Source organism: Marinoscillum sp. HNIBRBA16962, from assembly GCF_057801515.1.
In genome coordinates this window covers 5501114-5558784 of the sequence record NZ_CM173603.1, presented here as the reverse complement: position 1 = coordinate 5558784, position 57671 = coordinate 5501114, and the positions used below count along the sequence as shown (strand labels likewise).

Below are 57671 nucleotides of genomic sequence, written 5' to 3'. Positions count from 1 at the left end.
AGGGATTTAAGTTTATCTCCTATGCTGTATGGTGGATTCGTCAGTCTATCATGCAGGCTTTGGCAGAGCAGTCAAGAATTGTACGTTTGCCGATGAACAAATCCGGCGCTATCAACCAGATCCGTAGAGCTTATGCAGAACTGGAGCAGCAGTTTGAACGCGAGCCGACTGAAGAAGAACTGGCCGATATTCTGGACATGAAGCCAAGTGAGGTACGGAATACACTGGGAGCAGAAGTGAAGCAGATGTCTATGGATGCTCCATTTGGTGAGGATGAGTCCGGATCATTGCTTGACGTACTCGAAAATGAAACTACAGGTCCTACTGATGGTGAGTTGGTATTCAATGATTCACTGAAAGTAGAGACGCTAAGAGCGCTTTCTACACTGACAGCACGCGAAAGAGAAGTGATCATGATGAGCTTCGGAATAGGCCACGATAACCCCTACACCCTTGAAGAGATTGGTGATGCTATGGGACTTACTCGTGAGCGTGTGCGTCAAATACGAGAAAAAGCACTACAGAAACTAAGAGAGCCTGGTAAAAACAGGCGATTGAAAGAGTTCGTTGCAAATTAGTCCGGATAAATAAAATTAAAACTGCGAAAGGCTGATCAATTTTGACCAGCCTTTTGTTTAGAAATTACTTACCAAGCAGAGCACCCATTCCAAAACTTACAGTGGACATGCTGATATCATAGTTTTCATTTCCGACTACTGAAGTGTCATATACATCAGAAATATTTTGAGCAAAGCTTCCGTAAAAGATCAACTGATCACCGGTCCATTCTACCTTGACAATCCAGCTTGTAAGAAATCGCTCTGCCCCGTCAAATTTCTCACTATCCCAGGACTGTTCCACTTCTGAACCATTATCCTCGTAGCTATTTTCCCTTGTTTTTGATGCAACATTTAGCATAGGGACTATTCCTGAAGACAATCTGAGCGTCTGATCATCACCTCCTATGTTCAAAATATTGAACAAGTCGATTTTGGCAGTTACAGGGAGCTCAAAATATCCCAATCGATACCTCAGGTAATTGTAGGCATCACTTTGACCGCTACCTGACGAACTCACAAAAGCATAATCTTCATTCTTGATGCGGAAAGCACCACCTTTTTCGGTGTAATTTAATCCGGATGAAAGAGCGAACGATTCTGAAAACCAATAGTCTACCGGAACATCAATTTCAAATGCAGGACGGACAGCTTTTTCGAAACCATCATACTGAGGATCCCCGGATGGTTCTTCATTTTTATCGAAAAAGGACAAAGCAAAACCAGCCTCTAGGCCATATTCAAATTTTTGAGCATGGGAAGAAATAAATAATAAGAGACTAAAAGCAATGAAAATAGTTCGTAAAATCATAGCAAAAATTTAGGTTCTGAAAATTTTAGATTGAGAAAAGGGCGTAAGTTAATTGAGGCAAAAAAAAGATACAATTGGCAAAGAATCTTTTAACGAGAACATACTCTCCTTTTTTGTGTGATTGAATTTTTCAATATGCAGTAGATTCTTCTAAAAAGACTGAATATCAGATTGCTTCCTCAAGTGGGTTTTGTTACCTTTGTGCGGCTTTTCAAAATGATATTAAAATTATGTCTCAGGAACCTATTACAAACACAGATCTAAGATCGCAACGAATCAAAAACATGGCAGAGTCTGCTACACTCGCAATGGCTGCAAAAGCGCGCGAGATGAAGCAAAAAGGTATTGATGTAATAGGTTTAAGTTTGGGAGAGCCAGACTTTAAGACTCCTAAGCACATTCAGGAGGGAGCTAAGGCGGCAATTGATGAAGGGAAATATTTTGCATATCCGCCCGTAAACGGATACCTGGACCTGAGGGAGGCAATTAGCGAGAAGTTTAAGCGTGATAATAATCTGAATTATTCACCAGATCAGATCGTAGTATCCAATGGAGCTAAACAATCGATCGCCAATACGTTTCTTGCATTGTTGGACCCGGGAGATGAAGTGATTGTCTTTTCTCCTTTTTGGGTGAGCTATAGTGCGCTGGTAGAGCTGGCGGAAGGAAAGTGCGTCTATGTAGATGGCACCATAGAGAATGACTTCAAGGTGTCAGCTGAGCAGCTCAAAGCGGCAATTACTCCAAAAACCAAAGCGCTCATCTTTTCTTCTCCCTGCAATCCGACCGGTTCGGTTTTTACACGGGAGGAGTTAGAATCTCTTGCAGATGTGCTGAGAGAGCATCCGGATATCATCGTGATATCAGATGAAATTTATGAGCTGATAAATTATGGAGGAAAACATGCGAGCTTCGGGGCGATTGACGGAATGCAGGACCGCACCGTGACTGTAAATGGTTTCGCCAAAGGTTTCGCAATGACCGGTTGGAGAGTAGGATATATTGGAGCACCTCTTTGGCTGGCTAAAGCTGCGAACAAAATTCAGGGACAGATCACATCGGCAAACTGTTCTATCGCTCAGCGTGCTGCCCTTACAGCATTGACCTCTCCTCTGGAGCCTTCTTATGAAATGGTTAAGGAGTATCAGCGAAGAAGGGATCTGGTCCATGGCTTACTGAGTGAAATCCCTGGTTTTGAGGTCAACATGCCTGGCGGAGCATTTTACTTCTTCCCAAATGTCAGCAGCTACTTTGGAAAGGCTGTGGATGGAAGGAAAATAGAAAATGCCACAGATCTTTGCATATTCTTGCTGGAAGATGCTAATGTTTCACTGGTGACCGGAGAGGCATTTGGCAACCCTAATTGTGTAAGGCTTTCTTATGCTGCATCAGAGGAACAATTGAAGACCGCAATAGCAAGGATCAAAGAGTCACTCAAAAAGTTGGCTTAATGGCTCTCAATTCCATTGATGGAATTTTTGAGGCAATCACCAAACTTAAAGTTTTAATTATTGGGGATGTGATGGTTGACGAGTACAGCTATGGTACTGTCAGCCGGACCTCACCAGAGGCACCTGTTCCTGTAGTTAATGTAAACAGCACTGAAAAGCGCCTTGGAGGCGCTGCTAACGTTGCTCTAAACATAAAGGCTATGGGAGCGGAAGCCATTTTATGCTCAGTGATCGGCGATGATCAGAGCGGAGAAGACTTTATATCCCTGCTGAAAGATCAGAAATTGCCTTCTGCAGGGGTCATAAAAAGCAGCGACAGACAAACCACCGTCAAACACCGTATACTTTCAGGCAGTCAGCATTTGCTGAGAATCGATACCGAGGAGGATAAGCCCTTAAACCCTCTAGATCATAAAGCTATGATCAATCATATTGAAAAGCTTATGGCTGATGTTGATTTGGTCATTTTTGAAGATTATGATAAAGGCCTGCTTGATCCTGAAATGATAAAGTTTACAGTGGGTAAAGCCACGGCACTTGATATCCCCACTGCAGTTGACCCAAAGTACCGCAACTTCTTTGCTTATGAAGGTGTAACTTTATTTAAACCAAACCTGAGAGAGATGTCTGCGGGTCTTGGTTTTCCTGTAGAGCCTGAGAAGGCTGATCTTCAGAAAGCGGTAGGTCAGCTGCTTGATAAAATGGCTGTTGATAATGTATTGATCACACTTTCCCGAAAAGGGGTTTACTATCATTCCGGTAGGCAATCAGCCCTTCTACCTGCTTATGATCGTTCGGTAGCTGACATCTCCGGTGCAGGGGATACTGTCATTAGTATTGCAGCCCTGGCACTTAGTCTCCATTTGCCGTCAGGGTTTATAGCGGAGTTCGCTAACTTAGGTGGAGGAATAGTTTGTGAGTATCAAGGTGTGGTGGCTATAGATGCCCAAAGACTCTTAGAAGAAGCCCGCAATAGTCGTATCTTACAAGAGTATCTCACTGTGTGATTTTCATTTTAGCCCATGGCTGGTTATAGGTTTTTGGTAGTTATAGTGGTCGTTTTGGGACTTTCAGTCACTTCTACAGCTCAAATAGCTGAGCGTGGAGTTCTGGATTTGCGAGAAATTGACCTGGAGCAGGAACAGGTGCTGCTGGATGGAGAATGGGAGTTTTACTGGAAACAGTTATTAAACCCTTCAGATGAATTTCCCTCCACCAGGGACTTTTATCCTTTTCCTGAGGTATGGAATGCAGGTGAAACCAGTCGGGAGGTCTCTTTGTCAAACTTTGGACATGGCACTTACAGACTCAGGGTCCTGCTACCGGAATCTTCACAGAACCTTGGTTTCTATATCAAGCATGTGTATTGCAGCTACAATCTTTTTGCAAATGGCAAGCTGATAGCAAAATCTGGTGAGGTGGGTCCGGATAAGAAAAGCTCCGGACCTAAGTGGGTTCCCATGGTTATTAACCTGCCAACTCAGCATACGGATACCCTTGACCTGGTCTTGCAAATATCCAACTACCGGCACAGAAAGGGAGGAGCAAGGGAGTCAATTGTTTTAAGCAATGTTGAGAACCTGAAGGTTGAAACAAATGCTTTACTGGCCTTTGATCTGTTGCTGGCAGGGACGCTGATCATGTCCGGTTTCTTTTTTTATGGTCTGTTCTTTTTTGGGCAAAAGGAAAAGGCGGCTATTTATTTTGCATTGTTTTGCCTGACATTTTCCTACAGGATCATCGGGGCAGATGACTATTCCCTACAGGTTCTTTATCCTGAGATGAACTGGTTATTTGCACTCAGGCTGGAATACCTCTCCTTGTTTGTGCCTCCGGTTTTCTTTGCCTTATATACCCATACCTTGTTTCCTTTTAAATACAGGGTGAATCCGTTTCGCATTCTTGTGGGTGTATCACTGATTTTTGCGGTTATCTCCATTTTCTTTCCATCTGCTGTTTTTACAGCTTTGGTGGAGCCCTACCTTGTGGTGCTTCTTCTGGGCATTTGTCTTGCAGCTTATGTGTATGTGCGTGCCTACCAGCTTAGACGAGATGGCGCACAGTATGCTTTGATAAGCTCTGCAGTTGTTTTAGTGACCTTCATATACAAGATATTTAACTACTTTGGCGCCTTGCAGGAGGTTGAGTTGGTCTCTTTTATTGGGTACTTCTCCTTCTTCTTTTTCCAGTCCCTCATCCTGTTTTTTATGTTTACAAATTCCTTAAAAAAAGCTAAAGAGGAGGCCGAGCATGCGTCTAAAGCTAAATCAGAATTTCTTTCGATGATGTCGCATGAGATTCGCACCCCTATGAATGCTGTCATAGGTTTAACTAATTATCTGCTGGATGACTCGCCAAAAAAAGCCCAGATTGAAACACTCAATACACTGAAGTTTTCCGCGCAAAACCTCCTGGTGATTATCAATGACATTCTTGATTTCAGTAAAATAGAAGCTGACAAGATGGAGTTTGACCCTGAGGAAGTAAAGGTCAAAGACCTGATGCGAAGCATTCATCAGGTTTTTAAGCCAATAGCTGAGAGTAAAAATCTGGATCTGATATTTGAAGAGGACCCACGTCTCCCTGCTTACATCATCTGTGATCAGACCCGAACCAGCCAGGTGCTTACTAACCTGATCAGTAATGCCATCAAATTCACTGGTGAAGGAGAAGTTAAAGTAACATTAAATCTTGTGGGAAGGGGGATTAATACGGTTACAATTCTATTTAAAGTTCAAGACACAGGGATCGGTATCCCAAAGGATAAGCAAGGGCACGTATTTGATAGCTTTATGCAGGCCAGTTCATCTACTGCCCGTCAGTTTGGAGGCACGGGTTTGGGCTTGTCTATTACCAATAAGCTATTAGAACTTCAGGGTTCGCAACTCCAGCTTGAAAGTGAAGAAGGAAAGGGCTCAACATTTTATTTTGAGCAGGAGTTTGAGGTTGGGGATGGCTCGCAGGTTCAGGCCATGATCATGCCGGAAAGCATCGAAAAAGCGCAGGTCAATCATGATATACTTTTGGTTGAAGACAATGAAATAAATACCATGGTAGCCACTAAATTTTTATTAAAATGGGGTGCTAAAGTAACCCTGGCGAAAAATGGGCAGGAAGCTTTGGATTTAGTCCAGAAGCAACCTTTTAAACTGATCCTTATGGATTTGCAGATGCCGGTAATGGATGGCTATGAGGCTGTCATGGAGATGAGAAAAAGAGGGATCACTACACCAGTAATAGCGCTCACAGCATCGGCCTTGCTGGAGCGTCAGAAAAAGATTTACGAAGCGGGAATGGACGACTATGTAGTCAAGCCGTTCGATCCTAAAGAGTTACTTAAGAAAATTTTACATTTTACTCATTAGAGTCAAGGAGTTATATTTATGCCATGCGCAAGTCGATTTTAGGACTTATTTTACTGATAATCGCTGGGCAAATCACCGCCAAAGATTACGTTAAGAAAGGGATCGCCGACCTATCCGGGAAAAAATTTGACACAAGTGTGCCGCTGGAAGGTGAATGGGAGTTCTACTGGAAGGAAGTTATCTACAGGGGAGGCTTTAAGAAGTATGAACCTGAGTATTTTCAATTTCCTGCATTGTGGAACGGTCAGAAAGTAGGTGGCCATGAGCTCTCTGCTAAGGGTTACGCTACTTACCGCCTTCAAATGATCCTGCCCGACAGTATGGAGTTCACCATGCATGTGGAGGATATGTATTCTTCCTTTTCTCTTTATCTGAATGGCAAACTAATTGCCAAAAATGGAGAAGTAGCTAATAATCGTTCATCGTATACGCCAGAGTGGCGTCCGCTTTTCGTACCCTTAAAAAATCTGCGTGATACCAATGAACTCATTCTTCAGGTAGCAAATTTTGATCATTCAAAAGGAGGGGCTAAAGAAGGCATCTGGATCGGCCGCCAGGATAAGATGGAAACCGAGGAGATCAATAGTATTGCTTATGATCTGCTCCTGACAGGCTGTTTGCTCATGGGTGGGTTGTTTTTTATTGGTCTGTATTTCTTTGGGCGTCATGATAAAGCCATTTTGTATTTTTCCCTTTTTTGTATTTCCTACAGCTATCGCATTATAGGGTTTGGGTTCTACGTGCTTCACTCCCTGATGGATATCTCGTGGTATATAGCTATCAGGCTGGAGTATATCACCCTTTTTCTATGTACATTCTTCTTTGCCAAATTTATACACCACCTGTATCCGGAGGAGATAAAGCCAGTCTTATGGGATATTATTAATGGAGTATGTCTTGTTTGTATTGCAATAACCATGCTTTTCCCGGCATCAGTTTTTACCTATCTGGTGGAGCCTTTTTTTATGGTTTTGCTGATCTATTTTTTAATTACTATTTGGGTGTATTTAATGGCCCATTTACACAGAAGGCCCGGAGCCACCTATGCCCTGGTGAGTACGGCGATTGTTTTCTCCGTTTTCTTTTATAACATCTTTGTCTATTTTGGGTTTGTGGAAGATTATCCGGCAGTTTCGTTCTGGGGATATATTCTTTTCTTCTTCTCTCAGTCATTGATACTGTCTTTTAGATTTGCTTACTCTCTCAAAAGAGCCAAAGAAGAAGCGGAGATTGCGTCTCAGGCCAAATCTGACTTCCTAAGTACCATTTCGCACGAAATCCGCACTCCCCTTAATGCGGTCGTAGGTATCTCACACTTTATGCTGCAGGAAAATCCAAGGAAGGACCAGGTAGAAAACCTGTCTTCTCTTAAATATTCTGCAGAGCACCTTACTACTTTGATCAATGATATTTTGGATTATAATAAGCTGGAGTCAGGTTCTGTGGAGTTTGAAGTGATGGATGTCAACCTGAAAGAAATGGCTGAAAGCATCCGAAAAGGGTACATAGCTAAAGCCAGAGAAAAGGGACTTGAGATCAAGCTGGATTTTGATGAACATATTGTAACCGGGGTAATGACCGACAGAACCCGGCTCACCCAGATACTGAACAACCTGATCGATAATGCCATCAAATTTACCCAGAAAGGTTCCGTTACTTTAAGAATAAAGTATGTCTCTTCCTCAGCTAAGACCATGACTGTGAGGTATGAGATAGAGGATACGGGTATCGGTATCCCTGAAGATAAGATTAACTCGGTATTTGAGCGGTTCACTCAGGCCAGTTCGTCCACTACCAGGGAATTTGGCGGTACGGGCCTGGGTCTTTCTATTATTAAAAGGTTGCTGGAGCTCCAGGGTGTTGAGATCAAAGTGAAAAGTGAATTAGGCAAGGGGTCTACGTTTTATTTTGAACAGCGCTATAAAAAGGGAGATGCACATTTTGTAAAACCCGTTTCCCTGGATGAGAAGGAACTGGAAAGGAAACTGGAAGGTAAAAAAGTGCTTCTCGTGGAGGATAACCCTATGAATGTGCTGGTTGCGGAGAAATTTCTGAGGCGCTGGAAGATGGATATTGATAATGCAGAGAATGGCCAGGTAGCTGTAGAAAAAACCGCCGAAAACTATTACGACATTATCTTAATGGACCTGCAAATGCCGGTAATGGATGGTTATAAAGCCACCTCTGAAATCAGGAAGTCAAAAAATCCGGTTCCCATCATTGCATTAACTGCTTCAGCATTACTCCGGGTACAGCAAAAAGTCATGGAAGTGGGAATGAATGATTACATCACCAAACCATTTGACCCGAAAGAGCTAATTAGAAAGCTGGCGAAAAATATCAGGCATTAATGCCAAATTCCTTTACCGCGTCAATAAAACATCTAACATGGTCAGGGTCAGTATCAGGATAAACGCCATGCCCCAGGTTTGCAATATGAGGGTGGCCCTGAAAAGCTTTCAGCATTTTGCGGGTTTCCTTTTTGATCTGATCAAAAGAGCCGTAAAGAGCGCAGGGGTCAAGGTTGCCTTGCAATGTTTTGTCAGGCAGAAGTTTTTTGGCCTCTGTAACGTCCATATTCCAGTCCAGCCCTACGGTTCGGCAAGCGACATTTTGCATATCAGCCAGGGCAAAAAATGCCCCTTTGGCAAAGACAGTTACCGGCACCTCAGGAATTGACGCGGCAATTTGCCGGATGTATTTCAGCGAAAACTCTCTATAATGCTCAGGAGGTAAAACTCCCGCCCAGGAGTCAAAGATCTGCACCATATCTGCTCCGGCAGCTATCTGACCTTTCAGGTAAGCTATTGTGCTTTGAGTTATATTTTCTAAGAGCCTTTCTGATAGCTCAGGCTCATTGTAGAGCATTTTACGGGCTTTTGAAAAGGTCTTACTGCCACCCCCCTCTACCATGTAGCTAAAGATGGTCCAGGGTGCACCCGCAAAACCAATTAACGGTACCCTTCCGTCCAGCTCTTTTTTGGTGATTTTTATAGCTTCGATCGTGTAGTGGAGGTCTTCAGCTGTAGCGATTTTAAGCTGATCAATATCGGACAGGGATTGAATGGTTTTGGGGAAGTGAGGGCCTTTTTTTTCAACCATTTCGTACGTGAGCCCCATGGCCTCCGGGATGACCAGGATATCTGAAAAAATTATCGCAGCATCTACCTGTAGCAGGTCCACCGGCTGTATGGTGACTTCAGCTGCAAGCTCCGGGGTCTCCACCAGCTCTTTAAACCCGCTTAGCCTGGCCCTCACAGCCCGGTATTCCGGGAGGATACGCCCGGCCTGTCGCATCAGCCATACGGGTGTACGTTCCGTTTTTTCCCCTCGGGCTGCCCTCAGTATCAGATCATTTCTCAACATGGGCGCAAAGATAAGCATCCAGGCTTATTAGTTTCAGTAGGAATTTAATACCTGATCAGCCGATGATCCAGTTGGAGTGGGTACGTAGTAACTTTCAGTTTTCCTACATCAGGAGCCAGGGGGTTGATTACGTAATTGATTGATGTTTTGTCTGCGCTCTCTTTTCGTTTGTATTTGTCAGACTTTTTCATCCATGGGTAATTTGTCTAAATTAGTTTATTCTATCCAACTTTTTAACTCAGGTTATCTTTATGTGATGAGTTCTTTTTGTAAAAGAAAGGTAGTGTGAAAATTTCCTTTTTTTAAGAGACTGACCAATCCTGTATCTTTACGATACCCAAAAACAACATTACCCATGAGTATTCTATTTGATAGTTTCGAAGAGTGGCGTACGTTTTGCAAAGAAGAAAATAAGCCGCTTTATGAGCCGGTTTTAAGGTACGAAAAAGAACAAAAAGGCAAGTCAGAAGAGGAGGTTTGGGATGGTCTTGGAAAAGCCTATCAGGTGATGAGGGATGCTGTGCAGACCGGACTTACGAAAGACATGAACTCGTATTCGGGGATGATCCGGGGAGGTGCTAAAAAGGTAGCTAATTTCCCCACAGCTGTAGTCTCTCCGGAGTTTCAGCGATTGATTTCCAGAGCGCTCGCTGCAAAGGAGGTGAACTCCTGCATGGGGCGCGTAGTTGCTGCTCCCACCGCAGGGGCTTCAGGTATTCTACCTGGCACTATGGTCACTTTACAGGAGATACATAAGCTCCCTGACCGCAAAATTCTGGAAGGGCTACTCATAGGTGCTGGTGTGGCCTTAATACTGGAAAAACGAGCCTCTATAGCTGGCGCTGTAGGTGGCTGTCAGGCAGAGACCGGATCCGCAGCAGCAATGGCTTCTGCGGCGATTGTCTATTGTCTTGGGGGTTCTGTGGATCAGGCGTTTAATGCAGTTGCTATTACCATTCAGTGCATGCTGGGTTTGGTATGTGATCCTGTTGCCGGTTTGGTGGAGATCCCTTGCGTAGTGCGTAATGCCAGCGCTGCAGCTATTGCCAACTCTTCCGCTCAGATTGCCCTGGCAGATGTCAGCCCCGTAATCCCTGTGGACGAATGCGTGGATGCAATGGGCGAGATTGGTCAAAGTATGGAGGCTAAATATAAAGAAACAGCCCTGGGCGGGCTGGCTGCTACTCCTACAGGACAGGCCATTTCCAAAAGGATCCTGATCCAGGATATTGAGATTTTGGAGGACGAAGATCACGAATAACACTAGACAACACCCAGATCCACTAACAACCATTTGGCATACCTCACCAACAGGGTGAGCACAAATGACCAGAAGGTCCCGAAAATCCACATCCATTTAAAAATTTCCGGTCTTTTACCACCAAACGCATTGACCAGAAACGCCCCGCCAATAGGAGATAGAAGTAGCGGGGTAAGAAAAGCAATTCCGGGAACGCCCCACTTGTTCCAGACCCGGACAAATCTCCTGCGTTTTGGTGTAAATACTTTTTGTGGCTTTCTGGGTCCGAAAACTTTTAGTGTGAAATTTCTGATTTCCGTCCCAAAGTAGCTCAGCAGGTATACAGTAGTCATCATCCCAAAGAGGGAGAGCAGGGAGGTCTCCAGGATGCCAAGTCCATAGGCGGCACCAAGGGTTGGACCAAAAATGATTTTAACCCCACTCAGGGAGTAAACAATGAGATACTTTAAAATTTCCGGCATTCTGAAAAACTGCTAACGGGCCGTGAATTTATACGAAAAACATGAGCCAGGGTGGTCATCTTAAAGTTATCTTTGCGATCCTTTTATGAAACTACTCGAACAGCTCATAGATATCCCCTCACCCTCAGGCAGGGAGTATGTAATGAAGGACTTCCTTCTTGATTATATCAGGAAGCATATGGCTGACTGGAAAGTTCAGCCAAAGATCGTAGAGGGGGATCGTCTGTTGGATAACCTCATCTTGATATTTGGAGAGCCGCGGACGGCCGTGTTTGCTCATATGGATACCATAGGCTTTACAGTGAGGTATCAAAATCAGCTGGTCCCGATCGGAGGTCCCGAAGTAAAAGACGGATGGAAAGTGGTAGGTAAGGACTCCAGGGGTCCGATCCTTTGCGGGATCAAAGTGGATGAGGAGCATCGGGTGTTTTATGACTTCCCCAGAGCAATTGATACCGGCACTACGCTTACCTGGCAACCAGACCTGAAAGTGGATGAGGAGTATATTCAGGGTCCCTATATGGATAATCGCCTGGGTATATATAATGCATTAAAGGTGGCTGAGGACCTGGAGCATGGAGCTATCGTTTTCAGCAGTTACGAGGAACACGGAGGGGGTTCGGTTCCACTTCTTGTGCATTATCTTGCAGAAAACTACCCCATACATCAGGCATTGATATCGGATATTACCTGGGTGACGGAGGGAGTGAGGCATGGGGAAGGAGTGGCCATTTCGTTGAGGGATCGAAACATTCCGAGAGCCAGATTTCTTGATAAGGTTTTGGCGCTTGCGGATGCTTCGGGCGTTCCTTACCAGCTTGAAGTAGAAGGTGGAGGATCCAGTGACGGACGTGAGGTTCATCATTCACCGTACCCGATCGACTGGTGTTTTATTGGCGCTCCGGAAGATAATGTTCATTCACCTGATGAAAAAGTTCATGTGCGGGACCTGGTAGCGATGACCTCCATGTATAAATACCTGATGAAACATTTATGAGCGACCTGCAAACAATCCAACTGGACGATAAAACCTTTGAACTTTTTCTGGAGAGCAAGGAAATCAAAGAAGCTGTAAAGAAAGTTGCCGGGCAGGTTAATGCTGATTATGATGGACGGGAAGTAGTAGTTCTGGGTGTATTAGATGGCGCTTTTATGGTGCTGTCAGATCTCCTGAAGCGATTAGAGCTGAATGTTTCCCTGGAGCTGGTAAAGCTAAAATCCTACGATGGAGAGCAGAGTACAGGAACCATTCATAAAATTATGGGGCTTACTACCAGTCTTGAAAACTGTGATGTGCTTATTGTTGAGGATATCATTGATACAGGGCTCACTTTGGGATATTTGTTGAAGCTCGTGAAGGATCAAAAACCCAAATCAGTAAAAATTGCTACTTTGTTGCTTAAAGAAGAGGTTTTTGGTGATCAGTTCCCTCTGGATTACGTGGGTTTGAGTATTCCCAACAAATTTGTAGTTGGGTATGGAATGGACTACAATGGGTTGGGCCGACAACTTAAGCACATATATGCCGCTAAAGAATAAATTCAGAATAGCTTAAATCACTATATTTATTTTTCAATCAATCAATCTGACATGCTAAACATCGTATTGTTCGGTCCTCCGGGGGCTGGTAAGGGAACGCAAAGCGAAAAAATAATAGCTAAATACAAGCTGGTCCATATTTCAACTGGCGATCTGTTCCGAAAGCATCTGGGTGAAGGAACAGAGCTGGGAAAACTAGCTCAAAAATATATGGATGAAGGTAATCTTGTGCCTGACGAAGTAGTGGTAGGGATGGTAGAAGATAAAATAAAGGAGGATCTGGATGCGCCAGGTTTTATTTTTGACGGATTCCCACGAACAATCAACCAGGCAACCGCCCTGGATAAAATGCTCCTTGGACATGATCTGAATATTTCAGGAATGATCGCTCTTGAGGTCCCTGAGGAGGAGCTTAGAGAGCGGATCAAAGGAAGAGCAAAAACCTCAGGCAGAGTGGATGATCAGGATGATGCAAAAATTACCCAGCGCATAAAAGTATACCAGGAAGAAACCTCTCCTGTTGCCGGTTACTATAAGCAGCAGGACAAGTTTAACAGCATCAATGGTGTAGGTTCGATAGACGAGATCTTTGATCAGATAACTTCAGTAATTGACGGCTTTTCCAGCTAATGGGCTCTAATTTCATTGATTATGTAAAGTTCTACGGCAGATCGGGAAATGGCGGGGCTGGGTCTGTTCACTTCCGGCGTGAAAAGTTTGTCCCAAAAGGCGGACCTGACGGAGGTGATGGTGGCCGGGGTGGACATATCATTTTGCGTGGGAATAAGCAGATGTGGACACTGATCCACTTAAAATACCGCAAACACATAAAAGCGGAACATGGAAAGCCGGGTGAAGGAGGAAACCGATCAGGGGTTACCGGTGAAGACATTTATTTAGAGGTACCCGTAGGCACGGTGGCCAAAGATTCCGAAACAGGTGAGGTTTTGCTGGAAATCCTGGAGGACGGAGAAGAAAAGATCCTCTTACCCGGAGGCATGGGAGGCCAGGGAAATTCCCATTACAAAAGCTCTACCAATCAGGCACCTCGCTATGCTCAGCCAGGTATTCCGGGAGTTGAAAAATGGATCATCCTGGAGCTGAAGGTTTTGGCTGATGTGGGCCTCGTTGGCTTCCCGAATGCAGGCAAATCCACACTGCTGTCGGCTGTTTCTGCTGCCAGGCCTGAAATCGCTGATTATGCTTTTACCACACTAGTACCAAATCTTGGTGTGGTTCCTTACAGGGATGACCGCTCTTTCGTAATGGCAGACATCCCGGGAATAATAGAAGGGGCGGCTGAAGGCAAAGGATTAGGGCTTCGTTTTCTCCGCCATATCGAACGAAACTCCATGCTTCTTTTTATGATTCCTACAGATAGTAAGGATATCAAAAAGGAGTATGAGATACTTCTCGGGGAATTAAAGAAGTACAATCCTGAGTTACTGGATAAGCAAAGGTTGCTGGCTATTACGAAAGCAGATATGCTGGATGAAGAGCTTATACAGGAAATGGAAGCGGAGGTGCCTGATTTACCACATTTGTTTATTTCCAGTGTTTCAGGCTATGGCATACAGCAGCTAAAAGACAAGATCTGGCAAATGTTGAATTGAGTTAAGTAATTCGGTTACTGGGTTACTGAGTTACTGGTTATTGGGTTAATGGTATGGACAGTTTTGAAGAATTGGAAACATGCAATAAAGTGCTCAACGGCTACATTGCTTACTTGAAGAGATGAGCTAAGAAGTAGATTAATAAGGTTAATAACCAATAACCTATTAGCTCAATAGCTATTAACCAATTAACTCTTCAAAACCAAAAACTGTCATCTTGTCAGCATTGGGTTTTTTGGCAAAGAAATTGTCAAAATCATTTCGACTTTAAAAGTGTATAACGGACATGCAGAAAGATAAAGTAGAAGAAAAAGAGCAAGAACAAGAAATAAAAGACACTAATCAGGAGTCTGCAGAAAAGACACAGGAAACACCAGAGCAGAGCGAAGCGGAAGCAACGAAAGATGAGACAAAGCAGGAGCAGGAGTCAGAGGAGAGTGAAGAGGATAAGCTAAAGGCTGAAGTCGCTGAGGCCAAAGAGAAGTATCTGCGCCTTTATTCTGAATTTGAAAATTTCAGAAGAAGGACAGCCAAAGAGCGAATAGAGTTAATTGGTTCTGCGACTAAGGAGTTGGTAGAAAATCTTATTCCCGTGCTGGATGATTTTGAGCGCGCATTAAAGTCTATGGAAGAGGATGAGAAAACCGCTCCGGCAAAAGAAGGTACAGAATTGATTTACAATAAATTTAAAAAGGCTCTGGAAGCAAAAGGCCTAAAAAAGATGGAAGTCAGTAAAGGCGATGACTTTAATGATGACTATCACGAAGCAATCACACAGATCCCCGCAGAAGAGGATCTAGCCGGAAAAATAGTGGACGTTGTGGAGAACGGTTATTTTTTGAATGACAAAGTGGTGCGATTTGCTAAAGTGGTAACAGGAGCAAAATCATAATATGGCTAAGCGAGACTATTACGAGGTACTAGGTGTAGATAAATCTGCGAGTAAAGACGAAATTAAAAAAGCGTATCGCAAGATTGCCATCAAATATCACCCGGATAAAAACCCGGATGACAAAGAGGCTGAGGAAAAATTTAAAGAAGCAGCTGAAGCCTACGAGGTGTTAAGTAATGACGAAAAACGTCAGCGCTACGATCGGTTTGGACATCAGGGAGTAGGCGGTGCCGGTGGCTTTGGTGGCCAGGGCGGTATGAACATGGAAGATATATTCTCCCAGTTTGGTGATATTTTCGGTGGAGGCGGTGGAAGTCCGTTTGATAGCTTCTTTGGAGGCGGCGGTGGCAGAGGCCGCAGAACCAAGAAAGGCACGAATCTTCGTATAAAACTCAAACTGACCCTTCAGGAAATAGCCAATGGAGTTGAGAAAAAAATAAAAGTAAATCGCCTGGTAGTAGATCCTCAGACCACCTTCAAAACGTGTTCTACCTGCCATGGTACAGGCCAGGTTCGCAAGGTGATGAACACTATGCTCGGCCAGATGATGTCTACATCTACCTGCCCTACTTGCGGAGGAGCAGGCCAAATGGTGGATAGCCGGGCACCTGGAACAGACAGCTCAGGTATGTCCCGTCAGGAAGAGGTTATTTCTATAAAAATTCCTGCAGGAGTATCCGAAGGAATGCAGCTGAGTATGGCAGGAAAAGGGAATGAAGTAGCCGGAGGTATCCCTGGTGACCTGCTGATCCTTGTGGAAGAGCATGAGGATGACACACTCAAGCGAGATGGTAGCAATGTGGTTTACGAACTCTATTTGAGCTTTATTGATGCGGCATTAGGTACACATGTGGAAGTGCCCACCATCAATGGAAAAGTTAAAATTAAGATTGATCCCGGTACGCAAAGTGGCAAGATCCTTCGCTTGAGAGGAAAGGGAATCAAGGATATAGATGGCTATAAAACAGGCGATCAGCTGATCCATGTAAATGTCTGGACTCCCAAAACATTGAGCAAGGATGAGAAAGATAAACTTGAATCCCTTAGGGGGTCGGAGAATTTCAAGCCAAATCCGACTAAAAACGAACGTAGCTTCTTTGAAAACATGAAGGAGTTCTTTGGAGCCTGATTTATGTGTTGTAACATCTTTTATAACATTCCGTATAGAGAGGTATGTTGCGGTTGGGAATGACAGCAGTTTTTGGGCTGCTTTTTTCGTTTAGTTACGGTCAGTTAAAGAAATTTTACTCACTAAGAGAAACTATCAGGTTTGATACGGTTCAATTTACCCTTGAAGCTACTGCAGGTAACTGTTTTGTAAAAGCGTCTGAAGTAGATGAAGGCCCACTGACTATCTACGGTAATCCTGATCTTGAAAAGATCAACCCTTCTTTTAAATCTCATGTCAGCAATGGTACCTGTATAGTCAGCCTGGACCTTCAGGAATACCGCTCCTCCAGCTTTAGCGACGGTATTTTCTTTGCCATGATGCGTTCCAGTGCAGATCAGAACAACTACTGGAAGGTACTGTTTAATCCAAATAAGATCTACCGGCTAAACCTTAGCTATGGCTTTGGAAATGCAGACGTAGACCTAAGTGGTACCTCCGTCCAAAACTTCAAAGTGAAGTCCGGTAGTGCTGATATAGTGGTAGACTATAACGACGGTCAGCCAAATAAGATCAAAATGGACACCTTCTATGTAAAAGTGGATATGGGCTCCATAATCGCAAAACACCTTGAATTGGCAAGGGCTAAATATATCAATGCAAATATCGGGTTTGGTAGAGCAATGCTGGACTTTAGTAAGCCTCCTTCCGAGCAATGTACTATTGATGCGTCCGTTGGAGCCGGTAATCTGGATATTTTTATACCCAGAGTGGGAGTTCCTATGATTGTCAGGGTAAAAGATAGTCCACTTTGCGGAACGCGACTGACAGAAGGGTTTGAAGAAGTAGAGAACAATGTCTACGTCAATATGGACTACAATGCCAATGCCGAGAACCTGATGACCTTCAATATTGATGTTGCTCTCGGAAATGTCGCTTTTCACTACGTAGATTAACCCTACTTTATCAAGTTATATTGAATGATCATAGTGGAGTATGGGTTTGACACCAATATTCCCCCTTTTTCTTGTAAAGGGGGCGATGGGGGTTATAGAAAAATTTATCAAACCCATACCTTATAATCGCAACTTGACAAAGTCGCTAAGTAGAATGGAATAAAACTCCTTTCACAAGTAAATACTGTGCGCTGATATAAGTTGCCATTACGGCAAAAGTGCTTAAGTCAAAAGTGAACCCAAACTTGTTCAGAGCAAGAATGCTGTCAGAAATTACAAATAGGGTGGCTCCTGTTGCTGCCCATTCATAACTTCTTTTGGTAGTTTTATTTTTTCTTATCAAAGCGGCACCCAACATACCAAGCAACACAAGTGCATAAATGATTACAGGCAGGATTAATTCTCCTGTTTGTGGTAAAATGAGCGAAAGAAATACAATACCGTAAGCAGGCAATGGCCATAGCGATATTAAAGAAACGGGCGGGCCATCATTGGCGGCCTTATTTAAAGCCACTATGTAAAAAATCTGAGCTATCAGGAAAGATCCTAACCCTATGAGGAAACTGGGTTGGTAGTCTTTGAAAAGTAGAGCTACATCTCCTCCCCATGAAAAAATCAGAGCACCTGCAAGAAGAAGCCTGGATAACGTAATGTACCCTTTAGCTTCTGCATATATATAATAAATGAGTATGGGCATCAGGAGAGGCTTTGTGTAAAGCTCCAGGGAATCTGACCCAATAAGGTGGCTGATCAAGTTCGCTATCCCAACGAAACTGTAGACCCAAATAATAACTTTACCTTTCATGCTTATTGAAAAATTGGAGGTAGAGGAAAGCTGCAAGCGAAAAGATCCCGGTTCCAAGAAAGATCCATGGGAATCGGTCCTCAAAACCCTGGTACAGAGATCCGGAGATCAGTGCACCCACTCCTATGCCGACTTCCAGGAAAATGAAAAGTGTAGCAACACCTCTTCCCCTGGTTGATTCGGGGCTAAGGTCGATGGTCCAGGCAAAAAGTGTGGGTGAATTAAGTCCATAGCCAATGCCAAATAGAAATGCCCCAATTAAGAAGGAAACGGGCGATTCGGAAAAGCCTGTGACTACCATGCTTAAAAAAAGCGTACTTGTGCTAAATTTCAGTACAACTTTTCGACCAAATCTGTCGGAAAGTCTACCACCAATAACCCGTACCAGTAGCGAAGAGCCTGTAAAGACCACATAAAATAATCCCCGGTTTCTGATTCCCAGGTAATCACTGAAGTCCGGAGAAAGGGTAACTACTGTTCCAAATGCCAGCGTAGTAAGGATCATAACAATAGACGGCATGATCACTGCAGGTTCAAAAATGTCTGATCGCTTTATTTTGAGAAGTCTGGGGTGAAATTTTTCAGCATTTTTGAGGGTCTCTTTCATTCCGATCAGGATAATCACAGATCCTATTGCAGTGATGGCACTCGTGTAAAAGAGAGCGTTGATCCCATAGTGTAAGGAGATCAAAGGACCGATGCCAAGGCCGGAGGTCATCCCTACGCTCCCGCAAAAACTGGAGATACCCAGTGCCTCTCCACGTTTATTGGCTGGAACAATATCGGCAATGTAAGCAGACGTTCCGGTAGGTTTAAATCCTGTGGAAAATCCATGGAATAAGCGGATCAGCAAGAATCCGGGCACTGATACCAAAACCGGATACATCAATGCAGCCACTCCGCTTACTATGGCTCCTACGACCATTACAGGTATTCTGCCCCATCGGTCTGTCAGCTTTCCGCTGAATGGACGTGATATGCCGGCTGTAAGTGTAAATAATGCAATGATCAGCCCAAGGTATTCTTCTCCGCCCATACTGCTGAGGTAAGACGGTAATTCCGGCATGATCATCGTAAATGAGGAGAAAAACAAAAAGGAACTTAAGGACAAAAGCCAAAAGTTCCTGGAGTATTGCTTCAGCATGTTTTAATTATTCGCTTTCCTGCTGGTGAAGCAGGCACGTTTTTATAAAATCATTGATATCACCATCCAGTACATTTTGAACGTCGGTTCGTTCATGTCCCGTTCTTGCGTCTTTTATCAGCTTATAGGGGTGAAGCACGTAGTTGCGTATCTGGGATCCAAAGTCGATCTTCATTTTGCCTGCTTCTACTTTGTCCCGCTCTTCATTTTGCTTCTCCAGCTCTATTTGGTAAAGCTGGGACTTAAGCATTTGCATTGCCCGCTCCCTGTTAGCCAGCTGAGATCGCTCTTCCTGGCAGACCACCACGATGCCTGATGGCTTATGCGTCAGTTGTACTTTGGTCTCTACTTTATTGACGTTTTGTCCGCCTGCACCTCCTGAACGCGACGTATGCATTTCTACATCATTTGGATTGATCTCGATCTCGATGGTATCATCAATGACCGGATATACGTAGACTGATGCAAAGGAAGTATGTCTCCTGCCACCACTATCGAATGGAGATATCCTGACCAGTCTGTGAACCCCGTTTTCAGACTTCAGAAAACCGTAAGCCAGAGGGCCTTCAAATTCCAGGGTTACTGATTTTACACCAGCCACATCACCCGCCTGGTAGTCAATTTCCTTGACCTTATAACCATTGGATTCGCCCCACATGATATACATCCTCATCAGGATGCTGGCCCAGTCATTGCTTTCCGTACCACCAGCTCCGGGAGTGATCTGAAGCATGGCTGAGAGCTGGTCCTCGTCACCGGAAAGCATCTTTTTAAATTCCAGTTCTTCTACCTCTTTCAGGGCTTTTTTATAAGCCGCATTTACTTCAACTTCACTTCCTTCTCCTTCTTCGAGGAATTCCTGCAGCGTTTCAGCTTCTTCAACTGCTGTTTCTACCTGTTCAAAATGATCCGTCCAGTTCTTTTTAGCCCGAATGGTTTTTAGTTTAACTTCTGCCTCTTTGGGGTCATTCCAGAAGTCAGGCTGAACGGTAACTAACTCTTCTTCTTCTATTTCTTTCTTTTTGGTATCATAGTCAAAGATACCTCCTTAAGGCCGAGACGCGTGCCTTCAAGTCTTTCAACTGATCTGTTGTCATAATTTTGTGTTGAAATTAGTTGATTTTGGAATGCGAATATAACGAGAAAAATTCGCTCGTAAACCTTATTCCATAAGGAGATCAGTTTGAAAGTAAACGAGATTGTAAAGGTCCGTTTGAAGTATCGCTTACCAGGTAGTGCTTTTCATTCCGTGTACAGCCCGCATCACATCCTTTTGTGAGATCTGACCTATTAGCTTGCCTAAACTTACCACGGGAAATCTCCTGATGCGCCTTTCCAGAAACATGTTCGCGGCATCAAAAATGTTGGTCTCAGGACCTATACTAATTACACTGGTAGACATGTGGTCCAATACTTTACCTGACAGGTTTGGCATATTGTTATATTTCCCTTTCACCACTTCCTTCATACAGTCACCCTCAGAAATAACCCCCACCAACTCCTCGAAATCATTGACCACAGGGCCACCAGATATCCTATGCTTTAACAGTGTCTCTATAACCTCATCCATCTGCTGGTCAGGGTGAAATGTGATGAGCTTTGTAGACATGTAATCAGCTACTGTAACCGGTGTAGCCTCCTTTTTGGGTTTTTCCTGTATTACTCCTCTATAACTTTTTACCATAGCATTTCTTGGGTTTTCAATGCTCAATAATATAATTAAAACTGTCCCCATTTCCTAATGGATTCATTAAAAATATGGAATATGTAATATCCAAATTTCGACTTTATCAATGAAAACGGAATATTATTCGGTTTTTTAAAGCCGTTTCAGGCGATTTAGGCAGGGTCGAAAAAAAGCAGCCTATCATTGACTGCTTTTAAGTTACATTGAACCTTGATGGTTAAAGCTTAAAGATCCAACCATGCGGGTCGGGCACTTCACCAAGCTTTATTTTTGTCAGTTCTTCCAGAAATCCGTTGGAAAATTTTCTGGTCTCTATTGGTGGAAGTTCGTAATCCACTCCATCATTGTGGATGAGCTTGATCTGGGCTATAGTGGCAGCCGTACCTGCCCCAAAAGCTTCCTGTAGCGATCCTTTTTCTATTGCTTCGATTACTTCTGTTACTTTTACAGGTCGTTCTTCTACTTTCATACCCTTATCCCTGGCAAGTTGCAGGATGCTATCCCTGGTAATGCCTTTGAGAATTGTATCTCCTGCCGGAGCTGTAACCAGCGTATCGTTGATGACAAACATGAGGTTCATTGTGCCGGATTCCTCTACGTATTCATGGGTCTTGGCATCTGTCCAGATAAGCTGATGAAATCCTTCTTTCTGTGCATCGACGGCTGGCTTTAATGCAGCAGCATAGTTGCCACCTGTTTTGGCAAAGCCAGTGCCGCCTGCAGCAGCACGTGTATAATGCTTTTCAATTTTCACCTTCACCGGCTCTGCATAATAGGCACCTACTGGCCCCGTGATGATGATAAATGTATAAGTGTCCGAAGGCCGGATTCCAATATACGGATCCATGGCCATTTGGAATGGCCGGATGTATAATGAAGTACCCGGCGCGGTAGGCACCCAGTCTCTGTCCAGTTTTAGTAACTCAGACAGCCCGTTCATAAAAAGCTCCTCCGGAACAGGAGGCATGCACATCCGCTCAGCGCTTACACGCATTCTTTTAGCATTTGCCTCAGGTCGAAATACCAACACGTCCCCATTGGCAGACCGATTGGCTTTAAGGCCTTCAAAAACGGTGGATGCATAATGCAAAGACGTATTGGCCGGGGATATATTCAGATCACCATAAGGGACAACTCTAAGGTCGGTCCATTCGCCATTTTTATAATCAGCAATAAACATATGATCAGAGTAGACCTTTCCGAATACTGGATTACTGAGGTCTGTGGTTTGCAGCTTTGATTTTGCTGTTTTGGTGATCTTGATTTCCATTGTTTCTGTCATAACCTATCCGTTTAAATACATTATGAATCGCTACCCGGATCCCAGGGCGTCTCAGGAGCATTGAGAAGCTGAGCCATTTTTCTGGCCATGACAAAAAAATAGTCTGAGAGGCGGTTGATGAATACGATAATCTTTTCATCTACCTTTTCCTCACTTGCCAGGGCAATGATGCTTCTTTCCGATCTGCGGCAGACCGTCCTGCAAACGTGACACAAAGATACAACCTCATGGCCACCTGGCAGAATAAAATTTTTTAATTCAGGCAATTCACCGCTTGCTTTATCGATCCACACCTCTAGTTGCTTGATCTCAATATCCGAAATTTTCGGCAGATCAAATCCCTTGAAGTTTTCTTCAGTCGCCAGGATAGATCCGATACTAAACAAGTGCTCCTGTATCCAGTAAAACTGGTTAGAGACTCTTGCATCAACTTCTCTGTGATCTTTTAGCAGACCAATAAATGAGTTCAATTCGTCCACATTGCCGTAAGCCTCGATTCTTAAGTGTGACTTGGGCACTTTTCGACCTCCTAAAAGTGAAGTCTGTCCTTTGTCTCCAGTCTTGGTGTAAATTTTGGTGCTCATGCTACCGGCTCAGTAGATCGTACATTTTTGTTGACTACATCGCTTTCTGTAAGGCCGTCCCTCAGACGAATGATACGGTGGGCATATTCGGCTATATCTTCTTCGTGAGTCACCATAATGATAGTATTGCCTTTTTGGTGGAGCTCAGCAAAGAGGTCCATAATGCTATATGATGTTTTTGAATCCAGGTTACCAGTAGGCTCATCAGCCAGGATGATACTGGGATCATTTACCAATGCTCTGGCAATAGCCACACGTTGACGCTGACCCCCTGAAAGCTCATTTGGCTTATGGTAGGCACGGTCAGCCAGGCCTACACCATCAAGAGCAGCCATTGCTTTTTCATCCCGATCATCTTTACCATATCCGGCATACACCAGTGGAAGGGATACATTTTCTAATGCTGATGCTCTTGGCAAAAGGTTAAAAGTCTGGAATACAAAGCCAATTTCCTTATTTCGTATTTCAGCAAGCTCGTTTTCAGTGAGGTCACTTACATCGTGATTGTTCAAGACGTAGCTGCCTTCTGTAGGTGTGTCCAGGCAACCAATGATGTTCATTAAAGTGGATTTTCCGGATCCCGAAGGCCCCATAAAAGCTACATACTCCCCTTTATCAATGTCTATGGAAATGGACTTTAATGCGTGAATGGTTTCGCTACCCATTATGTAGCGCTTCTTAATATCTGATGTGTGGATGATATTACTCATAATGACTTAAAACTAAGTAAAAGTTTATTAAATGATAAGCAGATAAGCCTCGTGTTATGTCCCAGGCTCAACTGATCTTTAGGCTTTTTGACTCTCAAATTGTCAGGCTGAAAATCATTGACAGCTAAACACCATATAACAAACGCGATAATGCATAGTTTTGGTTGGAAAAAAGAGCATAATTATGTTAAAGGCTCTAATAATTTTTACCTGGTTGTAATGAGGAAATTATTGTTGTGAGTCTGGGGGTACCATAATGTTTTTTTGATGTTGGTGGTTTTTTTATCTCTGCACAGAATCTAACATTCGCTATGCTGCAATATTTTGTGTTGATTTTTAGATAGTGATTCTGAATAGCTTTATCCAAGGATAATCATAATTTAACTTTATGATTGTGTTCATTTAAAGCTAGATTAGGCCAGCCAGGATGGCTATAAATATTTAATTTTTCATCGAAATATTTTGCAATATTTTTATTTTCAAAGCGCTATAGTCATTCATATTTAACTATTGCGATTGCAATCGATTTCAAATTTCACATCCATAAACTTGAAAATTGAAAATAATATTTGGATATTGGAAGTGAGATTAAGTATGAAGAAGTATGAAAATCCAGCCTGGCAGATTAGAAAGTTATGAACAATCCTCTGGTATTGGGCAAGAAAAATTGCCTGAGGATGACGAGACTATTTGGAGTGAATTCAAGAGTGGAAGCCAGTCGTGTCTCACATTTATTTATCGAAATAATGTTCATTCATTATTTAATTACGGATGTCAGTTTACCTCCAATAAGGAACTGGTCAAAGATTCCATTCATGATGTATTTAGTGAGATCATTCACAGTCGGGAGCGGCTGGGTAGTACTAACTCAGTAAGGTTTTATCTCCTAAAATCACTTAGAAACAAAATCATCAGGCACCTCAAGAAAAGGTCTAGGGAAATACCCGAAGGAAATATGCTGGTCCATTCCGCATTTGATATAGAGGCGTCGCATGAACTTACCTTAATTCACAAGCAACTTAACCTTGAGAAACAGCAGCTTATTCAGGAAAAGCTAAATGAATTACCGGTATTACAAAGAGAGGCCATTCTTTTGTACTTCTATGAAGGAATGAAGTATGCGCAAATCGCGGAAATTCTGGGAGTAAAAGTGAAGTCTGCACGAGCTCTTGTATATCGAGCTATAGAGTCATTAGGTCATCTGCTTAAACCAACTCCTGAAAAATAATCTCATAGAAATCCGGACAATTGTCTTAATACAAGAAGGTTATTAATCATTCAATATATAGAATGAAATATTGAAATTTTGATAATATTCAAAATAAAATTACGTATTGATTGCATTTATTTCAGGTTGCTATGGTCATTTGGCACTTTTTCATCTTATATAAGTGTACTATGGATTACAAAGATTTCAAGACAGAGCATTTTTTAAAGGACGAATTTTTCGTCGAGTGGGTTGTAAGGCCTAATAAGGAGTCCAACCATTTTTGGAACAATTGGCTTAACCAATATCCGGAAAAAAGAGAGGAAGTTGAGTTGTCCAGAGAGATTATCAAGAAGATTCATTATAAGGATCAGTTCGAACTGTCATCTGAAGAGTATTCTTTTATGATGGAAAGAATTCTCCGAATGGGCGAAATTTCTTCGGCTAACCATAGATCGCTAAATGATCAGAAAGGGTGGAATATAGTTTCTAAAGTGGCTGCTTCAGTTATTATTTTGATTGGCATAAGCTTGGTTCTTTATTTCAATCAGGTGAGTGTTGTATCAGCGAAAAAGGAAGATATTATAATTTCTTCTTCAACATCTTACGGACAGAAAAAAGTCATTAGCCTCCCTGATGGTACTAAGGTTACGTTGAACTCCGGAAGCCAGTTGTATTACCCCGAGCGGTTTATCGATGAAGAAAGAAGGGTTACTTTCAGTGGAGAAGCATTTTTTGAAGTAGCCCATAACCCGGAACAACCATTTTATATTGAGACTGATGGTTTGATCACAAAAGTTCTTGGTACTTCATTTAATATCAAAAGTTTCAAAGAAGAGGATGAGGTGAGTGTATCCGTAGTTACTGGCAAAGTAGCTGTGAATACAAACGGAGGTCAATTTGCTCTCTTGCACCCAAATGATATGGGTGTTTTTAATAGAGAAAGTAATGAGTTTGATAAAAGGACCTTTAATAAAGAAAAATTAATCGCCTGGACCAATGGCGTTCTGATTTTTGAAAATGAAGACCTCAAATCCATTTTCCATAAGCTTGAAAAGTGGTATGGAGTGAATTTCATGATTAGCGATGATGTCAGGCTGAAGGGAAAGTATAGTGGAGAGTATAAGAAGAAATCACTTGAACTGGTCCTGCAAGGGCTGAGTTTCACTTCGAATTTCAAGTATAAAATCGAAAATAAAACCATAACTATCTATGCAAAAAACTCCTGATATACGTGACCCCGTCAAACGAGGTTTGATGTGGTAAAAAGTAAGCCCCTGCAAACAGAAATTTGGGAGATGATTGTAAGCAAGGGCTGTTTTTAGCAGTTCAAAATAAGTCAAACTAAAAACATTCAAAAATATGAAAAACAATCTACTACAGGAAATAATAACAATGTCAAAACCTATATTTTATGTTATTTTCCTTCAAGTGATGTTTGCTTCCTTTTTGTTTGCTGAGGAATCAAGCGCACAAAAGAAAAGTCTTTATGATATAGAGATTTCAGTGAAGCAGAAAGAGGCTTCTGTGATTGAAATATTTGAAGAGATTGAGTCTAAGTCAGATTTCCTTTTTACTTATAATGATAATTTCATTGAAACGGATAAGATTTCTGTCAATAAGCGTAACAAAAGTATTGGACAAATTCTGGAATATTTGTCTGAGAAAACCAACCTTCAGTTCAAGCGGATAAATGATAATATCCATGTCAATCTAAAGGATGGGGATGATCCATCGGTTTATGAGGATTACGATGATGCAGAGATCACCGTTTCTGGTACTATTATAGATAGTGAGGGTGAAGTTTTGCCAGGCGTTACTGTCTTGGTGAAGGGGACTACCACGGGTACGGTATCGGGAGTGGATGGGTCTTACTCTATATCGGTGGATGAGGAAGGTACTCTTGTATTCTCATCTGTTGGTTTTATAAGCCAGGAGGTTTCTGTTAATGGTCGAGCAGTTATTGATGTTACTATGGAGTATGATGTTCAAGCATTATCAGAGGTAGTTGTAACGGGTTACACCAGTCAGAGAAAAGCTGATATTATTGGATCAGTTGCTGTGGTGGATACAGACGACCTCCTGACTAATCCTTCTCCTAACATAACCTCACAATTACAGGGAAGGGCCGCCGGAGTTGTAGTTAGTGGAGATGGTCAACCCGGTGGGGCTGCGAAAATTCGAATTAGAGGGTTTACTTCATTTGGACAGAGTGATCCATTATATGTTATAGATGGAGTTCAGACAAAGGACGCATCTAAAATCAACCCAATGGACATTGAATCCGTCCAGATTCTGAAAGATGCTGCATCAGCCTCAATTTATGGAGCTAGGGCAGCCCAGGGAGTTATTATTATAACCACAAAGGGGGGTCAGGTCGGGAGGCTCAGAGTTAGCTACAGTGGATACACCGGAGCTTCTTACATTCCAACGAACCTTATGCCGGAAATGCTCAATACTGAAGAATACCTCGAGTATTTAAGAAGAAACAATGGTGAGGACTATGTTCATCCTGTTTTTGGGCGTGTTGGGGACAATAATATTCCTGATTATATCGTGACCAGCAGTGACGTTAAGTCCGGATTCAATGCCGGTGCTCCGGAAGTTGACCCTGGCTTATATAGTCTTGAGGAGTATGGGGATGTTTATCAGATCATGGAAACTAGTGCTGGGACCAATTGGTTTGAAGAAGCTACACAGGCTGGTATATTACAAAATCATCAATTGACGGCAAGTGGTGGAAACGACCAAACAAGTTATTCGGTTAGCCTCAATTTGTTTGATCAGAAGGGAACCTTTAAATATACAGGGTATAAGAGGTATGCTGCGAGAGTCAATACGGCATTCACGCCAGAAAAATACCTTAAATTTGGTGAGAACCTTCAGTTTATTTACGAAAACAGACAGGGGAACAACCCGAATGCCCGGGGTGAAGGTGGTCCCTGGGCACAGGCTTACAGGATGGTTCCATATATACCAGTAAGAGATATTAATGGTGGATGGGGAGGAAATTCTGTTGGTGAATCCGGGAATGGAACGAATCCAGTGGCTTTGCTCAATAGGAACAAGGATAATGAGAATTACAATTACAAGATCTTTGGAAATATATTTGCTGAAGTCACGCCTTTAGAAGGATTGACACTTCGGTCTTCTTATGGTATAGATTATGGTAATTTTTACAATAAAAGTTTCACATATCAGACTTACGAGCGCTCTGAAAATGTGAGTATAACCAATCTTGGTAATTCGTATAATTATAACCTTACCTGGACCTGGACGAATACGGCCACATTTTCAAAAACATTCGGAAATCATCAGGTAAAATTACTGGGCGGAACTGAAGCCATTAAGTTTCATGGAGATGGTATTACAGTTTCTACCAATACCTTTGATTTTGAAGATCCTAACTTCATAAGTTTAAATACTGATTTATCTACCCCTACTGATGTAAGTGCAGTTGAGCCTACTCCATGGACTATATATTCATTGTTTGGTAGGTTGGAGTACATATTTCAAGATAAGTATTTGTTAAATGCTACCATCAGACGAGATGGAACTTCAAAAATCCATAAGGACTACAGATATGGTGTTTTCCCTGCTTTAAGTGTAGGCTGGAGGCTATCTGAAGAACCGTTTTTAAATACAATTGCTGCAATCGATGATTTAAAACTTCGATTTGGATGGGGGCAATCGGGGAATGTAGATGTTGTTAATTCTGCTAACCAATTTACATTTTATAGTAGTGGGGTAGGTTTTTCTAATTATGATATAGGCAGAACTCAAAATAACCTGGCCACAGGGTACACCCCATATCGGTCCGGAAGTATAACAACGCAATGGGAAGTTTCGGAAAGCACAAATTTTGGTATTGATGGTTCATTGTTTGATGGTCAAATTGAATTTGCAGCTAACTATTTTATTAATAATACCAATGATCTCTTGGTACCGAGGATTAAGAATGGGGTGGAACCACAGACATTGCAACCATCGATTAATCTTGGCAAGATGCAGAACAAGGGATTCGAACTGAATCTTACAAGCAGAAATCGAATTGGGGACCTGGAATATGATGCTACATTGACCTTCACCCATTATAAAAATGAAGTGGTTGATATTGATGGTAATCCTGAAAGTTTCTTTTCCAGAGGGACTACAAGGTTATCTGAAGTGACAAGAACAGAGCCGGGCAAGCCTATCTCCTATTTCTATGGATATGAAATTGATGGCTTTTTTGAAACTTCGGCGGATACAGCTGCAATTGAACAGGAAGGGGAAGTCATTGGAGCCTGGAGGTTTAAAGACCAGGATGGTGATGGAGATATAGATAGTGATGATCGGGTAATGATAGGTAGTCCTCATCCGGATTTTGTAGCCGGACTTAATGTTGATTTACGTTACAAAGGATTTGACTTCAATGTATTCTTTGTTTGGAATCAGGGCAATGAGCTTTTCAATTATACCAAGTACTTTACTGATATGCGAATATTCGTAGGCGGTGTTAGTAGAAGGGTATTGGAAAATGGGTGGACACCTGAAGATCCCTCTGGAGAGCTCCCATATTTAGCTCCTGGTGCAGAAAGTGGTTACACTTCCTTTATAAGGAGTGTACCTAGTTCATATTATATTGAAGATGGCTCCTATCTGAGAGCCAAGACTATACAAATAGGATATTCATTACCGAGAAATATCTTAAATACTATTGGTATGGAGAGTGCCAGAATCTATTTGCAGGGTCAAAATTTGTTCACTATTACAGGTTATTCAGGACCTGACCCTGATATCAACTTAATAGGTAGTCAGAATGATGACAGATTCATAGGTGTAGATAACAGTGGGTTCCCTAATCCACGACAAGTACTTGTCGGTCTAAACCTCTCTTTCTAAAACCTGCTAAATGAAAATTATTATGAAAAATAAAAATATAATAACGACAGTACTCACCTTCAGTTTAATGGTTTTGGGAGTATCGTGCAGTGAGTCCTTTCTTGAAGTGGATCCACCCGGGGCTTACTCAGAACCTTCCCTTCAAAATCTGGAAGGTGTAGAAGGTATGTTGATAGCTACATATTCAGCATTAGATGGCTCATGGTTTGAAAGCTGGGGCAATAACCATTTTAATCAAAATGGGGGAGCTTCCAATTGGATCTGGGGAAGTATGTTATCTGATGTTGCTTATAAAGGAACTGAGCCATCTGATGGTGTGGATCTTAATCCTTTGGAGCGATTTGAAGCCCTCCCCAATAACCCCTATCTAGCTAACAAGTGGAATGCATGTTATGATGGGATTGGAAAGGCCAATGCCGTTTTAAAGAACCTTGAGGTGATCAGAGATGAGATTGCAGAAGCTACAGCGGACAGGATTGAAGGAGAAGCCAGATTCCTTAGAGCTCACTTTCACTTTGAAGCTAGAAAGGTATTTGGTAATCCTGCCTGGGTAGATGAAACGGTAACAGAATATGCTCTGGTGAAAAATGACCAGGATATTTTTCCAATGATTGAGGCAGATTTTCAGTTTGCTTATGATAACCTTCCAGGCACCCAAACTGCATCAGGAAGAGCCAATAAGTATGCTGCAGGTGCTTATTTGGCTAAAGTTTATGTTTTCCAGGCTAAATGGAGCGATGCAAAACCTGTTCTGGATGATGTGATCAATAATGGGACCACAGCTGCCGGAAGTCCATATGCTTTAATGCCTCATTTCTATGATAACTTTGTGGCGGCAATGGAAGATGGTAGTACCGAATCCATTTTTGCTTATGAAGCTTCTTTTGGTGATGGTTCGATCAGCAATGGAAATTATGAGAATACATTGAATCAACCCCATGGAAGTAGTGCTCTTACAGGATGTTGCGGATTTTTCCAACCATCTCAAAATTTGGTCAATTCTTACAAAACAGACGCATTGGGATTGCCGTTACCGGATACTTACAATGATACGGATATCCCTGATGATGAAGAGTTAAACGATCCTGTAAACGACCCGTTTACCCCTTATGGAGGTAATCTTGATCCCAGACTTGACTGGACTGTCGGAAGAAGAGATATCCCATTCCTCGATTGGGGTATCAATCCTGGTTTAGGTGGTGGTAGCTGGGTAAGAGACGCAGATAACGGAGGACCCTATAATCCAATGAAAACAGTTCCTTTGGCAAGTGACTTTAATAATAATCTGGCTGGTGTGATCGATTGGGGATTTACCTCCACGGCTAAGAATGTGAATATTATTCGTTTTGCTGAAGTATTACTTTTGGCAGCTGAAGTTGAGGCAGAGCTTGGAAATCTCGGGCCTGCAACAACTTATGTGAATATGGTTCGCGAAAGAGCTTTTGATGATCCCGCAACAGACTTTGTGCAAAATGGTGGTACCGATGCGGCCAACTATGTAATGGATGTTTATCCTACGTTTGGTTCTCAAGGAGAAGCACTTGAAGCAATCCGGTTTGAGCGAAAGCTGGAATTGGCCATGGAGGGTCACAGGTACTTTGATTTGGTAAGGTGGCATAAAGCCACTCAGGCTGGAAGTACAGCGCTTGATTTTGATATGGTGGATTATATGAACAATGAATATCTCGCCGGAGAAGATGATCGTGAGCACTTAGATGGAGCGAAATTTGCAGCCAAGTACATGTACATGCCTATACCTGATCAGGTAATTATTCAAAGTACAGTAGGAGGAGAACGAAATATCGTTCAAAATGATGGATTTAATTAGAGAATCGTAAAATGTTGATTTTTCTTATAAAAGAGGCTGATTAAGTATCAGTCTCTTTTATTTTTATTAGAGACAAAATATTCAAATGGTCACACATCACAATTTTTAGCTTTATGGGTAGAGTAATTGGAATAGTATTCCTGTATTTTCTTTTGACTGCTTGTACGAAAGAGAAAGCGCTTTTTCAAATCGTTGATCCAGATGACTCAGGGGTTCATTTCAGTAATGATATAAAAGAAAACGAGGATTTTAATATCATCAATGTCTCCTATATATACAATGGAGGAGGTGTTGGTATAGGAGATTTTGATAATAACGGTTTAAGTGATCTTATCTTTACAGGCAATATGGTTGAAAATCGTCTTTATCTAAATAAAGGAAATTTTCAATTTGAAGATGTTACAGAAATTGCAGGTGTGGGAGCAGCAGGTAAATGGAAATCAGGGGTTTCCATAGTGGATATTAATAGTGATGGCCTACATGATATCTATGTTTGTGCCACTTTATCAGGAGATTCCTCAATGAGAGCCAACATGCTTTTTGTGAATCAGGGCTTAAATGAAAATGGAATTCCAGTTTTTAAAGATGAAGCAAGTAAGTATGGAATTGCCGATAAAAGTCATAGCACTATGGCCGTCTTTTTTGACTATGATAATGATTTGGACTTAGACTTGTTTATTTTGACGAACTCTAAACAAAGAGGAGTACCTATAACTTACCGTCCAAAAGTAAATGATGGTACTTCCACCAATACTGATAGGCTTTATCGAAATAATGGAAATGGAACCTATACCGATGTAACAGCTGAAGCTGGAATACGATCAGAAGGTTTTGGATTGGGTGCCGCAATCCTCGATGTTAATAAGGATGGATGGCTAGATATTTATGTGGGAAATGACTATATCACCAATGATCTTCTTTACCTAAATAATAAGGGTAAGTTTACCGAAGTAATAGATAAATCTATAAAACATCAGTCCAGGTTTTCAATGGGTAATGATGCTGCAGACATAAATAATGATGGACACAGCGATATCCTAACATTGGATATGCTGCCTGAAACAAACCTTAGAAAGAAAACTGTGGGCGGTGGATCCGGTTACATTACTTACATCAATGATGAGCGATTTGGTTACGCTCATCAATATGTCCGTAACATGTTGCAATTGAGTAATGGGGATATGACTTTTAGTGAAGTCGGACAGTTGGCTGGTGTTCACCAAACAGAATGGAGTTGGGCTCCGCTATTCGCAGATTTCGATAATGACGGTTATAAGGATCTAGCGGTGACAAATGGTTTTCCTAAAGACGTCACTGATCGTGATTTTATAAGTTTCAGGGAGAAATCAGGAGCCTATACTAGTATCGACTATTTACTTGATCAGATTCCCTCTGTTAAAATTCCTAATTACGTATTTAGAAATGATGGAAACCTCCTTTTTAACGATGTTTCTGAAAAATGGGGATTTGTTCAGCCCTCCTTTTCAAATGGAGCTGCATTTGCTGATCTGGATAATGACGGAGATCTGGATTTTGTGACTAATAATATAGGTGACAAAGCTTTTTTGTATGAAAACACCATAGATACCAAACGAAATTTTCTGAGAGTGAAGCTATCGGGTCCAGTAGGCAATTTTTCAGGAATTGGGACTAAAGTGACCATTTTTTACGATAATGGGAAAATGCAGTTTTCTGAGCACTATATCGGTAGAGGCTATCTCTCCTCTGTTGAGGATTATGTTCACTTTGGGTTAGGAGAGGTGAAAGTGGTGGATTCAATAGCTGTGGAATGGTCAGGTGGACGGATTGAAACAAGAACCAACATCGCAGCTAATGAGGTACTTACTTTCAATTATGATGATTCAAAATCTGGAATTGGAAAAAGCTATTCGGAATGGAATTCATCTCTGCTTGAAGAAGTTTCGGGTTCATTAAATATCCTGTATAAACATGACGAAATTGACTTTATAGACTTCAATATTCAGAGAACAATACCGCATAAATTTTCTCAATACGGACCGGGCATCGCTGTAGGCGACATTAATGGGGATGAACTGGAGGATTTTTTTCTTGGAGGATCTAAAAAATATCAGGGGACTTTTTACATACAGAAAGCCAACGGAATCTTTGAGAGGCGTGGTGGGGTGGCTGATGAAGGAAAGCAAGAGGAAGATGAGGGCGTCTTATTTTTTGATGCTGATAATGATGGTGATCAGGACTTGTATATTGTGAGTGGTAGCTACGAGCACGAGGCCAAGAGCATATATTATCAAGACAGACTGCTCTTTAATGATGGATCAGGTAATTTCAGATTGGATACAACCGCTCTTCCCCCAATGCGGTCAAGTGGATCTTGTGTCAGAGCGGCGGATTATGATCGCGATGGAGACTTGGATCTTTTTATCGGAGGAAGAGTAATTCCTGGAAGTTATCCAAAATCCCCTCAAAGCTATTTGCTGGAAAATGAAAACGGGAAATTTACAGATGTAACCCCCGAACCTTTAAAAACGGTTGGGATGGTTACGGATGCTTTGTGGAGCGATTTTGACAATGACGGACTTGCTGATCTGATTATCGTTGGAGAATTTATGCCTGTACAGATTTTTAAAAATACCGAGGGAAAACTAAATACATTTAATACAGGGTTAGAAGATTACTCAGGTTGGTGGAACAGTATTACTTCTGGGGATTTCGATAAAGATGGAGACGTAGATTATGTATTAGGTAATCTTGGTGAAAATAATCCATTCTGCGCTGATTCAGATCAGCCAATAGAAGTTATTGCTGATGATTTTGATGACAATGGGAGGATCGATGCGATTTTGTCCTGCTATGTTAAATCAGAAGATCACAGAATGAAACCATTTCCTGTTCATTATTGGAATGAACTGTATACTCAAAGCCCTAATTTTCGAAAGCAATTTGAAAGTTATGCACAGTATGCTTCCACCAGTACTTATGAGCTTTTGAAGCCGGAGGAAATAGAAAATGCAATTCATCTTTCAGCCAGATATGTTTCTACTAGCTACATGCAAAATAATGGGAATGGAAAGTTTGAAATCAGGAAATTGCCAATACAAGCTCAATTTGCTCCGGTAAATGGATTGGTTGCTGAAAATATTGATGCTGATGATCATCTTGATATTGTTATGGTAGGGAATGATTATGGTAATGAAACTAACGTGGGGCAATATGACGCGTTTTCAGGGTTGGTTCTTTTTGGAGACGGGACTGGGCATTTTGACGCAAAAAATACAAGTGTAGGATTCAACGTTCCGGGTGATGCTAAAGCTCTCAGTAAGGTGGTTATGAAAAATGGGAGGCGATTGCTAATTGCATCCCAAAATAAGGATAGTCTTAAGGTTTTTGTTGTAAAAGCTGACTCTAACACTTTTTTGGTGCCAGATGCGATGGATTTTTGGGCAGAAATCAACTATCATGATGGCCGATCCGAGAAAGTAGAGCTATATTATGGAAGTGGGTTCTTGTCTCAATCTACCAGAAGATTGAGTTTTAAGAAATCTCAGGTAGCAAGCGTCGATTTTTATAGTTATACGGGTGAAAAACGTCATGTACAGATTCATTGATTTATATCTATAAACGGTTGAGAGGAATTGGTTATTTCAGTATAATATTTTTATTAGGGAGTGTGTTGCTTTTGGGTTGTGGGCTTTCAGATTCGAATCAGGATCAGAAGAATTTGGAATCGAAAAGTGGGGAACAACTTGCACAGATATATTGCAGCAGTTGCCACCAGTTTCCTGAACCTACTCTCCTAACAAAAAAAATGTGGGGGAATGTCTTGCCAGCAATGGGAAGCCGTCTTGGACTTGCTACGCTTAAGGACCCTTATAAAGGTAAATCAATGATGGAGGTTTATAGATTGGAGTCGGCGGATCTTTTTCCTGCCAAGCCCATCATTTCCGATTCAGCGTGGAGGAAAATAGTAACTTATTTTGAAGAACATGCTCCGGATAGCATTGTCTTGCCTGAAACTATGCGGAGTCCCTCCAATTCCTTATTTCGGGCTTCTTTCCCGTTTGTTAATTTAGGTGGCTTCCCTATTATTACTCTGGTAAAGATAACTGAACAGGAAGGAAATGTTTATGTGGGTGATGGTAATGGGTACTTAATTAAGCTTAATAGCTCATTTGAGATATTAGAACATGAAAAGGTTCAGAGTCCTGTCGTACAACTTCAAACAGGGGTTGAAAACAATAGACTTTCCATTCTGTCAATTGGACAGCTATACCCCAATGATGAACAAACTGGAGCGTTTGTAACCCTGGATGCCAATAACTTGGCAGACCCTCAGGTTTTATTAACCAAACTTTCAAGACCGGTTTCATTTCTAGAAGAGGATTTTGATGGAGACCAGTTACAGGATTTGATTATTTGTGGGTTTGGAAATTACCTCGGAAAATTATCCTTATTCCGGAATACGGGCTCAGGGTATAAGGAAACCATTTTAAAAGGGATTCCCGGAGCTACAAAGGTTATATGCTATGATGTAGATAACGATCAGGACAAGGACCTCATCGTATTGTTTGCTCAGGGCGATGAAGGAATAAGTCTTTTTTTAAATGACCAGGGTGAATTTAAAGAGAAAAGAGTCTTACGGTTCAGTCCTGTGTTTGGAAGCAACAGTTTTCAGCTAGAAGACATGAATCAAGATGGTCATTTGGATATTATATTAACAAATGGTGATAATGGAGATTATACAAATACACTTAAACCATACCACGGCGTACGTATATTTATTAACTCGGGGGATTTCGAATTTGAAGAAGAATATTTTTTCCCGTTTTATGGAGCTTCCCAGGTAGAAGTGTTTGATTTTGATCTGGATGGAGACCGTGATATGATAGTAGCTTCATTTTTTCCGGATTTTTTAAATGGAGCATCCAGAAGTATTGTTTACATTGAAAATGAAGGAAATATGAATTTTGAGCCAAGTTATTTTGATGATTTTGCAGCAAAGGGACGTTGGATGGTCATGGATGCGGGAGATGTTGATGGAGATTCTGATGTGGACGTGGTTTTAGGTTCATTTGTTCTTACCTCTACTGGTGTTCCTTCAGATTTGCTGGAAGAGTGGAGAAGTAATAGTCGCCAGATCCTCTTTTTGGAAAACACTACAATTCATTAAGCTTCTTTTATCTTCTCTTAGTCCTGTTCATATTTGTATGTGATGAATAATATTTTTTTCATAATATTTATCATGTTTTTTCCAGACCTGGTTATTACTGATAACAATGACGGCTGGGAAACCCTGAGTAAGCTCAAACTGGATCAGCGGTATGATACTTCTCTGGGAGAAATGCTGGAAATACCCGTATTCTCTGATGAACTAAGAGCACTGGATGGTAAGCGAATTACCATAGAAGGTTACGTAATTCCCCTTCAACAATCCGGCGCTCAAGACTACTTTGTCCTCTCCAGGTTTCCCTATAATAACTGTTTTTTCTGTGGTAATGCCGGACCGGAAACAGTTGCTGAGGTGTATACCGAAGATGCTTTTCCTTTTAAGGACGCAAAGGTGCGGGTCATCGGCAAGTTGAAACTCAATGACGATGATCCGCTTCACTTGTTTTTTATTTTCACAGAAGCTGAGGTTACCGTTTTGGATTAAGCATTATTGTATAGTTTCAATACCGTATCTCTTAGGGCTTTTGACTTGTCACCAATCAGGAAAGCGATAGCTTCTGCTATTTCTTCCGGCTTCACCCAATCATTGAAGTTTGCATCCTTCATATGTTTTCTATTGGGAGGAGTATCAATGACGCTGGGAGCTATTACAGAGGCTCTGATGTTGTGATCAGCACCTGCCTCATCCAAGATTTCACCCAGTTTGATCACAGCACTTTTGGATATAGCGTAAGGCAGGATCGGGGCCGCTCCACCTTCCAGGGCAGGTTTGGCGCCTACGAAAACGATCCGGCCACCATGGCTCTGTTTCATCCACTTAAATGCATTTTGAGAGGCATGAAATGCCGTCATGTAATTGAGGTTAAACATTCCCATCATGTCTTTCCCTGATGTGTCCTCAATGCCACCCATGCCAAATCCGCCAACTAAGAGAACAGCTGCGTGAATGGTTTTATACTTGATCTTTATTGAGTTGAAGAAATCGGTAGTTTCCACCTCATCTGTTAGGTTACATTCGTAAAAATCCACCTGGCTGTCTGGCTGTGTTTCTCCTGGTGCCAGTGTTCCTATGACGGTATAACCATCAGCTAAAAGCTTTTCGCAAACCGCAGTTCCCAGATTACCTGCTGCGCCGGTTACTAATACATTATTTGGCATTCTTACTTACATTTAAGGGTTACTTTTTCAATATAACAGATATGAGCAGTGCTAAGTTATGGAAGATTCAAAATCTAACTTTTTTAAAGATGTACATGAAGTAGCAAAGTTGATCCCCAAAGGGAGGGTAACTTCTTACGGAGCTATCGCGGCATATCTTGGGCTCAAGCGAAGTGCCCGAATGGTGGGCTGGGCCATGAATCAGTCAGCAGGAGATCCGGAAGTGCCTGCTCACAGGGTGGTTAACCGGAATGGTCTCCTTACAGCTAAACATTTCTTCTCCGGAGGTCCGGATGCTATGCAGAAGCTTCTGGAGGCTGAGGGCGTTCGGGTAAAAGAAGATCAGATAGTAAATTTCAGGGAAGTGTTTTGGGATCCCGTGAAGGAACTGGGGATCACGTAACTTTCAATATCTTAAAATGTCATTAAGGCCTTTCTTTAATTGATCTAATTGAGAGCTGGTAATTCGACCAATTTTACGGACAAGTCGTTCTTTTGAAATAGATCGTATATGGAAAATCAGAATTTCTGAAGGCTCTGTGAGGTTATTAAATTTGTTTCATTATTTGAGCTGCTTCAAGTATTCGCCCATGCTCTCTTCAGCAATGTTCATTACCTCCTCATCCTGACCAGCTTCTTTGTAAGATTTGATGTATTCAGCTTTATTCAATTGGTCCAGGTAAATACGGAGAGCTCTCTCTATTAGCTTGTTTTTCGGGAGTGAAAGTCTTTTAGCACTTTTATTAAGCTCATCGAGCAGATCATTGGGCAAAGAACTAGTAAAAGTGGTCATCTTTCTAAATTATATTTATGTTTCATAAATATGCGATTTTACTTTTTAATGGTTATTAGTCCAATGAAAGTAAGAAACCCGTTCAAGATCAATATCTCAAAACCAAACCTATAACCGCCGAATAGCACCTCTGAATTTAGGTTAATGATATAGGAGATAATTGGTGAAAGGATACAAACTACAGGCACGAGATTGTCTTTTACTTTGATCCTGGTGAAAATTCCCAGTGCAAATAATCCCAGCAACGGTCCGTAAGTATATCCCGCAGCTATAAACACGGCGGTAATCACACTCTGGTCATTGATAGCGTGAAAGATGAGGATCACCATAAACAACACGATGGAAAAACCAAAGTGTACAGTTTTTCGCAGGGTTTTGCGCTGATGGTAGTTCTTTGGTGTGAACCCCAGAAAATCTACACAAAATGAAGTGGTTAACGCGGTTAGTGCCGAGTCTGCACTTGAGTAAGCTGCTGCGGTAATACCTAAAAGAAATACCACAGTTCCCAGCGTTGAGAATTCATGAATCGCCAGCTCCGGAAAAAGATAATCCGTTCTGGCAGGGATAGCTACGTTTGTAGCTTCGGCAAACTGGAAGAGCAGAAGACCCATGCTCAGGAACAGGAAGTTTACAATCACCAGGATAATGCAGAACCAAAACATGTTTTTCTGAGCGTCGCCTAAATTGCGGCAGGTAAGGTTTTTCTGCATCATGTCCTGGTCCAGGCCGGTCATCACGATGGCTATGAATGCTCCCGAGAAAAACTGTTTGTAAAAGTTGTTGCCACTTTTCCAGTCCCAGTTAAAAATGGCGCTTCTCCCATCATCGGAAATGCTGGAAACCAGCTGCCCCCAGCTCCAGTCCAGTTGATATTTGATGAAATAGATGCTGATGATCACCGCTGCGATCATAAAGGTGGTCTGAAGGGTATCGGTCCATACAATGGTTTTGATCCCGCCCTTGAATGTATAAAGCCAGATCAGAAGAATGGTAGCTGCTACAGAGACCCAAAAAGGCAGATCAAAAGCATCGAAAAAGGAGATTTGCAGGACCCCTGCTACCAGGAACAGTCGAAAAGATGAGCCGATGATCCTGCTGATCAAAAAGAAAAACGCCCCGGACTTGTAAGACCAGAAGCCAAAACGCTGCTCCAGGTAAGTGTAAATGGAGACCAGGTTGAGCCGGTAGTATAAGGGTAGCAGTACTGTGGCGATGACAAAATAACCCACCAGATAGCCTAAAACCACCTGAAAGTAATGGAAGTTACTGTTTCCCACTTCACCGGGCACAGAGATAAAGGTGACTCCAGAAAGCGAGGCCCCGATCATGCCAAAAGCTACCAGGTACCAGGGTGACTGCCGGTTTGCGTTGTAGAAATCAGCATCCGTACTGTTTTTGGAGGTAAAAAAGGCAAATCCGATAAGTACCAGGAAATAACCCAGGATAATGCTTCCAACAATAAGTGGATTCATCGATTATACGGTTGAGTTTGTCAAGAAAGTGCTCAAAATTGTGGCAATTTCCCGACATACACTAATTTTGCAGTATGATGGTAGAGATGGAGTACGCCCCCGAGACCGAAGAACTGGTAGATGTTGCCGAGGATATTGATCAGGATGGTGTAAAAGATCTCGTAGTTCATAACGACGATTACAACACCTTTGATCATGTCATCAACACCCTGATAAAGGTGTGCAGGCACGACCTGCATCAGGCAGAGCAGTGTACCTATATCATTCACTACAAGGGAAGATGTGCCGTAAAGAAAGGTACATTTAGAGAGCTGAAGCCAATGAAAGAAGGAGTGAACGATGCGGGTATCTCTGCTACTATAGAATAAAATGGAATATCCTTCGAAGTTGGTGGAGAAGGCGGTAGAAGAGATCGCCAGGTTGCCAGGTATTGGTCGGAAGACCGCCTTGCGTCTTGTCCTCCATTTATTAAAGCAACCAATTTCTGAAACACTCAACCTTTCTGAGGCTCTCAGGGATCTTCGGGAGCATGTCAAGTATTGTAAGACCTGTCATATTATTGCTGACACTGAGGAGTGTACTTGTATGACTATGTCCAGAGATACCAGTACTATCCTGGTAGTGGAGGATACACCGGATGTTTTGGCTATTCGAAATACCGGTCAGTATAATGGGTTGTTTCATGTGCTGGGTGGAAGAATATCTCCCATGGATGGAATAGGCCCGGAAAATATCAAGATCGATACGCTTCTGGGACGTGTAAAAAATCCTGAAGGTGAAGTGAAAGAGGTCATCCTGGCATTAAGTTCCACGATGGAAGGTGATACCACAGCTTTTTACATCACCAAAATGCTCAAAGAAACTGGCGTGAAGATCACTACTATCGCCCGCGGTATCCCGGTAGGTGGAGAGCTGGAGTATGCAGATGAGATAACCCTGGGGAGAAGTATTATGACCCGGACTCTTTTTTCGGCTGATTAAGTCCTGGTTAAATGCTTAAGACCTCTCTTACTATAGTTCTTTCAAACCATTCATGCAATTCTTCTTCTGAAATATCGCCCGCGGCCAAATTGGTAAAAACCATTACTACATCCACTTCGGCGGCATTGATATAATATCCGTTAAGCAATAGAAAGGTAACGGCTACCACGAACCCGGTACGCTTGTTCCCATCATTAAATGGGTGATTACGAACAATTCCATAGGCATAAGCTGCTGCACACCTGGCTAACGAAGCATTTTCATATTGAGATAAGTTGATGGGACGCGCAAGAGCAGATTCCAGCAAAGGTTCGTCTCTTACACCAGGTAAACCACCATGCTGAGCAAGTTGTTCATAATGGATAGCCTTGATTGCCTTTATGCTCACCCACCGGTAACTCATTCAGCCAGTTTTTTCAGGGCATTTCTGTAGTCGCCCATTACCTTACCTGCCTGCTGCATTTCTTCCTCAAAGTCCGTGTTATATGGTGTGATTTCAATTCCATTGGCCGTTTCAATAAAGGTTAGAGTGTCTCCTTTTTTGATGCGTAGCTTGTTCATGATTTCCTTTGGTATGATAATTCCAGCTGAAGATCCGACTGTAGTTACTTTAACTTTGATCATATCATTATAACAATTATTATAATGTAAAGTAACGCAAATTTTATATAATGAGTTCAGGGCTTTACTGGTCAAATCCCGTTTGGAGCATTTGTCTCGTGGAGAAAAACTACAAAAGTCTCTTTTAAGGCGTCTGAAAGACTTTTGAAGTTTATAAGCGGATTGACCTACTTCTTCCTGTTCTTCCCAATAATGTTATAAACCAGCAGCAAAGCTATCCCAAAAGCCATGACAAGAAAGTACCACCGTGGCTCACCTTTTTGCCAGGTTTTATAAAAGTAAGCGCCACTCAGGGCCATTACCACCGTTACACCCAGGTAGCTAAGGAATTTTAATGTCCGCGGATTCATAAGGCTAAAGTAGCAAAAAGCCCTAAAGGAACCAGCCTAATCTACTTTGGTATAGTCAAAGACATCTATGTGGGATTTTCCTTCCGGCAATCTGTGGCCGGTCAGGCAAAAAAGACCATTCAGGGAGCCAATTTTTCTAAAAATCCTACCATGTTTTCTTCATGCTCCAGGCTAAGCCGTTTTCTCAGACGATACCTTGCCGTTTCCACTCCTCGTAATGAAATGTTGAGGATAGGGGCTATCTCTTTATTAGTCAGGTTCATTTTGACCAGTGCGCAAAGCCGCAACTCTTTGGAAGTAAGGTCCGGGAAGTGGGTTTTTAGCTCCTGGAAAAACTCATGGTGCACACGCTCGAAATTTGCCTCAAAAACCTGAATGTGTTCTTCGTCGTTGAGGTGGATGCCGATTTTTCTGACCAGGTTTCTAAGCAGGTTCCTGGACTGATCGTTTCGGGTGCTTTCTTTCAGGTTTTTCAACTCCTCTCTGATATCTGTGAGTAGTTCTTGTTTTTTGACAAGCAGCATCGTGTAGTTAGCCAGCTCTTTGCTTTTAAAGACCACATCCTCTTCCAGTTGCTTTTTGTCACGCTCGATGCGTTCTTTCTCCCGCTCCAGCTGCATTTGCTGAATTTCCAGCTCCAGTACCTTCTGTTTTTTCTTTTCTTCTTTCCTTGTTTTATTTTTCTCTTCTTCTATTTTTCTTTTCACTATTTTTCTGGAAGCCATCCCGATAGTCAGGACCAAAAATCCATAAAACCCAAAAGCCCAGGAGGTTAGATACCACACCGGCAGTACTGTAAACTGGTAGGTGGCTTCCGGAGCTGCTTCACCAAGCATGTTTCGTGCTTTTGCTTTAAAAGTATAGTTCCCCGGCCTCAAATGGGTGAATTCTCTCGCCGGACTAGTGCTCCATGAGGACCAGTCAGTATCGACTCCTTGGAGCAAGTAACTATACTGGACCCGAGTTTGATCTTTTAGTTTTGGGGCAGAGTATTTAAATCTTATCTCCGTGATCCCGTAAGGCATTTCATGTCCGATATCTTTTCTGAGACTGCATTTTACTCGTTCGTCCTCTTTTTTATAGCTGACCTCAGTGATCATGGTTTCATACCGGCGAACGGTTGACTCAAAAGAAAGGTCATAGGCGTATAAACCAGTATTCGTGCCTACCAAAACGTTGTTTTCATTGACTGGTACAATACATTCCATGCCTCGATTAAATGTCCCTTTGAGCTCCAGAAAAAGGCCTTTTTCGGGTTTGGGATTTTCACCGTTTTGGAAAAAGCCCAGCTCATCATCCTCCACAAACCACGTCTTGTTTCCGTGTTCCAGTACTTTTCTGATGTTTTCTTCGGTACCAAGAAGAGCGTTTAGAAAAGTATGCGGTAGGAATTGGCTGGTTTCATTGTTGTAGGTAAAGATTCCTTTGTTTGTAGTAAAAATAATGTCCTCATCCCACCGGAATACATTGATGTTAAATGGAGATGGCAGCCCATTTTCACGGTAATGCTCTACGCTCAGTACTTTGTCATAGTTTTTCCCGATTTTCAATTTAAATACACCTTTATAGCCATGGCATACCCAAAAGACACCGTCTTCATCACCCTGAATAATATCCCTGCTGGATTCTGAGAAGCCCTCCAGCTGGTCATTGACCTCAAAGCCGGAGTTGGGATGGTACCGCAGTAAGTTGATGCCGTAGTAGGTACAGGCAAAATAGTAGTTGGGTTTTCCGCGGATGGGAATAACTTTCCAGACACCATTGATCCCGCTCAGCCTTTTCACCTGGTTGTCTGAAATGATAAAGATACCCCGGTCGTGGCTGCAGATTACTTTATCCTGGAAGTTTTGAAGGGTCCATACCTGCCCTTCCAGTCCGGGGATCTTCTGAAACTCCAGGCTCGAAAAGTTTGGGCTTTTAATGATGTGGTTGGAGACATAGACCCCCTGGTTAGTGGCGGCGTAGATCTTACCTCCATGAATAAGCACATCAAAAATGGAAGCTTCCTCAAACATGACCGATACAGGCGAGGAGATGTTGATACAATCAATCCCATTGTTGAGCAAGGCCCAGATATTTCCTTCCGTACTTTCGTAAAGATTTAAAACCGTATTATCCTGAAGGTTCTTAAAAGCATCGTCTACAGAGATGATTTCGCCGGAGTTATTCAGCACTATGATCTGGCTGCTCAGTGTTCCCAGGTAGTAGTTGCCCGCCGAGGATTTGATGGCGTCCAGGATCTGATTGATGGATGTTTCGTTAAAGTATGTCTTGAAAAACCGGGTCTGTTGTCGGCTGAGGTCATGAATAAAAGCAGTTCCCTGTTTGGTTAGAATGAGTATTTCACCCTCTCCGGGTCCCTGAAGAATGGATGAAACTGAGCCATTATTAAGTGCAGTACTATTAGCCAAAAGAGTGAATTCGAGACTTTCCATATCCAGAGCTTTTACACCCTCGCCATCTACAAGGTAAAGCCTGTTGTCAATAACATTGGAGTAATAAAAGCTGGTGGTAGGTATGGTGAGCGCTTTATTGTTGGCGATGGCTACAAGCTTGGTGAAGCTTCTGAAAACGATATAGCCCTGGACTTCATGAATAGACCATATATTTTCCAGGTTTAGCTCTTCAGGTCTGAGAAGGTTGGTTAGTGATTTATACTGAAAGTTCCCAAACTCGTCTCGTTCTACCGTACCAAACTCATTGAATCCGCCTGCATACACGTTCCCATCTTTGCTGTGATGGAGGCTCCTTACCGAACTGTTATTTGGCAGCGTTACGGTCTGCCACCTTGCACCATCAAAGACAAGTACTCCATCGTTATTCCCAAAATACATAATGCCCGCGTCATCCTGGCACATGGACCATATTTGCGGATCCCCCTGAAAATCATCTTTAGTGTAATGAACAATCCGGGGAGTTCCCTTTATTTCAGCTTTAGGAGTGATTTGAGAGATCTCAGATTGTGCTTTTGCCTGCCAAAACAGCACAAAAAGAAGCCCGGTCATCAGCCAATTGTATTTTATACGTAGATCTGTGATCATAAAATTCTAAAAAGATAAAAACATAAAGAATTGAAAGTCAAGTCAATAACTGCTATTGATGTAGTAAAGACGTAGTGATCTTATCCTTTGATGTAATTATAATGTACCGACTCTTTACCAGATCCTGTCAAGTAAAGATATTTTTGATTTGAGAATTTATCTTGAAATCGTTTGGATTTTGCGATTTCTATAATTGAAGATCAAAATTAGCGTTAAAAAAATTAATTTATCAAATGAGTCTAAAAGCTTACTCCCCTTTTTTTGCTGCCATGCTTTTACTGGTAATATTCCAGCAATCAAATGCCCAGTTCCTTAGAGCAGATGGAACCAGGATTATAGATGCCGATGGTAACGAAGTGCTGTGGAGGGGCATTGGTCTGGGTGGATGGATGCTCCAGGAAGGTTACATGTTACGCACGTCGGGTCCGCAACATGAAATCGAAGCTAAAGTTCTGGACCTGATAGGCGAAGATAAAAAGGAACAATTCTATGATGCCTGGCTGGCTAATCACATGCGGAAAATTGATGTAGACTCTATGGCCGCATGGGGATACAACTCCATACGGTTACCGATGCACTATAAGCTTTTTACGCCTCCTGTAGAAGAGGAGCCGGTACCCGGAGAAATCACCTGGCTGGATAAAGGTTTTGAAATGACAGACGAACTCCTTAGCTGGTGTGAGGCTAACAATATGTATTTGATACTGGACCTTCACGCAGCTCCTGGTGGACAGGGAGAAAATGCCGATATCAGTGACTATGACCCCACCAAACCTTCATTGTGGGAAAGTGAGGCAAATCAGGAGAAAACCATAGCGCTTTGGAGAAAGCTTGCAGAACGTTATGCAGATGAACCCATGATAGCTGCCTATGATATTATCAATGAGCCCAATTGGGGGTTTCAGGATCATGAAGCAGATCCAAATGGATGTGCAGAAACGGAAAATACCCTGCTATGGGAGTTGCAACGCGAAATCACGGAAGCAATCCGGGAAGTAGATCAAAATCACATTGTGGTGATCGAAGGGAATTGCTGGGGAAACAATTACAATGGTCTGCCGGAGCTCTGGGATGATAATCTGGTCGTTAGCTACCACAAATACTGGAATGGAAATGAGCAGAGCAACATTCGACACATGCTTGATATGCGCACTCAGCGTAATGTGCCGATATGGCTGGGGGAGACAGGTGAAAACTCCAATACCTGGTTTACTAATTGTATTGCATTGCTTGAAGAAAATAACATCGGCTGGTCCTGGTGGCCGCTGAAAAAGCTTGGATTAAATAATCCACTTCAAATTCAAATGGCTGATGGCTACCAGGACATACTTGACTACTGGAATGGAAACGGTGATAAACCTTCCGAAGAAGATGCATTTAATGCATTGATGGAATACACGGAAAACCTAAAGTTGGAAAATAACATTTACCATCCGGATGTAGTGGATGCGATGATCCGTCAGCCACATTCTGAGGAAGCGATTCCTTTTGCCAATCATAAAATTGGGGTTGAAGAAACTGTAGTATATGCTACTGATTATGACCTGGGGAGAAATGGTGTGGCTTATTATGATGCAGATGTTACGAATACCACGGGTAATGCCGGAGGGGCTCAATGGAACCTGGGGGGATCCTATAGGAATGATGGTGTGGATATAGAGCGAACCACTGATACGGACAGCCGATCCAATGGCTACAATGTGGGATGGACCGAGACAGGCGAGTGGCTTCAGTATACCATAGATGTGGATTCGAGTGCCGTTTATAGTCTCAGCATCCGGTATGCCAGCCAATATGGAGCAGCTGTTCGTATAGAGATGGATGGTAAAGATGTGACTGGCACAGTACAATTACCCACAACTACCAGCTATCAAAACTGGTCTGATTTTGAAATCCCTGAACTTGCCCTGTATGAGGGACAGCATCAACTCAGAATTTATATCGAAAAGGAAGGGGTAAATCTTGGATTTTACAGTTTTTTTTTGACCAAAAAGCTATCGGAAATTGACTTCAAAGTGATGTCTGCCGAGACCGATCCTCAAGGATCAATTGTTTATGTCAATTTAAATAAGAAATCTAATCCGGAGACCGTTTCGGGTGCTTCGGGTTTTTCACTAAGCGTGGAGGGTGAGACGCTAACCCCACAAGGCACTGGTCTTCAAGGTGGAGATGCGCAGCAGATCAGGCTCGAATTTGACGGAGGATTTCAGGACGGTGACGACCTTAAGCTAAGCTACACAGGGGTGAGCATTCTTTCTGAAGGTGGATCTGTATTAGAGAGCTTTTCTGAAATTCATGTCAGGAATAATCTGCCTCAGCATTTTGTAGTACCGGGAAAGCTGGAAGCCGAGGACTGCTTTGTCAATGAAGGACTGGTGGAGGAAAATACAACTGATACCGGAGGCGGCTTAAATCTGGGATATACAAATGCAGGAGACTACCTGGAATATCGGATCAACGTTGCCACTACCGGAAATTATAAACTTGAGGTCCGCATTGCCTGCGAAAGCAATGCCGGAGAGCTGCTTTTTCAGCAATTCGATTTTAATGGAACACTTTTGAATGAAGCCTCTCTGGAGGTGCCGGTGACTGGAGGGTGGCAGAGCTGGCAGACCGTGAGTACTACTATGGACCTGGATGAAGGAAGAACCATACTTCGTGTAAAAATCGTAGATCCCGAGTTCAATCTGAACTGGTACCGATTCATCGGAGGTGGGAACGTAACCGGGATAGATAACGGATTAGGGTTACTGGTGTCCCCCATTCCGGCCAGGGATTATCTGGCAATAAACCTGGAGCAGCAGTTTTTTGATCATAATAATGCACTAACAATAACTGACCTGAACGGGAGAGAGGTTTTCACTAAAAGCCGTCTGGAAAAGATGGATTTTGAGCGAATAGCATTACCAAATCTTGATATCCGTCTGGCAGATACCTACCTGATGGAAGCTGAAGCGATCGTCAGAGGAAGTGGGAATGCGGGTCGTGCTCAGGATCTACTGGATGCTGTAAGAGGTCGGGTAGGTCTGGGGTCAGTACCGGCAACGCTTGATAACATTAAAGCAGAACGAAGGCTGGAGCTGGCCGGTGAGGGTCACAGATGGTTTGACCTGGTTCGCTGGGGTGATGCTGCGGCTACACTTGCAGGACAGGGTTTTGAAGCAGGAAAACATGAGATACTGCCCATTCCTTTGCTAGAGTTGGAAAACACAAGTCTCCAGCAGAACCAGGAGTATGGGGGTACCCTTTAATCATTCATTTTCAGAGAATTAAAGAACGAATATCATGAACTATTTAAATCATATATCAAAGACAGGAACTACACTGGCCATACTTCTGGCTGGTGTGTTATCCGCCTGCCTTCCGGAATCAGAAGAGATGTCCTTAGAGCCGGCCCCAACGGCCGCATTTGAGATCACTCCTGTTTCAGGAGAGGTGAATACCTTTTTGCTCTCCAGTACTTCAGAGGGTGGCTTCATTTTTCAGTGGGATAAGGGAACAGGTCAATATCAGAATGGTCATCAAACGGATACCCTATACCTGCCATGGATAGGTGAGTATGAAATAAAACTTCGAGTAGCAAGCGCAGGAGGAGCTGATGAAGCTGCTCAGACAGTAACCATTGATGAAGCTGATCCTGATGCGTGTTCGGGACATTTGCCATTGCTTACCGGATGTGATTCCAGGACCTGGGTACTGATGCAGCCTGAAGGAGGTGCATTATTTGTAGGCCCTCCCGGCCTGGAAACAGCCTGGTGGTCTAATACCGCTGCAGATGTAAATGCCCCGGACCGGGTATGTCTGTTTGATAATACCTATACCTTCCACGCTCAGGGTGAGTTTGTATTTGATAATAATGGAACCATGCGCGTGGATGATGAAGGTGGAGCTCCCTGGCCAACGGATATCGGACTGGATATCGGATGCTATGACATGGAGCAGATCCCTGAGCAATACCAGGCCTGGGGATCCGGTAACCACCGATTTGCATTATCTGGTAATGAACTGACTGTTTCTGGTGAAGGGGCTCACTTAGGTTTGTATAAGGTGGGTCAGGAAGGCACTACCGCTGCTCCGGAGAACTCAATCACTTACGAGATAGTGTCCATTACGGAAGATGTTCTTGTAGTGAAAAAAGAGTACGGCTGGGGTGGATGGAAGTTCACTTTCAAAGCTGTAGAATAAATCAAATCAAACCAGAGCCGACATCCAGGTCGGCTCTGGTTTTCCACGTTTTTATGCAACCTGTCAAGTTCTAACTTCACTCCAAAGAGGTTTATAACCTTGAAGTAAAATGGCTACCAGTAAACAAAAAAGAATGAAACGAATTGTAACGATCAGCCTGATCGGTTTGGCCGCCGTGCTGGTGCTTTCCTTTTTCGCTATATCCGGATTTACTGAAGGAGATCAGATGAATCCGAAAGTAGAGGACCTCATTGAAAAAATGACCCTGGAGGAAAAGGTAGGGCAGATGGCTCAACTGACCCTGGATGTAATCACAGAGGGACCAGGTGTTTTTGCAAGTGATGAACCGCTTAAACTCGATATGGATTTGGTCCGAAATGCTATTGTTGATCACCATGTAGGCTCTATCTTAAATACCGCTAATAACAGGGCCAGGACTGTTGAAAAGTGGCATGAAATAATCAGCCAGATCCAAAATGTTGCCGTAAATGAAACACGACTGGGCATTCCGGTAATTTATGGGATTGATGCAATCCACGGGACTACGTATACAGCCGGAGCAACCATGTTTCCCCAGGAAATCGGGCAGGCTGCCACGTTCAATCGTGAGCTGGTCCGGAGAGGCGCTGAGATCACCGCTTATGAAACACGCGCATCGTCCATACCCTGGAATTTTTCTCCGGTTTTGGATATGGGACGTGACCCACGGTTTCCACGGATCTGGGAAGGTTTTGGTGAAGATGTGTACCTGACATCAGAACTGGGGAAACAAATGATCGATGGATATGAAGGTGTGGCCAATGATGTTTCAGACCCCACCAAAGTTGCGGCCTGTCTGAAGCATTTTCTGGGCTACTCGGTGCCCGTTTCCGGAAAGGACAGAACACCGGCATTTATTCCTGAGATAGAACTCAGAGAACGGCATTTACCTGCTTTCAAAGAAGCAATAGATGCGGGGGTACATTCTGTAATGATTAATTCGGGGTTGATCAATGGTACTCCGGTTCATGCTGATTACGGGATTCTCACTGAGCTGCTGAAAGAGGAGCTGGGTTTTAATGGAGTAGTAGTTACCGACTGGAAAGACATTGACAATCTGTACTCCCGGGACAAGGTTGCTACCACGCCTAAGGAAGCAGTGAAGCTGGCGATCAATGCCGGTATTGATATGGCCATGATCCCCTACGACCTGGATTTTTGTAAACATCTGACAGAACTTGTAAACGAAGGAGAGGTGTCCATGTCCAGAATTGATGATGCGGTCAGACGAATTCTCACCCTGAAGTATGAGCTGGGCCTGTTTGAAACTCCTGCAACAAGCTATAAGGATTATCCGAAATTTGGTAGTCTGGAATTTGAGGAAGCTGCATATCAGGCTGCTGCCGAGTCGATCACACTCCTTAAGAATGAGTCGGATATCCTTCCACTAAATAAGGGAGCCAAAATACTGGTTACGGGACCCAATGCACACAGTATGCGGAGCTTAAATGGCGGCTGGACCTACTCCTGGCAGGGGGAGAAAGTTGAAGACTTTGCAGCTGATTACAACACCATTTTTGAGGCCATTAAAGCCAAATCTGCAGATGCAACTTATGTTCCCGGAGTGAAATATGATGAGAAGGGTAAGTATTGGGAGGATAGGATTGTGAACATTGATGCAGTCAAAAAGGCAGCCTTAAAGTCTGATTATGTGATCCTTTGTCTGGGTGAAAACAGCTATACGGAAAAGCCCGGAGATCTCCATGACCTTGCCCTTTCAGCTAATCAAATCGCTCTGGCCAAAGCAGTGGCGCAGACAGGTAAACCTGTGATCCTTGTGCTGAATGAGGGACGCCCCCGATTGATCAAGGATATTGAACCTTTAGCAGATGGGATCTTACAAACCTATCTGCCCGGCAACTTTGGAGGCGATGCTTTAGCTGACATTCTCTTTGGTGAGGTAAACCCAAGCGGGAAACTACCTTACACCTATCCGATGTATGCTAATACGCTGGTGACCTATGACCACAAGCCGTCTGAAGAGCAGAATAAGATGGAGGGCATGTATGACTATGAGTCGGACTATGTCATTCAGTATCCATTTGGGTTTGGCCTGAGCTACACCACATTTGAATACTCCGGTCTCACTTTGAGCAAAACTTCGATTGGCGCCTCAGATAATTTGGAAATAGCTGTCCATGTCAAGAATACAGGTACCAGGGCGGGTAAAGAAACGGTGCAGTTGTTCACTTCGGATTTGTATGCTTCTGTCACACCGGATGTCAGGCGGTTGCGCGGTTTTGAAAAGATCTATCTGGAGCCAGGAGAGACTATGAGGGTAACGTTTACCCTTTCAGCACAAGATCTGGCATTTGTTACTTCTGACCTGAGCCGGACAGCAGAAGCCGGTGATTTTGAAGTGCAGATAGGGGATTTGGAAAAACGATTTAAACTCACCGAAACAAAGTCATTTAACCAGGTAAAACCTGTTTTGTAGCGTATTTCAAAAAATATCCGGGGCCACTCCTGTGGTATCCGGATATACAAATTTCTAAAAAAGGCAACTCAAAAAAATGGACTTCATCTAACCACTAAACTAAACACAAGGAATGAAGCATTCATTTTTACAAAAAATTGAAACGATCAGGATGGTAGTATGCCTGATGGCTTTTGGGGTTTTGGCCACTTTTGCACAAGCCCAGACAGTAACACAGTACATAACCACTGGTGATCAGTCAAAGCTTCTGGAAAAGCAGTCTGATACGCCTTTGTTTACCACAGGATCAAACAGTAACCCAACGGTAAGTTTAGATCCCGGTACCACCTATCAAAGCATTGACGGCTTTGGTTATACACTAACTCAGGGAAGCGCTTATGTGCTGATGACAGAAATTTCCTCATCACAGCGTACCGCTCTGCTCCAGGAGATGTTTGACCCGACAGCCGGCATAGCTACAGGAGTGGGCTCGTCCTTTTTAAGGATTGCGATCGGGGCGTCAGACATGAGTCAGTATCCTTACACCTATAATGATTTACCTGCAGGTCAGACGGACGAGGATCAGTCACAATTCAGCCTCCAGGGTCCTGATCTGGATTATGTGATCCCGGTACTTCAGGAAATAGTAGCCATCAACCCGGGCATAAAGATCAAAGCAGTGCCCTGGACAGCGCCTGCCTGGATGAAGACCAATGGCGCATTAAGTGGAGGTCACCTTAAGCCTGAATATTATGCCTCCTACGCTACTTATTTTGTGAAATACCTTCAGGCGATGCAGGCTCAGGGCATTTCCATTTATGCGGTGGCGCCACAGAACGAACCCGAGCACTGCTGTAATAATCCGGCGATGCTGATGACAGCCGCGGAGCAAATAGATTTTATTCTGGAATTGGGCCCGGCCATTCAAAATGCAGGGTTCTCTACAAAAATCCTTACCTGGGACCACAACTGTGATGTCCCAGAATATCCAATGGAAGTTTTGGGCAGTGCAGCAGGTCAGTATGTTGATGGGTCTGCGTGGCATCTTTATGCCGGAGATATCAGCGCACTGTCCACGGTACATGATGCTTTCCCATCTAAGAATATATACTTCACTGAGCAGTATACCGGTGCAGGTGGAAGCTTTCTCGGAGACCTGGCCTGGCACATGAAAAATGTAATGCTTGGCGCTACCAACAACTGGGCAAAGGCGGTTTTGGAATGGAACCTTGCAGCGGATGCCAATGAAGGGCCGCATACGGATGGAGGTTGTACCGATTGTCTTGGGGCATTCACGCTGGATGGTGGTAACGTCACAAGAAACGTTGCTTATTACAATGTGGCCCATATGTCCAAATTTGTACGACCTGAGGCTGTACGGGTAGCCACTACTTCGGCGAGCGGTCTCACTTGCGCTGGTTTTGTAAATAACAGCCTGCACGGAAACACCAGGGTACTTGTAGTGCACAATGACAACAATCAGCCCAACACTACATTCAACATTGAATATGCTGGCAGGATTGCCACGGTCACCCTTCCTAAAAAGTCTGTCGGCACTTATATCTGGAGTGATGAGGGAGGCTCCAATAATACACCTCCTACAGCGTCTTTCACCTATACCACCACGGGTCTGCTTGCAGATCTTGACGGTTCGGGCAGTTCCGACAGTGACGGTACCATCAGTAGTTGGGACTGGGATTTCGGTGATGGGAATGTGGGTAGCGGAGAGCTGGTCAGCCATACTTACAGTGCTTCGGGAGATTACACCGTGACCCTTACGGTGACAGATAATGAAGGAGCAACCGGAACTGACTCGAAGGTGGTTTCGGTGAGTGATGGTGGATCTGATGCCACCACGATGCATGTAGGATCCATTGTGACAGGCACGCAAAATGCCGGTCAGGGCAATAAATACGGAACAGCGACCATCACCATTCTGGATGATCTGGGCAATCCGGTTGGATCTGCCGGGGTAACGGGCACTTTCAGCGGGAGTTATTCAGAAACCGTTTCCGGGCAAACAGGCGCAGAAGGGACTGTGACATTAACAACGACCCAAACAGTAAAGGGTGGAGCAACGGTGGATGTGTGCGTAGATGACGTCACCGACGCAGCCTTGACCTATGATGATACCCAAAATGTAATTACCTGCACAGGAACCAGTGGGTCCAGACCGGGAACAACTTCGGAAGTCAACACAGACCCGAGTGCTGCTGTTACGATCTATCCCAATCCGGTATGCGACGGACGGTTTTCAATAGATATCATCGACCAGTCCATTCAAGGTCCTGTCAACATTGCTATTTCGGACCTTTCCGGAAGACAGGTAATGTCCGCCATTTTGACCGAAGGATCAAACTCACTGAAAGTTCCGGAAACCATTTCAGGCCGGGTATACCTGATAACAATCTCTGGTAAAAACATTCATCTAAAGCAAAAGATCATGATCAAGTAAGATATCACATAGGTCGATACAACTCAAAAAAGGACCTGAAAATTTAACCTTAAAACCCATCAATGCTTATGAAAGCACTAACTAAACAATCGTGGGGAGGAAGCGGGGACGGAATATTAAACTCATTGAATCAACTACTTAACCGGCAAGGCCGAAAATTAATGATGCTGTTGCTGGCCTGCATTGCCATTGGCTGGAATGCCAATGCGCAAAGCTGCTGGCTGGAAGCCTCAGGAACCCAAATTGTCAATGCGGAAACGCAGCAACCGATTATGCTGCGAGCAGTCGGACTTGGTAACTGGGGACTGCAGGAAGGCTATATGCTCAACCCGCAGGGATGTACCGGCTGCCCGGGTACTCAGTGGCAAATGAAGCTGCAATACTATAATGAAGGACTCACAGAGCAACAGGTAGAGGATTTCTATCAATCCTGGCGAGATAATTTCATTACCAAAGCAGACATTGATTACATCGCGTCACTGGGCTTTAACAGTGTCAGGTTACCCATGCACTACGAGCTGTTTCTCACAGATGCGCAGCGCTCGGTAAGAAATGATGTGATCACTGACATCAACTACGGTCATGATGTCTATAAAAATTCACTACAAACCTGGTATGACAATGATCAACTGTTTAATGATCCAAATCTGGACGGATTTCAGATTATTGATAACCTGATCAGCTGGTGTGCGGATAATGACATGTACATCATCCTGGATCTGCATGCTGCTCCTGGTGGGCAGGGATCAGATGCCAATATCGCGGATATTTTTCATAACAATAACCTCTGGCAGTTCCAGGTTTTCCAGGATGTGACTAACCGGTTGTGGGACCGCATTTCTGCCCGATACATCAATGAACCACGCATTGCCATGTACGATCTGATCAACGAACCCAATAACGTGCCCGGAGGAGGACAGACCATTCATTCTTTACTTCAGCGCCTTATCACCACCATCCGAAATAACGGAGACAATCACCTGCTGACCATAGAAGGGAATGGCTGGGGTAATAACTATGATTACCTGGAGCCGTTCACCTTCTCTCCAAACTGGGGGCTGGTCTACAATGCGCATCGTTACTGGATAGATCCGGCGGATGACTGGGTGGCTGATGCTAATCCCAATCAAATTAACCGAATGGCTAACCTGGTAGCATTTAGAGATACACATCAGGTGCCGGTGTGGATCGGTGAAACGGGAGAGAATACCGCAGAATGGCTCAGGCAAAACATCGTCAAGCTCGAAAATGAAAACATCGGCTGGTGCCACTGGACCTACAAACGACACGACGTGGGTGAAAACGCCGCCTTGATGCGGATAGGTAGCAGCTATCCCACAGACGGAGCTGCTGCTATGAGTACAGTATTGGAAAGCATCAAGTTTGAAAACTGTATCCCCAATCCAAACACGATCAGTGCTGTCACACAAGATCTGCCGGCTCCCGGGACAAGTGGCTGTAACGGAACGACCACTCCCTCAGGGTGTACAGGATCTTATGCAAGCATCAGCTCACCGATACAGGCCGAGGCATACTGCGACATGGCGGGTATCCAAACGGAGAATACATCTGATACCGGAGGGGGGCAAAACATCGGCTGGATCGATGCAGGCGACTGGGCAGCCTATCGGATCGATGTACCTTCAGCAGGTGACTATGAAGTATCGTATCGGGTAGCCAGCCAAAATGGTGGAGGTACCGTTCGAATGGAATCACTTGGAGGAGGAACGGTCTTTGGGTCAGTGAGCGTGGATGCTACGGGTGGATGGCAAAGCTGGACCACCGTTTCGCATACGGTATCGCTCAATGCCGGTCAGCAGGAGATAGCGCTGGCTTTTCCGGCAGGGGGCTTTAATATCAACTGGTTTCAAATCACTGAGGAAAGCCCTGCCAACGGAGCGCCAGTAGGACAAACCATCTGGCTTCAGGGCAGCAACGGTCTGTATGTCTCATCAGAAAACGGTCAGTCCGGAATGATGTGCGATCGCACTTCTGTTGGCGGTTGGGAACAGTTTACAGTAGTAAGTACTGCTGATGGGAAAGTGGCCCTTCAGGGAAGTAATGGCTTGTACGTCTCTTCAGAAAATGGCCAGGCAGCCATGATCTGTGATCGGACCAGCATTGGAGGCTGGGAGGCATTTGAGTGGGTGGACCTTGGGAACAATACCGTAGCACTGCTGGGTTTTGGTGACCAGTACGTTTCCTCCGAAAACGGACAGGCTGCCATGATGTGTAACAGAGCCTCCATTGGAGGCTGGGAGACCTTTACCTGGGGCAGTGTATCCGGGGCCAGAACCACCAGTGCTGGCGCTGAGAATCAGCCGCAACTTCACACATTGATTTACCCGAACCCCACTGCAGATTCCTTTGTGGTCAATCTCAGCGGATTGAAAGCCGATTCCGGCATTTTGAGGATCCACGATGTTTCGGGTAAGGTTTTTTCCTCTCAAAAACTATCTCAGGAAGTCTCGGAAATCCGGGTTCCTGATCAAATAGCCCCCGGGATCTACTTTGTTACGATTGAAGCGGCAGATCGGATCATCTCCAGGAGGTTATCCATTGAAAAGTAACTGAACGTAAATCTTTCTTCATACTTTAGACGACGACAAGGAGGCGCATTTTTGCGTCTCTTTGCTTTTTGTGGGATTCTAAAAAGATTGCTTTTCTTTATTTTCGAGTAAAACTACTATCATGCAACCCATCAAAACAGCTCTTCTTTCTTTCGGCATGTCCGGAAAAGTATTCCATGCCCCTTTCATTCATTTACACGAAGGCTTTCAGCTTTTGGGAGCATGGGAGCGGTCCAAAAAATTGATAGCCGCTGCTTACCCGGGGGCTCGCAGCTATGGCACCATGGCTGAGTTGCTCAACGACGCAAATGTGGAGCTGGTCGTGGTAAATACACCCACCTATACCCACTATGAGTATGCCAAAATGGCCTTGCTTGCCGGTAAGCATGTGGTCGTGGAAAAGGCCTTTACCACCACCACCAAAGAGGCTGTGGAGCTTCAGCAGCTGGCCGGTGAAAAGGGGCTGAAACTTTCCGTTTTCCAAAACAGGCGTTGGGACAGTGATTTTAAGACCGTGAGATCAGTGGTTGAGGAGGGGTTGATAGGTGAAATAGTGGAGGCCTCCATTGCATTTGCACGATACAAAGCGGAGCTAAGCCCGAAGACCCATAAGGAAGCGCCGGGTCCGGGAGCCGGGATCCTCAAAGACCTGGGGGCACACGTCATCGATCAGGCGTTGTGTTTGTTTGGTATGCCAAAGGCTGTCTTTGCAGATATTGGGGTCACCCGGCCGGATTCGGATGTAGACGACTATTTTGATATTTTACTGCGCTATGATGACAAGCGGGTACACGTGAAAGGCGGGTATTTTTTCAGAGAACCTACGCCTGAGTTTGCTTTTCACGGAACGAAAGGCTCTTTTTTAAAATCCCGTTCGGATGTGCAGGAGGATCAGCTGCAGGCAGGTAAACGTCCGGGAGAGGCTGATTAC

Annotated in this window: 47 protein-coding genes and 1 pseudogene (2 of these 48 running past the window's edge); 29 read left to right on the top strand and 19 right to left on the bottom strand. The window is 43.4% G+C overall.

The genetic code is table 11. The features are described from left to right. Nucleotides 1-578: the 3' portion of a sigma-70 family RNA polymerase sigma factor gene (locus AC3E9V_RS23035; protein WP_115867797.1), read on the top strand. Its footprint begins 295 nt before the window's first position; 578 of the gene's 873 nt are visible here — the last part of the coding sequence; its start codon lies beyond the left edge, outside the window; the stop codon is at nucleotides 576-578. A 64-nt stretch (nucleotides 579-642) separates the two neighbouring features. Here the strand turns inward: AC3E9V_RS23035 and AC3E9V_RS23030 are convergent, their stop codons facing one another. Then, the gene (locus tag AC3E9V_RS23030) at nucleotides 643-1368 is read right to left on the bottom strand and encodes a porin family protein (protein WP_488750525.1); all 726 of its coding nucleotides are present in this window, start codon (nucleotides 1366-1368) and stop codon (nucleotides 643-645) included. 230 nt (nucleotides 1369-1598) lie between these two features. Between AC3E9V_RS23030 and AC3E9V_RS23025 the strand changes: the two genes are divergently transcribed. From AC3E9V_RS23025 to AC3E9V_RS23010, 4 genes are read left to right on the top strand one after another with little or no spacing between them, the layout of a single operon-like run. Beyond that, nucleotides 1599-2819 (top strand): pyridoxal phosphate-dependent aminotransferase, encoded by a 1221-nt coding sequence (locus tag AC3E9V_RS23025; protein ID WP_488750524.1) that lies wholly within the window; start codon nucleotides 1599-1601, stop codon nucleotides 2817-2819. Then, on the top strand, nucleotides 2819-3826 hold the full coding sequence (locus AC3E9V_RS23020) for a bifunctional heptose 7-phosphate kinase/heptose 1-phosphate adenyltransferase (RefSeq protein WP_488750523.1): 1008 nt from the start codon (nucleotides 2819-2821) through the stop codon (nucleotides 3824-3826). Before AC3E9V_RS23025 ends, AC3E9V_RS23020 begins: the two co-directional genes overlap by 1 nt. Before the next feature lie 15 nt (nucleotides 3827-3841). After that, a complete protein-coding gene (locus AC3E9V_RS23015; RefSeq protein ID WP_488750522.1) occupies nucleotides 3842-6184 on the top strand; it encodes a response regulator in 2343 nt (780 codons plus the stop codon). Between the two features lie 23 nt (nucleotides 6185-6207). Further along, nucleotides 6208-8535 (top strand): response regulator, encoded by a 2328-nt coding sequence (locus AC3E9V_RS23010; protein ID WP_488750521.1) that lies wholly within the window; start codon nucleotides 6208-6210, stop codon nucleotides 8533-8535. Here AC3E9V_RS23010 and hemE read toward each other — a convergent pair. Both hemE and AC3E9V_RS23000 read right to left on the bottom strand, forming a co-directional pair. Beyond that, complete coding sequence (gene hemE / locus AC3E9V_RS23005) at nucleotides 8525-9568, bottom strand: uroporphyrinogen decarboxylase (RefSeq protein ID WP_488750520.1); 1044 nt, start codon at nucleotides 9566-9568, stop codon at nucleotides 8525-8527. The two genes, AC3E9V_RS23010 and hemE, sit on opposite strands and share 11 nt — an antisense overlap. A 26-nt stretch (nucleotides 9569-9594) precedes the next feature. After that, the gene (locus tag AC3E9V_RS23000; protein ID WP_488750519.1) at nucleotides 9595-9741 is read right to left on the bottom strand and encodes a hypothetical protein; all 147 of its coding nucleotides are present in this window, start codon (nucleotides 9739-9741) and stop codon (nucleotides 9595-9597) included. Nucleotides 9742-9905: 164 nt separating this feature from the next. Here AC3E9V_RS23000 and sdaAA point away from each other — a divergent pair, with 164 nt between their 5' ends. Further along, nucleotides 9906-10811, top strand: a complete 906-nt coding sequence (gene sdaAA / locus AC3E9V_RS22995; protein WP_488750518.1) for an L-serine ammonia-lyase, iron-sulfur-dependent, subunit alpha — start codon at nucleotides 9906-9908, stop codon at nucleotides 10809-10811. A 2-nt stretch (nucleotides 10812-10813) separates the two neighbouring features. On the opposite strand, the gene AC3E9V_RS22990 is transcribed toward sdaAA, so the two are convergent. Then, complete coding sequence (locus tag AC3E9V_RS22990; RefSeq protein ID WP_488750517.1) at nucleotides 10814-11272, bottom strand: hypothetical protein; 459 nt, start codon at nucleotides 11270-11272, stop codon at nucleotides 10814-10816. A gap of 85 nt (nucleotides 11273-11357) precedes the next feature. Here AC3E9V_RS22990 and AC3E9V_RS22985 point away from each other — a divergent pair, with 85 nt between their 5' ends. From AC3E9V_RS22985 to AC3E9V_RS22955, 7 genes are all read left to right on the top strand, one after another. After that, nucleotides 11358-12269, top strand: coding sequence for a M20/M25/M40 family metallo-hydrolase (locus tag AC3E9V_RS22985; protein WP_488750516.1), 912 nt, complete (start codon nucleotides 11358-11360; stop codon nucleotides 12267-12269). Further along, nucleotides 12266-12811: a hypoxanthine phosphoribosyltransferase gene (hpt, locus tag AC3E9V_RS22980; protein WP_488750515.1), complete on the top strand. Its 546-nt coding sequence runs from the start codon at nucleotides 12266-12268 to the stop codon at nucleotides 12809-12811. Before AC3E9V_RS22985 ends, hpt begins: the two co-directional genes overlap by 4 nt. 51 nt (nucleotides 12812-12862) lie before the next feature. Then, nucleotides 12863-13441, top strand: a complete 579-nt coding sequence (locus tag AC3E9V_RS22975; protein WP_488750514.1) for an adenylate kinase — start codon at nucleotides 12863-12865, stop codon at nucleotides 13439-13441. After that, nucleotides 13441-14424: a GTPase ObgE gene (gene obgE, locus AC3E9V_RS22970; RefSeq protein ID WP_488750513.1), complete on the top strand. Its 984-nt coding sequence runs from the start codon at nucleotides 13441-13443 to the stop codon at nucleotides 14422-14424. Before AC3E9V_RS22975 ends, obgE begins: the two co-directional genes overlap by 1 nt. 286 nt (nucleotides 14425-14710) lie before the next feature. Then, nucleotides 14711-15316 carry a nucleotide exchange factor GrpE gene (locus tag AC3E9V_RS22965; RefSeq protein WP_488750512.1) on the top strand — a complete coding sequence of 202 codons (606 nt, stop codon included), beginning with the start codon at nucleotides 14711-14713 and terminating at the stop codon, nucleotides 15314-15316. A gap of 1 nt (nucleotide 15317) precedes the next feature. Then, nucleotides 15318-16445, top strand: a complete 1128-nt coding sequence (gene dnaJ / locus AC3E9V_RS22960) for a molecular chaperone DnaJ (protein ID WP_488750511.1) — start codon at nucleotides 15318-15320, stop codon at nucleotides 16443-16445. Nucleotides 16446-16504: 59 nt separating this feature from the next. After that, entirely contained in the window at nucleotides 16505-17380 is an 876-nt protein-coding gene (locus AC3E9V_RS22955; protein WP_488750510.1) for a hypothetical protein, read from the top strand. 145 nt (nucleotides 17381-17525) lie between these two features. On the opposite strand, the gene AC3E9V_RS22950 is transcribed toward AC3E9V_RS22955, so the two are convergent. The 7 genes from AC3E9V_RS22950 to AC3E9V_RS22920 all read right to left on the bottom strand — a co-directional run bounded on the left by AC3E9V_RS22950 (nucleotide 17526) and on the right by AC3E9V_RS22920 (nucleotide 23592). Continuing rightward, nucleotides 17526-18185 carry a lysoplasmalogenase gene (locus AC3E9V_RS22950; protein WP_488750509.1) on the bottom strand — a complete coding sequence of 220 codons (660 nt, stop codon included), beginning with the start codon at nucleotides 18183-18185 and terminating at the stop codon, nucleotides 17526-17528. Further along, nucleotides 18175-19329 carry an MFS transporter gene (locus AC3E9V_RS22945; RefSeq protein WP_488750508.1) on the bottom strand — a complete coding sequence of 385 codons (1155 nt, stop codon included), beginning with the start codon at nucleotides 19327-19329 and terminating at the stop codon, nucleotides 18175-18177. The genes AC3E9V_RS22950 and AC3E9V_RS22945 overlap by 11 nt, the downstream gene beginning before the upstream one ends. A gap of 7 nt (nucleotides 19330-19336) precedes the next feature. Next, nucleotides 19337-20426, bottom strand: a protein-coding gene (prfB, locus tag AC3E9V_RS22940; RefSeq protein WP_488750507.1) for a peptide chain release factor 2 whose coding sequence is annotated in 2 segments (ribosomal slippage) — nucleotides 19337-20365 and nucleotides 20367-20426 — 1089 coding nt in all. Because the reading frame shifts where the segments join, the coding sequence is not laid out codon by codon here. Nucleotides 20427-20554: 128 nt separating this feature from the next. Then, complete coding sequence (locus AC3E9V_RS22935; RefSeq protein ID WP_488750506.1) at nucleotides 20555-21013, bottom strand: CBS domain-containing protein; 459 nt, start codon at nucleotides 21011-21013, stop codon at nucleotides 20555-20557. Between the two features lie 220 nt (nucleotides 21014-21233). Continuing rightward, the gene (locus AC3E9V_RS22930; protein WP_488750505.1) at nucleotides 21234-22298 is read right to left on the bottom strand and encodes a branched-chain amino acid aminotransferase; all 1065 of its coding nucleotides are present in this window, start codon (nucleotides 22296-22298) and stop codon (nucleotides 21234-21236) included. Between the two features lie 20 nt (nucleotides 22299-22318). Next, nucleotides 22319-22882, bottom strand: a complete 564-nt coding sequence (locus AC3E9V_RS22925) for a cob(I)yrinic acid a,c-diamide adenosyltransferase (RefSeq protein ID WP_488750504.1) — start codon at nucleotides 22880-22882, stop codon at nucleotides 22319-22321. Next, nucleotides 22879-23592: an ABC transporter ATP-binding protein gene (locus tag AC3E9V_RS22920; protein ID WP_488750503.1), complete on the bottom strand. Its 714-nt coding sequence runs from the start codon at nucleotides 23590-23592 to the stop codon at nucleotides 22879-22881. Before AC3E9V_RS22920 ends, AC3E9V_RS22925 begins: the two co-directional genes overlap by 4 nt. Before the next feature lie 604 nt (nucleotides 23593-24196). On the opposite strand from AC3E9V_RS22920, the gene AC3E9V_RS22915 reads away from it, so the two are divergent. The 7 genes from AC3E9V_RS22915 to AC3E9V_RS22885 all read left to right on the top strand — a co-directional run bounded on the left by AC3E9V_RS22915 (nucleotide 24197) and on the right by AC3E9V_RS22885 (nucleotide 37143). Continuing rightward, complete coding sequence (locus AC3E9V_RS22915) at nucleotides 24197-24820, top strand: RNA polymerase sigma factor (RefSeq protein WP_488750502.1); 624 nt, start codon at nucleotides 24197-24199, stop codon at nucleotides 24818-24820. A 170-nt stretch (nucleotides 24821-24990) separates the two neighbouring features. Then, complete coding sequence (locus AC3E9V_RS22910; protein WP_488750501.1) at nucleotides 24991-26028, top strand: FecR family protein; 1038 nt, start codon at nucleotides 24991-24993, stop codon at nucleotides 26026-26028. 133 nt (nucleotides 26029-26161) lie between these two features. Next, the gene (locus tag AC3E9V_RS22905) at nucleotides 26162-29683 is read left to right on the top strand and encodes a SusC/RagA family TonB-linked outer membrane protein (protein WP_488750500.1); all 3522 of its coding nucleotides are present in this window, start codon (nucleotides 26162-26164) and stop codon (nucleotides 29681-29683) included. A 22-nt stretch (nucleotides 29684-29705) separates the two neighbouring features. Beyond that, nucleotides 29706-31511: a RagB/SusD family nutrient uptake outer membrane protein gene (locus AC3E9V_RS22900; RefSeq protein ID WP_488750499.1), complete on the top strand. Its 1806-nt coding sequence runs from the start codon at nucleotides 29706-29708 to the stop codon at nucleotides 31509-31511. 113 nt (nucleotides 31512-31624) lie between these two features. Continuing rightward, the gene (locus AC3E9V_RS22895) at nucleotides 31625-35098 is read left to right on the top strand and encodes a VCBS repeat-containing protein (RefSeq protein ID WP_488750498.1); all 3474 of its coding nucleotides are present in this window, start codon (nucleotides 31625-31627) and stop codon (nucleotides 35096-35098) included. Nucleotides 35099-35298: 200 nt separating this feature from the next. After that, the gene (locus AC3E9V_RS22890) at nucleotides 35299-36660 is read left to right on the top strand and encodes an FG-GAP repeat domain-containing protein (RefSeq protein WP_488750497.1); all 1362 of its coding nucleotides are present in this window, start codon (nucleotides 35299-35301) and stop codon (nucleotides 36658-36660) included. Nucleotides 36661-36732: 72 nt separating this feature from the next. After that, on the top strand, nucleotides 36733-37143 hold the full coding sequence (locus tag AC3E9V_RS22885; protein ID WP_488750496.1) for a hypothetical protein: 411 nt from the start codon (nucleotides 36733-36735) through the stop codon (nucleotides 37141-37143). Here the strand turns inward: AC3E9V_RS22885 and AC3E9V_RS22880 are convergent. Then, nucleotides 37140-37817, bottom strand: coding sequence for an SDR family NAD(P)-dependent oxidoreductase (locus AC3E9V_RS22880; protein WP_488750495.1), 678 nt, complete (start codon nucleotides 37815-37817; stop codon nucleotides 37140-37142). The genes AC3E9V_RS22885 and AC3E9V_RS22880 overlap by 4 nt on opposite strands. A 58-nt stretch (nucleotides 37818-37875) precedes the next feature. Here AC3E9V_RS22880 and AC3E9V_RS22875 point away from each other — a divergent pair, with 58 nt between their 5' ends. Continuing rightward, nucleotides 37876-38220: an MGMT family protein gene (locus tag AC3E9V_RS22875; RefSeq protein ID WP_488750494.1), complete on the top strand. Its 345-nt coding sequence runs from the start codon at nucleotides 37876-37878 to the stop codon at nucleotides 38218-38220. A 3-nt stretch (nucleotides 38221-38223) separates the two neighbouring features. Here the strand turns inward: AC3E9V_RS22875 and AC3E9V_RS22870 are convergent. From AC3E9V_RS22870 to AC3E9V_RS22860, 3 genes and pseudogenes are all read right to left on the bottom strand, one after another. Beyond that, a pseudogene (locus tag AC3E9V_RS22870) lies at nucleotides 38224-38361 on the bottom strand (type II toxin-antitoxin system PemK/MazF family toxin); the annotation flags it as partial. 18 nt (nucleotides 38362-38379) lie between these two features. Further along, nucleotides 38380-38610: a CopG family transcriptional regulator gene (locus AC3E9V_RS22865; RefSeq protein ID WP_488750493.1), complete on the bottom strand. Its 231-nt coding sequence runs from the start codon at nucleotides 38608-38610 to the stop codon at nucleotides 38380-38382. A gap of 38 nt (nucleotides 38611-38648) precedes the next feature. Then, nucleotides 38649-40082, bottom strand: a complete 1434-nt coding sequence (locus AC3E9V_RS22860) for a sodium:solute symporter (RefSeq protein ID WP_488750492.1) — start codon at nucleotides 40080-40082, stop codon at nucleotides 38649-38651. A 74-nt stretch (nucleotides 40083-40156) separates the two neighbouring features. Between AC3E9V_RS22860 and AC3E9V_RS22855 the strand changes: the two genes are divergently transcribed. After that, entirely contained in the window at nucleotides 40157-40450 is a 294-nt protein-coding gene (locus tag AC3E9V_RS22855) for an ATP-dependent Clp protease adaptor ClpS (protein WP_488750491.1), read from the top strand. Between the two features lies 1 nt (nucleotide 40451). Then, the gene (recR, locus tag AC3E9V_RS22850; protein WP_488750490.1) at nucleotides 40452-41063 is read left to right on the top strand and encodes a recombination mediator RecR; all 612 of its coding nucleotides are present in this window, start codon (nucleotides 40452-40454) and stop codon (nucleotides 41061-41063) included. Between the two features lie 7 nt (nucleotides 41064-41070). On the opposite strand, the gene AC3E9V_RS22845 is transcribed toward recR, so the two are convergent. The 4 genes from AC3E9V_RS22845 to AC3E9V_RS22830 form a co-directional block, all read right to left on the bottom strand. Further along, complete coding sequence (locus AC3E9V_RS22845; protein ID WP_488750489.1) at nucleotides 41071-41466, bottom strand: type II toxin-antitoxin system death-on-curing family toxin; 396 nt, start codon at nucleotides 41464-41466, stop codon at nucleotides 41071-41073. Beyond that, nucleotides 41463-41687: an AbrB/MazE/SpoVT family DNA-binding domain-containing protein gene (locus tag AC3E9V_RS22840; protein ID WP_488750488.1), complete on the bottom strand. Its 225-nt coding sequence runs from the start codon at nucleotides 41685-41687 to the stop codon at nucleotides 41463-41465. The genes AC3E9V_RS22845 and AC3E9V_RS22840 overlap by 4 nt, the downstream gene beginning before the upstream one ends. Before the next feature lie 164 nt (nucleotides 41688-41851). Further along, a complete protein-coding gene (locus AC3E9V_RS22835; protein ID WP_488750487.1) occupies nucleotides 41852-42034 on the bottom strand; it encodes a hypothetical protein in 183 nt (60 codons plus the stop codon). Between the two features lie 119 nt (nucleotides 42035-42153). Then, nucleotides 42154-45075: a triple tyrosine motif-containing protein gene (locus AC3E9V_RS22830; RefSeq protein ID WP_488750486.1), complete on the bottom strand. Its 2922-nt coding sequence runs from the start codon at nucleotides 45073-45075 to the stop codon at nucleotides 42154-42156. A gap of 233 nt (nucleotides 45076-45308) precedes the next feature. Here AC3E9V_RS22830 and AC3E9V_RS22825 point away from each other — a divergent pair, with 233 nt between their 5' ends. The 6 genes from AC3E9V_RS22825 to AC3E9V_RS22800 form a co-directional block, all read left to right on the top strand. Beyond that, a complete protein-coding gene (locus tag AC3E9V_RS22825; RefSeq protein ID WP_488750485.1) occupies nucleotides 45309-48326 on the top strand; it encodes a carbohydrate-binding protein in 3018 nt (1005 codons plus the stop codon). A gap of 34 nt (nucleotides 48327-48360) precedes the next feature. Continuing rightward, a complete protein-coding gene (locus tag AC3E9V_RS22820; RefSeq protein WP_488750484.1) occupies nucleotides 48361-49260 on the top strand; it encodes a hypothetical protein in 900 nt (299 codons plus the stop codon). A gap of 133 nt (nucleotides 49261-49393) precedes the next feature. Next, nucleotides 49394-51736 carry a glycoside hydrolase family 3 N-terminal domain-containing protein gene (locus AC3E9V_RS22815; RefSeq protein WP_488750483.1) on the top strand — a complete coding sequence of 781 codons (2343 nt, stop codon included), beginning with the start codon at nucleotides 49394-49396 and terminating at the stop codon, nucleotides 51734-51736. A gap of 112 nt (nucleotides 51737-51848) precedes the next feature. Next, nucleotides 51849-54170 carry a PKD domain-containing protein gene (locus tag AC3E9V_RS22810; protein WP_488750482.1) on the top strand — a complete coding sequence of 774 codons (2322 nt, stop codon included), beginning with the start codon at nucleotides 51849-51851 and terminating at the stop codon, nucleotides 54168-54170. A 68-nt stretch (nucleotides 54171-54238) separates the two neighbouring features. Next, nucleotides 54239-56740 carry a carbohydrate-binding protein gene (locus AC3E9V_RS22805; protein WP_488750481.1) on the top strand — a complete coding sequence of 834 codons (2502 nt, stop codon included), beginning with the start codon at nucleotides 54239-54241 and terminating at the stop codon, nucleotides 56738-56740. A 121-nt stretch (nucleotides 56741-56861) separates the two neighbouring features. Beyond that, a protein-coding gene (locus tag AC3E9V_RS22800) for a Gfo/Idh/MocA family oxidoreductase (RefSeq protein WP_488750480.1) crosses the window boundary here: on the top strand, nucleotides 56862-57671 show its 5' portion. It continues 234 nt past the right edge of the window; the window shows 810 of its 1044 coding nt (coding positions 1-810); its start codon is at nucleotides 56862-56864; its stop codon lies beyond the right edge, outside the window.

Bases quoted from the DNA above. Each gene is read 5' to 3' on its own strand.
- AC3E9V_RS22910 (WP_488750501.1), top strand. From the start codon at position 24,991: ATGGATTACAAAGATTTCAAGACAGAGCATTTTTTAAAGGACGAATTT.
- AC3E9V_RS22920 (WP_488750503.1), bottom strand. From the start codon at position 23,592: ATGAGTAATATCATCCACACATCAGATATTAAGAAGCGCTACATAATG.
- AC3E9V_RS22955 (WP_488750510.1), top strand. From the start codon at position 16,505: ATGACAGCAGTTTTTGGGCTGCTTTTTTCGTTTAGTTACGGTCAGTTA.
- AC3E9V_RS22815 (WP_488750483.1), top strand. From the start codon at position 49,394: ATGAAACGAATTGTAACGATCAGCCTGATCGGTTTGGCCGCCGTGCTG.
- AC3E9V_RS22890 (WP_488750497.1), top strand. From the start codon at position 35,299: ATGTGGGGGAATGTCTTGCCAGCAATGGGAAGCCGTCTTGGACTTGCT.
- AC3E9V_RS22885 (WP_488750496.1), top strand. From the start codon at position 36,733: ATGTTTTTTCCAGACCTGGTTATTACTGATAACAATGACGGCTGGGAA.
- AC3E9V_RS22985 (WP_488750516.1), top strand. From the start codon at position 11,358: ATGAAACTACTCGAACAGCTCATAGATATCCCCTCACCCTCAGGCAGG.
- AC3E9V_RS22845 (WP_488750489.1), bottom strand. From the start codon at position 41,466: ATGAGTTACCGGTGGGTGAGCATAAAGGCAATCAAGGCTATCCATTAT.
- recR (WP_488750490.1), top strand. From the start codon at position 40,452: ATGGAATATCCTTCGAAGTTGGTGGAGAAGGCGGTAGAAGAGATCGCC.
- AC3E9V_RS22825 (WP_488750485.1), top strand. From the start codon at position 45,309: ATGAGTCTAAAAGCTTACTCCCCTTTTTTTGCTGCCATGCTTTTACTG.
- AC3E9V_RS22820 (WP_488750484.1), top strand. From the start codon at position 48,361: ATGAACTATTTAAATCATATATCAAAGACAGGAACTACACTGGCCATA.
- AC3E9V_RS22925 (WP_488750504.1), bottom strand. From the start codon at position 22,882: ATGAGCACCAAAATTTACACCAAGACTGGAGACAAAGGACAGACTTCA.
- AC3E9V_RS22990 (WP_488750517.1), bottom strand. From the start codon at position 11,272: ATGCCGGAAATTTTAAAGTATCTCATTGTTTACTCCCTGAGTGGGGTT.
- AC3E9V_RS22935 (WP_488750506.1), bottom strand. From the start codon at position 21,013: ATGGTAAAAAGTTATAGAGGAGTAATACAGGAAAAACCCAAAAAGGAG.
- AC3E9V_RS22930 (WP_488750505.1), bottom strand. From the start codon at position 22,298: ATGACAGAAACAATGGAAATCAAGATCACCAAAACAGCAAAATCAAAG.
- AC3E9V_RS22840 (WP_488750488.1), bottom strand. From the start codon at position 41,687: ATGATCAAAGTTAAAGTAACTACAGTCGGATCTTCAGCTGGAATTATC.
- AC3E9V_RS22810 (WP_488750482.1), top strand. From the start codon at position 51,849: ATGAAGCATTCATTTTTACAAAAAATTGAAACGATCAGGATGGTAGTA.
- AC3E9V_RS22905 (WP_488750500.1), top strand. From the start codon at position 26,162: ATGAAAAACAATCTACTACAGGAAATAATAACAATGTCAAAACCTATA.
- AC3E9V_RS22895 (WP_488750498.1), top strand. From the start codon at position 31,625: ATGGGTAGAGTAATTGGAATAGTATTCCTGTATTTTCTTTTGACTGCT.
- AC3E9V_RS22855 (WP_488750491.1), top strand. From the start codon at position 40,157: ATGATGGTAGAGATGGAGTACGCCCCCGAGACCGAAGAACTGGTAGAT.
- AC3E9V_RS22880 (WP_488750495.1), bottom strand. From the start codon at position 37,817: ATGCCAAATAATGTATTAGTAACCGGCGCAGCAGGTAATCTGGGAACT.
- obgE (WP_488750513.1), top strand. From the start codon at position 13,441: ATGGGCTCTAATTTCATTGATTATGTAAAGTTCTACGGCAGATCGGGA.
- AC3E9V_RS22865 (WP_488750493.1), bottom strand. From the start codon at position 38,610: ATGACCACTTTTACTAGTTCTTTGCCCAATGATCTGCTCGATGAGCTT.
- AC3E9V_RS22945 (WP_488750508.1), bottom strand. From the start codon at position 19,329: ATGCTGAAGCAATACTCCAGGAACTTTTGGCTTTTGTCCTTAAGTTCC.
- AC3E9V_RS22900 (WP_488750499.1), top strand. From the start codon at position 29,706: ATGAAAAATAAAAATATAATAACGACAGTACTCACCTTCAGTTTAATG.
- dnaJ (WP_488750511.1), top strand. From the start codon at position 15,318: ATGGCTAAGCGAGACTATTACGAGGTACTAGGTGTAGATAAATCTGCG.
- hpt (WP_488750515.1), top strand. From the start codon at position 12,266: ATGAGCGACCTGCAAACAATCCAACTGGACGATAAAACCTTTGAACTT.
- AC3E9V_RS23025 (WP_488750524.1), top strand. From the start codon at position 1,599: ATGTCTCAGGAACCTATTACAAACACAGATCTAAGATCGCAACGAATC.
- AC3E9V_RS22835 (WP_488750487.1), bottom strand. From the start codon at position 42,034: ATGAATCCGCGGACATTAAAATTCCTTAGCTACCTGGGTGTAACGGTG.
- hemE (WP_488750520.1), bottom strand. From the start codon at position 9,568: ATGCTTATCTTTGCGCCCATGTTGAGAAATGATCTGATACTGAGGGCA.
- AC3E9V_RS22915 (WP_488750502.1), top strand. From the start codon at position 24,197: ATGAAAATCCAGCCTGGCAGATTAGAAAGTTATGAACAATCCTCTGGT.
- sdaAA (WP_488750518.1), top strand. From the start codon at position 9,906: ATGAGTATTCTATTTGATAGTTTCGAAGAGTGGCGTACGTTTTGCAAA.
- AC3E9V_RS23030 (WP_488750525.1), bottom strand. From the start codon at position 1,368: ATGATTTTACGAACTATTTTCATTGCTTTTAGTCTCTTATTATTTATT.
- AC3E9V_RS23010 (WP_488750521.1), top strand. From the start codon at position 6,208: ATGCGCAAGTCGATTTTAGGACTTATTTTACTGATAATCGCTGGGCAA.
- AC3E9V_RS22975 (WP_488750514.1), top strand. From the start codon at position 12,863: ATGCTAAACATCGTATTGTTCGGTCCTCCGGGGGCTGGTAAGGGAACG.
- AC3E9V_RS23020 (WP_488750523.1), top strand. From the start codon at position 2,819: ATGGCTCTCAATTCCATTGATGGAATTTTTGAGGCAATCACCAAACTT.
- AC3E9V_RS23015 (WP_488750522.1), top strand. From the start codon at position 3,842: ATGGCTGGTTATAGGTTTTTGGTAGTTATAGTGGTCGTTTTGGGACTT.
- AC3E9V_RS22875 (WP_488750494.1), top strand. From the start codon at position 37,876: ATGGAAGATTCAAAATCTAACTTTTTTAAAGATGTACATGAAGTAGCA.
- AC3E9V_RS22805 (WP_488750481.1), top strand. From the start codon at position 54,239: ATGAAAGCACTAACTAAACAATCGTGGGGAGGAAGCGGGGACGGAATA.
- AC3E9V_RS23000 (WP_488750519.1), bottom strand. From the start codon at position 9,741: ATGAAAAAGTCTGACAAATACAAACGAAAAGAGAGCGCAGACAAAACA.
- AC3E9V_RS22830 (WP_488750486.1), bottom strand. From the start codon at position 45,075: ATGATCACAGATCTACGTATAAAATACAATTGGCTGATGACCGGGCTT.
- AC3E9V_RS22965 (WP_488750512.1), top strand. From the start codon at position 14,711: ATGCAGAAAGATAAAGTAGAAGAAAAAGAGCAAGAACAAGAAATAAAA.
- AC3E9V_RS22950 (WP_488750509.1), bottom strand. From the start codon at position 18,185: ATGAAAGGTAAAGTTATTATTTGGGTCTACAGTTTCGTTGGGATAGCG.
- AC3E9V_RS22860 (WP_488750492.1), bottom strand. From the start codon at position 40,082: ATGAATCCACTTATTGTTGGAAGCATTATCCTGGGTTATTTCCTGGTA.